Here is a 46016-nt window from a genome sequence, read left to right on the forward strand (position 1 = left end):
GGCGGAGTGTCAGACAACATCATTGTCGACTGACACTCCGCCTTCGCGAGCAAGCCCGCTCCCACAGGTTTTTCACCGTCCCCACTGACATACATTTTTTAGCGTCTATACCCACAAACTTACTAATTTATCTCTCGCAGTCCACCGCACATCATCAACTCCAACAAGAAAAGCGTAGCCCCCCGTGCAGCGCTCACCGAAGTACGTCCACGTACTCACTTTTGCCTTGGAGTCCGTCATGGTTACCGCAGCAACAACCTCCGCCCCGCTCATCGAAAAACACACCATCGGCTACGTGCCCCCCGAAGATCGCCACGGAAAAACCCGCGACCTGTTCACCCTCTGGTTCGGCGGCAACATCGCGCCTTTGCCCATCGTCACCGGCGCCCTCGGCGTGCAGATGTTTCACCTGAACCTGGTGTGGGGCATCGTCGCCATCCTCGTCGGCCACCTGGTCGGCGGCGTGCTGATGGCGCTGCACTCGGCGCAAGGCCCGCAAATGGGCATCCCGCAAATGATCCAGAGCCGCGCCCAGTTCGGCTCGCTCGGCGCACTGCTGGTGGTGCTGATCGCCGGCATCATGTACATCGGCTTCTTCGCCTCCAACATCGTCCTCGCCGGCAAATCCCTACACGGCGTGGTCGACAGCGTGCCAGTACCAGTCGGCATCGTCATCGGCGCCCTCGGTTCCGGCATCATCGGCATCATCGGCTACCGCTTCATCCACGTGCTCAACCGCATCGGCACCTGGGTGCTCGGCGCCGGCATCGTGCTGGGCTTCGGCTACATCTTCACCCACGTGCAGACCGCCGACTTCCTCACCCGCGGCAGCTTCAACATCGCAGGCGTGCTCGCCACCGTCTCCCTCGCCGCGCTCTGGCAAATCGCCTTCGCGCCCTACGTCTCCGACTACTCGCGCTACCTGCCGGCCAACGTGCCCGTGGCCGCAACGTTCTGGACCACTTACCTGGGCACCGTGCTCGGCTCCAGCCTCTCGTTCATCTTCGGCGCCGTCGCCGTCCTCGCCACACCCGTCGGCATGGACACCATGGACGCCGTCAAACTCGCCACCGGCTCCATCGGCCCACTGATGCTCGTGCTGTTCCTGCTCAGCGTCATCAGCCACAACGCCCTCAACCTCTACGGCGCCGTGCTGTCGCTGATCACCCTGGTCCAAACCTTCGCCTACCGCTGGATCCCGACCGCCAAAAGCCGCGCCGTCCTCTCCATCATCGTCCTCGCCGCCTGCTGCTTCGCCGCCGTCGGCGCCTCCGCCAACTTCATCGGCCACTTCGTCGACATGGTGCTGGTGCTGCTCGTGGTACTGGTGCCGTGGACCGCGATCAACCTGATCGACTTCTACGCCATTCACAAAGGTCAGTACGACATCGGCTCGATCTTCAAGGTCGATGGCGGGATCTATGGGCGGTACAACCCGCAGGCGCTGTTGGCGTATGCGATTGGCATCGTGGTGCAAATCCCTTTCATGAACACGCCACTCTACGTTGGGCCAATCTCCGAACACATCAACGGCGCGGACTTGTCGTGGTTGGTGGGGTTGTTGGTGACTTCGCCGTTGTATTTCTGGTTGGCCAACCGCGACAGCGCCTACAAACGCCGCCTCTCAACCGGAAAACTCGCCACCAGTCTGTAATTGGAACCCAATCCCCTGTGGGAGCGGGCTTGCTCGCGAAGAGGCCCTGACAGTCAACATCAATGTCGACTGTCACACCTTTCGCGAGCAAACCCGTTTTCGCTTTACCCGCCATCCCCACAAAACCCCGAAATTTAATGAACCCCGCCCACACCCACTCACCTAACTGAATGACTATCAGGAGGGTAACCAATGCAAACCGAAACCATCTGGATCGTACTCGCCGCAATACTTGTGCTGGTCGAGATATGGGCAATCAACAAAGTGCGAAAAGCCGAAGGCAAATCCAGCAACAAACTCGTATGGATGGTGGTAATCGTGTTTGTACCGCTATTCGGGCTGATAGCGTGGGCACTGGCGGGACCAAAACACACCGATCCCAATCCGCATTCACCGCAGGCCAGACAATGACGGTGGAGGCTGTGCGGTAAGGATTTCGGAACTGCGCAATCGCAAACAACAAAGCCTCGAAGATTCGGGGCTTTGTTGTTTCTGACCACCCGATTCTATAAACCTGACGTCCGAAAATCTCGTAGGAATTTACCCTTTATGGCGAGGGGATTTATCCCCGCTGGGTCGCGAAGCGGCCCCAAAATCTGCACCCCATTTCCCAAGGCACTCCACACGGCCCGAATCACAGCGACAAGCCCGTAAACAGTGGCAATCCGCCTTGCCGCAACGCTCGCGAAAGCGTCCTACAGCCCGGTTGTGAGCACCAAAAAGGGCGCCTATATTCGATCCGTCGCTGACCGCATTTAGCGACAGGGTTTCGCAGCCCAACAGAAGTGGTCACACCGCTAAATAACAACTGTGGCAAACTTTGCCACCGTTACGTTATGGCGGCTGTGTGTGGGAGACCTTCGGGTCTGCCGGCTTTGATCTCTTCTCCGGTCTGCGAACCCGCACATAGCTGCCACCCAATTGTTTCGCAGCAGAAAGGTGGCTTCATAATCCTTTGAAGAGCTCATCCTTATGACAACGAACAATCCGCCTCGCCGCTTCACCCCCATGTCCCAATTCGCCACCGAATACCCCGTCCTCCTCATCGACAGCGACGCCCCAATCCGCGAACTTCATAACTGCGTCAGTGAACGCCTCAGCGCCGTCCTCAAATACCTCAACCTAATGGCCTGCACCAGCCTCCCCGATTACGCCGAAAACGACATCAACACCGTTACAAACATCGCCCGAATCATGGTCCAGGATGTAAGCGATGTGTTTCGGGTGATTGAGCAGCGTGGGTTTGATATCCCCAAAGGCCAGTGATCGAATTTCAGCCAAAAAAAACCCGCATTAATGCGGGTTTTTTATTAACTTGATCATATGTTCAGCGAGTCGCTAGTCCATTGTGCGTTCGGGTTCAAAGCCTGCTGGCGATTTCCTTCCAGATGTAGGCGTAGTTGTATTTCAGCCAGCGAACCAGCACTTTATCGAACTGCCTGCGAAACCAATTTCGTTCTCTTGCTGCCAGCCTTTCCTCTATCGAGACTCTGAGTATGTCAGGATCAAAGCCCGTCCATACCGGAGGCACAGCTGCTACAAGATTGGTGAAACACACCGGTGCGACCTCTGAATAAAGGATTTCGTACAGAATGTCAGGGTCGACGCCTCTGACCTTCTTCGCTACATAGTCATATTCGACTGGGAAATCGTTGAATGGCTCGGAGAGTGCGGCTCTGACCTTTGTCAGTTGTGGTTCAGTCAGAAGATGTCCCAATGTGTGAATTCCTCCAGCTCTTCATCCAGTGAACTCGCCACCGCTTCGCCTGCGACACCACCGGCGACTGTCCCAGCCAAGACAACCGCAATCGCGCAAATGGGCATGGCAGGGCCGCAAAACGTGCTGACGCCCATACCAGCGAGGATACCGCCGAACGCACCCGCACCAACAATAATGCCATGGCGTGCCGCTTCTTTAGGTTTGTTTTCAGCATCCAATATTTGATAGGTCGCCAGAGCGGCGGTCACCAGAACGCCGAGCTTGCCCATGATCAGCATTTTTTTGGTGCCGGTCGTGAATTTGGCATTATCACGGCCCGAGGATTCCAGAATGGCGTAGTGGACCTTATTCTTTTCTACTTCTGAAAGGCTGTCGTAACCCTTTTGGAATAGGCTTTCAGCGTACATATCCAAGAGCGTTTTGAGCCCCTTTCCTTCCTTTTTCTTCCTTTGAACGATAGCCAAACCCTGCGCAGAGGTAAATTTGCGATGTTCCATCATGATTTTATTTCGCATCTCATGACTGAACTTCACACCTTCTTGCGCGGTAATCTTTCCAGCTTTCACGTCATCCCGAGTTTGCTGAGACATGCGATCGATGTTCCTGGTGTAGCTTGCCCTGACTTTTTCATCAGAGATGGCATCCAGAGAAAACCTCAGGGCAGTGCCCTCCATCAGCTCTAACGCCCTATCGAGGGGCGAGTCTTGCAAGGCGTGCTCACGCTGAACAACATAGCTGCCGGTGACAATGTACGGCTCTGTCATAGGATGGTCCTTATCCTAGAATTTGGTTCAATAGGCTCTCGGTGAGCGAGGGCGCCTCTGCGGATGCTTGTTCTTCAAACTTGAGCATCACGCACGTCGTGCCCGACGGGTTCGAAAATCTGACAGCGTTGTCCTTATCGAATACGCCGGGGAGCGACGAGCCGTCCTCAAAGTGTGCGGTGCACGATAAGCCCTCATAGCTTTCTTCAGCAGGGATTCTGAAGCCGATCCAGCTCGCGTAACCCGCCAACAACAAGGGAGGAACAAAGTCGCAGGCTGCATGGGTACTGCCAATTATCACCGTCCCCGACCCGCCAACTACAACGCCGCCGTGGGTACCACCAGTGTCGATGGTTGCGGCATTCTTGCCGTTGATGAAAACAGTCGAAGACAGCCCTGATGAAAGCGCACTGCCGCACGTGCAGGTGTCGCCTTGCCGTGCTGCGGAAAGTCCGTCGAAAAACACGTCGGGAGAGCCTACCGCAATGGGATTAGTACCGTGCCCTGGCAACGGGCAACTGTATGGATCACTCTTACGCGCTGCTGGCTTAGCCACTGACCTCCTGTCAAATCCGTGCGAGCGTCGTAACCTATCAGAACAGATCGCCCATTAGAAATCTCCGTGGTGAGGGGCGCATGCAACGATCAGCGCTCAGCGCCTGCATGAACTGATTAGAGCTTGAACCAAGAATTCACTATGGAGCGAAGAAAAAGCTGCATTTGAATGCAAAGGTCAAGGGCAGCAATCGGCAAAAGCGGTCACTAACGCACACGCCGGTCCTTTGGGGGAATGACCGCTTTTTCCGTTAGTAAAAAAAGTGCACAGCGGGTCAAGTGTGACCTGCAGCGTGTTGTTAGCTTTTTCTGTCACTAACGTTTCTTTTATATTTTTCAAGAAGATGCTTGTCATTTGCGCTCGCATATAACCGCCTTATAGCGTCGTCCCTAACAGAGGTTTTACTACACTTCGTTCCGTACACCCCATAAGGCACGGCTGCTTGTTTCTGCTCGAAGTCGCGAAGGATTAGACGTATTATTTCCAAAGCACTCAAATATCTTCCAGCAATCTCGACGAGATCGCGCGATTTGATATCTGAGATTATGTATCGGTGAATAACGCGATTTCTCAAATTGTAGAGCTCATTCAAACTGTCGAAAGTCTCCACATCTATTACTTGAGATTTTAAGGCATCTTCGAAGACCTTTCTCTCCATTATTCCCTTTTCTCCATCTGCCTGGAAAAGGTACCTAGTTTCGATGTCATTCGTCTTTTCCTCCAGCTGCTTTGCAATTACCAGGCTCAATCTTAAATATGCATCTATTTGATTCGCTGTAATCGCAATGATCTCAATACATGCCCCTGCGTCAATTGCTGTGTATAGAAGATCATGTGACGCCGCAAGAGACCCTGTGAATCGATCAAACTTATCGAGATCAGCAGCCAGTTTACGATCACTCTTTGGGACTATCACAACCGAGTATAGAATTTGAATCACGATTGCAAGCTGTTCGGCAATCCGCTTATCGCCTTCAAGGTCCGCATCGTAGATATATTTACCTATCAATGCTTGATCAAAATAAGCGCCGAAGAACAAGTGTGTGCAAAAGTCGGAATTATCTGCCCTAGACTCCTTCCAGCTTAACTTTTTGACTCCGTTTGGATTAGCTTTGGCGATGCTAGGAGCAAGCTCGCTCAACGGATAGCAACTTACCTGAAAACAGCCTATGGGGTCTTCATAAGGTTGAAATCCGTAAGGCGACTTCTCTTCATAGTCCTTAAGGCCTGAATTAAGGTACTGCCAATCGATTGGCACTTGAATTAAAAGTATCCCGTTTGGCTCAGTCCAGTGTTTCATACATGCCTGCCATATCGCATTTTAGTCGCTCGAAAAAAACCTAACTTAACAGTTGGGAGGCAGAAAAGGCCCGATTCTTTCGGGCACTTGTACCGCATGACGCTATTTGCCTATGTGCAACCTCTTTAGCCAGTTATTCCAAACGCTAGTCACGCGAGAAGGGCAAAAGAGAATTACGACAAAATCTTTTCCGAGAATACGAAGGCATCAGCAGTGTGTCTACGCTCAATCATGGACTGAGCGTTTCAGTCCATAAATGTCCGCTTCTGGTCCAGGTTGTGTGAAAACGCATGCGCCGTTTTGAACTCTGCGTTGCTACGTAAAATCTGCCAGCGATTGGTTTATCAGTAGACCGGAAATTTGCGTAGGAACGCGATTTTCGTTCCAGACCTGACTGTAAAACCTGCTCCAAAACGTTTTCACACAGCCTGGGCCGAAAGCGGCCCCATCACCGCCCCCATCAGAAGTTAGCTGGCGTATTCGCACTAATAATCTCAGCCTCATCCGCCCCAATATTCCGAAACCGATGCGGCAACGTCGTCGGAAAGTAATACCCATCGCCAGCATTCAGCACGCTAATCTGCCCATCAACCGTCAACTCAACCGTCCCCCGAGTAACCAGCCCACACTCCTCCCCTTCCGAATGCACAATCGGCTCTTCCCCCGAGCTCGCCCCTGGCGCGTACTGCTCGCGCAAAAGGCGCATCTGCCGACTCGGCACCGAAGCGCCAATCAGCAGCAACCGCAGCCCATGACGCCCAAGATCCGGCTGTTCATTGGCGCGGAACACGTATTGATGCTCACGCGGCGGTTGATCAAAGGTAAAGAAGTCCGCCAAAGACATAGGAATGCCTTCGAGCAGTTTTTTGAGGGAGCTGACGGAGGGACTGACGCGATTTTGTTCGATCAGGGAGATGGTGGCATTGGTGACGCCGCTACGCCGGGCCAGCTCGCGCTGGGACAGTTTGTAGCTTTCGCGTACTAATTTGAGTCGTGAGCCCGTGTCCATGACAGCCTTATGCGAAGAATACTTAAGGGTTATGGGGGTGGATGGCGGGCGACTTTTGGCCGCGAAAACACCGCTTCCCTGTCCCGGAAATTTGAAAGGCGGGTATTAAATCACGTTTGGTGGTGTTGCTCAGCAGGTTCGATAAATGGTTGGGTAAAAAGGTTGTTTCGGCCTGAAGTTGGGTGGTTTGGTTGTGAAAAGTGTAGGTGCGATTACTGTGTGTCCGTTGGGATTGATGGTGACTGGCATGGCCTCTTCGCGAGCGAGCTCGGCTCCTACAGGGTGGTGGTGTGTCAGGCAAGATCAATGTTGACAGTGCCGCCGTCTTCGCGGGCAAGCCCGCTCCCACATTTGGCCGGTGGTGTTTTTGAAATCTGTGTATGGCGCCGAATGGTGGTGGTTGGGATGGCCTCATCGCGAGCAGGCTCGCTCCCACGGTTTTGGCGTGGGCGATCACAGGTTTTGTGCTCATCATCGATCTCCTGTGGGAGTGAGCCTGCTCGCGATGGCGGTGTGTCAGGCGACATCAATGTTGGCTGATATGGCCTCTTCGCGAGCAAGCCCGCTCCCACATTTTGATCGGTGGTGGGAGCAGAGCCTGTGTCGGGGCTTAGATGCCGAATCGGTCGCGCAGCGCGTAGTACGCGGCGCCCATGGCGGTGAGTGGGGCCTGGAAAGTGCGGCCGCCGATCATGGGCATGTGCGGGAGCGAGGCGAAAGCATCGAAGCGTTCGGCGTCGCCGCGGATCATTTCCGAGATGAGCTTGCCGGCCAGGTGCGAGCAGGTGACGCCGTGGCCGCTGTAGCCTTGCATGTAGTAGGCGTTTTTTTCGATGCGGCCGAATTGCGGCATGCGTGACATGGTCAGCAGGAAGTTGCCGGTCCAGCGGTAGTCGATTTTCACGTCCTTCAGTTGCGGGAAGGTCTTGAGGATTTTCGGTTTGATCAGCTGTTCGATGTCGTCCGGTTCGCGGGCGCCGTAGACCACGCCGCCGCCGTACAGCAAGCGGTTGTCAGCGGTGAGGCGGTAGTAGTCGAGCAGGTAGTTGCAGTCTTCGACGCAGTAGTTGTTTTTGATCAGGCTGCGCGCGACCTTTTCCGACAACGGTTCGGTGACGACGATTTGCGAGCCGCACGGCATGCTTTTGCGCGTGACGCGGTTGTCGAGGTCTTGCGGCAGGTAGGCGTTGCCGGCGATCAGCAGGTACTTGGCGCGGACCACGCCTTTGGCGGTGCGCACGGTGATCGGTTCGCCGTAGGTGATTTCCACTGCTGCGGATTGTTCGTAGATTTTGCCGCCCAGGCCGATGATGGCCGAGGCTTCGCCGAGCGCCAGGTTCAGCGGGTGGATGTGGCCGCCCTGCATGTCCAGCAGGCCGCCGACGTAGTTGTCGCAACCCACTTCGCGCTTGATGTCAGCCGCGTCGAGCATTTTCAGGTTTTTGTTGCCGTAGCGTTCCCAGCTGCTTTTCTGCTCGGCCAGGCCTTTGAGCTGCTTCTTGTTCAGCGCGGCGAAGATTCCGCCGGGCTTGTAGTCGCACTGGATGTCGTAGTGTTGTATGCGCTGACGGATGATGTCGGCGCCTTCGAAAATCATGCTGCCGAGGACTTCGGCGGTTTTGTCACCGTAGCGCTCTTCGATGACATCGACGTCGCGGCTGTAGGAGTTGACCAACTGACCGCCGTTGCGACCGCTGGCGCCGAAACCGACTTTGGCGGCTTCAAGCACGGTCACGCTGTAGCCCGCTTCGGCGAGGAACAGGGCCGAGGACAAACCGGTGTAGCCGGCGCCGATCACGCAGACGTCGCAGTCCACCGCTTGTTCGAGCACCGGGAAATCGCCGGTGAAGTTGCGGGTGGCGGCGTAGTAGCTGTTTACATGTGCTTGTTTCATAGGTTTCTCCGATGGCCGCTGGCACCTGCCGGCGACCGCCGTTGTAGAGGTGTTAGAGCTTGATCCAGGTCGCTTTGAGTTCGGTGTATTTGTCGAACGCATGCAGCGATTTGTCTCGACCGTTACCCGACTGCTTGTACCCGCCGAACGGCGCGGTCATGTCGCCGCCGTCGTACTGGTTGACCCAGACGCTGCCGGCGCGCAAGCCGCGCGCGAAGGTGTGGGCCTTGCTGAGGTTGCTGGTCCACACACCTGCGGCCAGGCCGAAGATGCTGTCGTTGGCAATCGCCAGCGCTTCTTCCTCGGTGTCGAAGGTGATCAGCGACAGCACCGGGCCGAAGATTTCTTCGCGGGCGATGGTCATGGCGTTGGTCACGCCGTCGAAGATCGCCGGCTCCACGTACAGGCCACCGGTGGCTTCGAGGGTGCGGCTGCCGCCGGCGATCAGTTGCGCGCCCTGGTCTTTGCCGATCTGGATGTAGCGCAGCACGTTGTCCAGTTGACGCTGATCGACGACCGCGCCGACGGTGGTTTCCGGGTCCAAAGCGTGTCCCGGTTTCCAGGCTTGCAGGGCTTCCACCAGCAGCGGAATGAACTGCTCGCGGATCGAACGCTCCACCAGCAAGCGTGAGCCGGCAGTGCAGACTTCGCCCTGGTTGAAAGCGATCGCACCGGCCGCTGCTTGTGCTGCCGCGCGCAAATCCGGCGCATCGGCGAACACCACGTTCGGGCTCTTCCCCCCTGCTTCGAGCCAGACGCGTTTCATGTTGCTTTGCCCGGCGTAGATCATCAGTTGCTTGGCAATCGCGGTCGAACCGGTGAAGGCCAGCACGTCGACGTCCATGTGCAACGCCAACGCCTTGCCGACGGTGTGACCGTAGCCCGGCAGGACGTTGAACACGCCTTTCGGGATGCCGGCATCCAGCGCCAGTTGGGCGATGCGGATGGCGGTCAGTGGCGACTTTTCCGAAGGCTTGAGGATGAACGAGTTGCCGGCCGCGAGGGCTGGGGCGAACTTCCAGCTGGCCATGATCAACGGGAAGTTCCACGGCACGATGGCGGCTACAACACCGGCGGGCTCGCGGGTGATGAGGCCGAGTTGGTCGTGCGGCGTAGCGGCGACTTCGTCGTAGATCTTGTCGATGGCTTCGGCGCTCCAGCGGATCGCGTTGGCGGTCGCCGGGATGTCGATGTTCATTGAGTCGTTGATCGGCTTGCCCATGTCGAGGGTTTCGAGCAGGGCGAGTTCTTCCTGGTTGGCCAGGATCAGGTCGGCGAAGCGGATCAGGATGCGCTTGCGTTCTGCTGGAGCGAGTTTGGCCCAGATGCCGGATTCGAAGGTGCGGCGTGCGACGGCGACTGCCGCATTGGCGTCGGCTTCGTCGGTGCTGGCGACGTTGGCCAGGAAGCGGCCGTCGACCGGGCTCATGCATTCAAAGGTGTCGCCGCTGAGTGCCGAGAGGTATTGGCCGTCGATGAATGCGCGGCCTTCGAGTGTTAAGGACTGGAAGCGTTGCTCCCAGTCGCTGCGAGTGTTTGTCATGGTTGTGACTCGACGCGGGGAAATTGGGTGGTTGTCTGGCTGATGTGTTCGGCTTGGGATCCAGCCCTCACCCTAGCCCTCTCCCGGGGGGAGAGGGGACTGATCGGGGGATGCTCGGGAACTCCTGCGACCTGAAGCTTTTGTAACGAATCCATAATCGACTGGATCGGTCAGGTCGCTGAATGCCTTGGAACAACTCGGTCAGTCCCCTCTTCCCTTGGGAGAGGGTTAGGGTGAGGGCCTTCGCAGACTCAAACCGTATGCAGATACCAGTTGTACTCAAGGTCCGAAATAGAGTTCTCGAACTCGGCCAGCTCGCTTTCCTTGCACGCCACGAACACGTCGATGTACATCGGGTCGATGTAGCGCGACATGACTTCGCTGTCGTCCAGCTCGCGCAGTGCATCACGCAGGTTGTTCGGCAGGCTCTGCTCGTTCTGCTCGTAGCTGTTGCCTTCAACCGGTGCGCCCGGCTCGATTTCGTTGGTCAGGCCGTGGTGAATACCGGCCAGGACCGACGCCATCAACAAGTACGGGTTGGCATCTGCGCCCGCAACGCGGTGTTCGATGCGCACGGAGTCCGGCGAACCGGTCGGCACACGTACCGCAACGGTACGGTTGTCGATGCCCCAGCTCGGCGAGTTCGGCACATAGAACTGCGCGCCGAAACGACGGTACGAGTTGACGTTCGGGCAGAGGAACGCCATCTGCGCCGGCAGGGTCTCGAGCACACCGCCGATCGCGTGACGCAGTGCGGCGTTCTGCTCGGGATCCTCGCTGGCAAAGATGTTGTTGCCTTCTTTGTCGAGAATCGAAATGTGCACGTGCAAACCATTGCCCGCCTGGCCCGGATACGGCTTGGCCATGAAGGTGGTGTCCATCTCGTGGTCGTAGGCGATGTTCTTCACCAGACGCTTGAGCAACACCGCGTAGTCGCAGGCCTTGATCGGGTCGTTGACGTGATGCAGGTTCACTTCGAACTGCGCCGGGGCGCTTTCCTTGACGATGGCGTCGGCAGGAATGCCCTGCTCTTTCGCGCCTTCGAGGATGTCTTGCAGGCAATCGACGTATTCGTCGAGGTCGTCGATCAAGTACACCTGAGTCGACATCGGACGCTTGCCGGACACCGGCGAACGTGGCGATTGCGGACGACCGTTCACGTTGTCCTGGTCGATCAGATAGAACTCGAGTTCGAACGCGGCGCAAATGGTCAGGCCCATTGCATCGAACTTGCTCACGACCTGACGCAGCACTTCGCGAGGGTCAGCGAAGAACGGCTGGCCTTCGAGTTCGTGCATGGTCATTAACAGTTGCGCGGTCGGGCGCTTCTGCCAGGGCTCGATGCTGAGCGTATCAGGGATGGGGAAGCAGATTCGGTCTGAGTCACCGATGTCCAGACCCAGGCCGGTGCTTTCCACCGTAGAACCATTGATGTCCAGAGCAAACAGCGACGCCGGGAGGTTAATGCCTTTTTCGTAAACCTTATGAAGACTGGTGCGCTCGATGCGCTTGCCGCGCACCACACCGTTCATATCCGCAATCAGAAGGTCGACGTACAAAACCTCAGGATATTTCTTAAGGAATGCGTTTGCTTCGTTGAGTTGAACGGTACGCAGAGGGACCGACATGATGCACCTATTAGCTGTTAATTATTATGTTCACTACCTTGTTGCGAGCCCAGTCAACCCGAACGGCAAAGTGAAGTCAATAGCGAACACTTGGCCTCTCAACCTTTATTTTCGGGCCTTTCTTGGGCACGAGAGTGCCAAATAGGTCTTGCGCGCCGTGTAAACCCTGAAGATCTGACGTACGGCGTTTAGAATTTTTTACATGAGAGTTGTTAATTAAAATCAACAAGGCTAAGCTCCGGAAAAGCTCGTTCAAGTGTGAAACTTCGAGGTGATAAAAATGGCATTCAAGCCATTGATCGGTGTTACTGCGTGCGTCAAACAGATTGGCCTGCACCCCTACCATGTCAGCGGCGACAAGTACTTGCGTGCTGTCAGCGTCGCGGCTTTGGGGCTGCCGGTTGTCATTCCTTCCTTAGGCGATCTGACCGAAATCGATGACCTGCTCGCGCAGCTCGACGGTCTGCTGCTGACCGGCTCGCCCTCGAATGTGGAACCCTTCCACTATCAAGGCCCCGACAGCGCTCCCGGCACGGATCACGATCCGCAACGGGACGCCACGACCCTTCCCTTATTGCGTGCGGCCATTGCGGCGGGCGTTCCGGTGCTTGGCATCTGCCGGGGCTTTCAGGAAATGAACGTGGCGTTCGGGGGCAGCCTGCATCAGAAGGTCCACGAACTCCCGGGCATGCTGGATCACCGGGAAGCGAATCATCCGGATTTGGCGGTGCAATACGCACCGGCTCACGCGGTGAACGTGCAACCGGGCGGTGTGTTCGAGGCGCTGGATTTGCCGCAGGTGTTCCAGGTCAATTCGATTCACAGCCAGGGCATCGACCGACTGGCGCCCGGCCTGCGAGCGGAAGCGATTGCGCCGGACGGTTTGATCGAAGCGATTTCGGTTGAACACAGCCCGACCTTTGCCGTTGGCGTGCAGTGGCACCCGGAATGGCAGGTGCTTTCGAATCCGCCCTACTTGAATATTTTCCAGGCGTTTGGCGATGCATGCCGGCGACGGGCCGCGCTACGTAACAAGCGCTGACTTAACACTTGATTAATCAATTTACTGCCCCGTGAGTCAGGCGGGCGTGCCTTTGCGCGCCGGTCCCTCACGACAACAACAAACGCGATAACAACAAGTACCACCAGGCAGCCAGGACGGCGGCGCCGAATAAGCCCGCCCAGTGCTGGCTTGCAATCAACTATTAAGTCAGGCCGCGTTGGCCCGACGACTGAAACCTGTTGGGAGTTTCACATGGCAAACGCCTCCAGCATCTACAGGAAGGCTCTTGAAGGTCACCAGTCACCGAAAAAGGTGTTGGTGAAAGTCGACCGCGTCACCAAGAAATTCGACGAAACCACCGCGGTGGACGATGTCTCGCTTGAGATTCATCAAGGGGAAATCTTCGCCCTGCTCGGCGGTTCCGGCTCCGGCAAATCGACCCTGCTGCGCATGCTCGCAGGCTTCGAGCGCCCGACCGAAGGGCGGATTCTGCTCGACGGTGTCGACATCACCGACATGCCGCCGTACGAACGGCCGATCAACATGATGTTCCAGTCCTACGCGCTGTTCCCGCACATGACGGTGGCGCAGAACATCGCCTTCGGCCTGAAGCAGGATCGTCTGTCCGCCAGCGAAATCGACGCCCGCGTTGAAGAGATGCTGCGACTGGTGCACATGACCCAGTACGCCAAGCGCAAACCGCATCAGTTGTCCGGCGGTCAGCGTCAGCGCGTGGCCCTGGCTCGCTCCCTGGCCAAGCGTCCGAAGCTGTTGCTGCTCGACGAACCGATGGGCGCACTGGATAAGAAGCTGCGTTCGCAGATGCAACTGGAGTTGGTGGAGATCATCGAACGGGTCGGCGTGACCTGCGTGATGGTGACCCACGATCAGGAAGAGGCCATGACCATGGCCCAGCGCATCGCGATCATGCACCTCGGCTGGATCGCGCAGATCGGCAGCCCGGTGGACATTTATGAAGCGCCGGTCAGCCGCATGGTCTGCGAATTCATCGGCAACGTGAACGCCTTCGACGGTACGGTTGTGGAAGACCTTGAAGGTCACGCGATCATTCACAGCCCGGACCTGGAGCAGAAGATTTACGTCGGTCACGGCGTCAGCACCTCGGTGCAGGACAAGTCGATCACCTACGCCATCCGCCCGGAAAAACTGCTGGTTAGCACCACCCAACCGGATACCCGCTACAACTGGTCCAGCGGCAAGGTGCATGACATCGCCTACCTCGGCGGTCACTCGGTGTTTTACGTGGAACTGCCTGGCGGCAAAGTCGTGCAGTCGTTCATGGCCAACGCCGAACGCCGTGGCGCGCGTCCGACCTGGGACGACAAGGTCTACGTGTGGTGGGAAGACGACAGCGGCGTGGTACTGCGCTCATGAAAACACTCAATCAGCGGTTTATGCGGCTGATGCCGAGTGGTCGAAAGCTCGTCATCGGGATTCCTTTCCTGTGGCTGTTCCTGTTCTTCATGCTGCCGTTCTTCCTGGTGATGAAGATCAGCTTCTCGGAAGCGGCCCTGGCCATTCCTCCTTACTCAGAGATCTACACCTTCGCCGAGCAGAAATTTCAGCTGCTGCTGAACCTCGGCAACTACTCGCTGCTGACTCAGGATGAGTTGTACATCTCGGCCTACTTCGGCTCGTTGAAGGTCGCGTTTTTAAGCACGCTGATGTGCCTGGTGATCGGTTTCCCGATGGCCTACGCGATCACCAAGGCGAGCAAGGAAACGCAGAACGTTCTGCTGTTGCTGATCATGATGCCGACCTGGACCGCGATCCTGATCCGCGTTTACGCGTGGATGGGCATCCTCAGCAACAACGGCTTGCTCAATGCGTTCCTGATGTGGACCGGGCTGACCGATCACCCGATCGAGATCCTCAACACCAACACCGCCGTCTATATCGGCGTGGTGTATGCGTATCTGCCATTCATGGTGTTGCCGCTGTACGCCAACCTGGTCAAGCACGATCAAAGCCTGCTGGAAGCCGCTTCGGACCTGGGTTCGAGCAACTTCAACAACTTCTGGAAAATCACCGTGCCGCTGGCCAAGAACGGAATTATCGCCGGCTGCATGCTGGTGTTCATTCCGGTGGTCGGTGAGTTCGTGATTCCAGAGCTGTTAGGCGGCCCGGAGACCCTGATGATCGGTCGCGTGCTGTGGCAAGAGTTCTTCAATAACCGCGACTGGCCGGTGGCGTCTGCCTTGGCGGTGGTGATGCTGTTGATCCTGATTGTGCCGATTCTGCTGTTCAACCGCAGCCAGGCCAAAGAGATGGAGGCACGGGGATGAAACGCTTCGGATTTTCAAAGTTCATGCTGATTTTTGGCTTGTCGTTTATCTACCTGCCGATGTTGATTCTGGTGATCTACTCGTTCAACGCCTCGAAACTGGTAACCGTATGGGGCGGCTGGTCGTTCAAGTGGTACGCCGGCCTGCTCGATAACTCGCAACTGATGGGCTCGGTGGTGCGCTCGCTGGAAATCGCCTGCTACACCGCGATTGCCGCGGTGGCGCTGGGGACGTTGGCGGCGTTTGTGCTGACTCGCGTCACGCGCTTCAAGGGCCGCACGCTGTTCGGTGGCTTGGTGACGGCGCCGTTGGTGATGCCGGAAGTGATCACCGGTCTGTCGCTGTTGCTGCTGTTCGTGGCCATGGCGCAGTTGATTGGCTGGCCGCAGGAACGCGGCATCATCACCATCTGGATCGCCCACACCACGTTCTGTGCGGCGTATGTGGCGGTGGTGGTTTCGGCGCGTTTGCGTGAGCTGGACCTGTCCATCGAAGAAGCGGCCATGGACCTCGGGGCGAAGCCGTTCAAGGTGTTTTTCCTGATCACCATTCCGATGATCGCGCCGTCACTGGCGGCCGGCGGCATGATGTCGTTTGCCCTGTCGCTGGATGACCTGGTGCTGGCGAGTTTCGTGTCCGGCCCGGGTTCGACGACCCTGCCGATGGAAGTGTTCTCGGCGGTGCGTCTGGGCGTGAAGCCTGAGATCAACGCCGTGGCCAGCCTGATTCTGCTCGCCGTATCGATCGTGACCTTCATGGTCTGGTTCTTCAGCCGTCGCGCCGAAGCGACCCGTAAACGCGCGATCCAGGAAGCCATGGACCAGACCGCCAGCGAATCCTGGCAGCAACCTAAAAAGCAAATGGTAGAAGCGACGGCCTAGTGCCGTCGCCGATGAAGTAAGTGAACTTCATCCTGTGGCGAGCGAGCTTGCTCGCGCTGGGTTGCGAAGCGACCCCAAGAATTCTGGTAACCCTGCCAATTTTGTGAGTGCTGCGCACTCAAGCGGGAGCAAGCTCCCTCGCCACAGGGTTTGGGTTCACTGCAGTGGTTTTGTGTTCGCTGCACAGGTTTTGTGTTCACTGCATTTTTGCTGTGTGATTTTGAATAAAAAGAGAAATGGAGTTGTACCGATGAAAATGTTTGGCAGGACTCTGCTGACACTGTCCTTATTGGGCGCGATGGCCACCGGCGCCCAGGCCAATGACAAGGTACTGCGCGTCTACAACTGGTCGGATTACATCGCCCCGGACACCGTCAAAAAGTTCGAAGACGAGACCGGCATTCGCGTGACCTACGATGTGTTCGACAGCAACGAAACCCTTGAGGCACGCCTGCTGGCAGGCAAATCCGGCTACGACATCGTCGTGCCGTCCAACAGTTTCCTGGCCAAGCAGATCAAGGCGGGCGTCTATCAGGAACTGGACAAGTCGAAGCTGCCGAACTGGAAGAACCTCAACCCGGTCCTGCTGAAAAATGCTGCCGCCAGCGACCCGGATAACGGTCATGCCTTCCCGTACATGTGGGGCTCCATCGGCATCGGCTTCAACCCGGAGAAGGTCAAGGAAGTGCTCGGCAGCAATGCGCCGACCAACTCCTGGGACCTGCTGTTCAAACCGGAAAACGCCGCCAAGCTGAAAGCCTGCGGCATCAGTTTCCTTGATTCACCGACCGAGATGCTCCCGGCCGCCCTGCACTATCTGGGTTACCCGGTGAACTCCCAGGACAAGGGTCAGATCGCTGAGGCTGAAGCGCTGTTCATGAAGATTCGTCCTTCGGTGGCGTACTTCCATTCGTCGAAATACATCTCTGACCTGGCCAACGGCAACATCTGCGTGGCGGTCGGTTACTCCGGCGACGTGCTGCAAGCCAAGGCGCGCGCCCAGGAAGCGGGCGATAAGGTGAAGGTCGATTACAGTATTCCCAAGGAAGGCGCCGGCAGCTTCTACGACATGGTCGCGATCCCTCGGGATGCGGCGAACGTGGAGAACGCCTACCTGTTCATGAACTTCCTGATGCGCCCGGACATCATCGCCGAGATCACCAACAACATCGGCTACAGCAACGCCAACGCGGCGGCCACGCCTTTGGTGGATGAAGCGATTCGGGATGATCCGGGGTCGTATCCGTCGCAGGCTGTGATGGCGACGTTGTATGCGATTCCAGATATGCCGATTGGCGTTCAGCGGGTGATGACTCGCGGGTGGACGCGGGTGAAGCTGGGCAAGTAACCACGAAAATCCGCGTGGACACCCTGAATTCTGATTTCCGTTCACGCAGCGCCTTACCACCGCTGCACTCCTATCTGTAGAACGGCCTCACCTGGCTTCCTCGGTTAAGGTGAATTTTGGCGCCCTCCTCGGGCGCTTTTTTTATGATGGAAGGAGAGGCCACTCGGCCAGCGCTCGGTAGCGGCCCTTATGGGATTCGAACAGGGTGAAGTGATCGGCCCGCAGATAGAACTCGGGCGGCGTCGCGGACTCGGGCACCGGCACTCGGTAATCGCGCATCAGCGTCAGGTGCGGTCGAAACTCCTTCGGCGAATCCTCAAAGCCGAACGGCAGCATGGCCTGCTCAAGCGCATACACCAGCCGCAGCAACTCCGGTGATGCCTGCTCCGGAGCGAGCACCAACACCCCTGCCCTGCGCCAGACATCCAGCCGATCAAGCGCCACCCTCAAAGGCACACCCGGCGTTCGAACATTGGCAGCGGCCGTGCAGATATCGGCGATTTTTGCCACCTCGACAGCGCCCAAAAACATCAACGTCAGATGAAAGTTTTCCACCGGCACCGGGCGTCCGCTCCTGAGCTCAAGTGCGCTGCGCCATTGGGCAATGGCCCGACGTTGCTCGGGTGCGCAGGTCAGGGCAAAAAACAGTCGTTTTAACGGCTCATGGGATTCGTCGCTCATATCTGGCACCTCCTGACATCCAAGTTATAGTTCATGCAAACGATTCAACTGGAGGGGGCCATGCGCGAGATCATCAGCAAGGAACCATGGTGGGCCGTACCACCGAAACCCGGTCAGGATGAGTACGAGCTGGAATGGGGCTGGCTGGTTCATTACAACGAAGGTGAGCCGCGCTTCGAGTTCATCAAAGAGCGGCCGACGGACAGTGAAATCCGTAATCGCAAGAGTTGCAGGATCACCCCGACACCGGAGTGATCCTGCCGATGGTTTTTCACGCTTTTACGATCATTTCGAACCCGCCAAAGATCAGCCTCTGGCCATCGAATGGCATCGGGTTGACGTCCGGTTGCATGCGCGGATCGTTCATGAGTTTTTCCATGCCTGCATCGCGGGTGGGCTTGTCGGGCCAGATGATCCAGGAAAACACCACGGTTTCGTCTTCCTTGAGTTTGACTGCCATTGGAAACGAGGTCACTTTGCCATCAGGGACGTCGTCGCCCCAGCATTCGGCGACGCTGAGGGCGCCGCTTTCCTTGAAAATGACAGCGGCGGTTTCGGCGTGCTTCTTGAATTTTTCGCGATTGGCAGTGGGTACGGCAGCGATAAAGCCATCAACGTAGGACATGGTCGTTCTCCTTGGGTTATGGGGTGATCTGCTGGTTAGTCGAATCCGTCGGCCCCCAATCGACAGATCCGCTGCCCGAACTGACCGACGGTACTTCGGCGCTTCCCGCCAGATTGCCCTCGATCTGCGCCGCCATGTAGAACGTACCGGCCATCACGCCGGTGGTCGGGTTTTGCACCAGCTTCAGCCAGGCCTTGTCGAACGTGTTGCCCAGACTGCTGCGAATCAGTGCCTCGCTGTCAGGCCGGTCATTGGCCTGGATAATCGCGCGAATCCCCGCCACGCCCACGGTAATCAGTCCTCCGGCCAGTTTCCCTGCCGCCGCAGCCACCGCACTGGCCGCCCCTCGCGGGGCCATTTCGGCTTCCATCCGCTTGCTGGCGCGCTTGGCCACCGGTGCCATGGCGGTGTCTGTCGAACCCACCCCCTTGTCACCGCCGGCCTTGTGGATCTTCTCGATCAGGGCCGCGTAGGCCGGCAAGGTGTTCAGCGGCTGCGTATGCACCACTTGATACAGCGAGGCGTCCCGCGCTGGTGGAGGCCCGAGGGCGATGGCGGGGATTTTCTGGATTCGGCCATTGAGCTGAGCCATCGGCACGCCGTGGCGCTGGGAGATTTTCTGCAGTTCTTCCTGAAGAATGTCCACGTAGAACGCCGTCGCCTGGCCAAGAATCGCGTCGGGATCGATCTCCACCGCGACCGGCGCCAGCACACGCTCTTGGTATTGCTCCAACAGATAGGCCGCCAGGCGCTTGGCCGAGGCATCCTGCTCGCCTTTGGCGCTGATGGTGTACCAGCTGACCTTCATCGATAGCCATTCCTGGGTCCAGTAACTGCTGAACCAGGGAATGAAGTTCTCTTCGGTCAGTTCATAGACCCGCGTTCGCCAGTAATCCATGGCACCGCGCGCGTAGATTTTGGTCTGCTCGGTGGCCGAATGCGACGCCGCGACAATCTCCTGGTCGACCATCTGCCAGGTACTTTGGGAAATAATCACCGGCACCACTTCCACCGGCGCAGGCGCAGTCGTGACGCATCCCGCCAGTACCACCAACACGGCGATGATCAGCGAACGCACGTTCAAGATCGCGGTTCTCTCAGGTTGAAATCAGAACGAGGGCTATATGCCTGAGTATAGGTGGCTGCCCACCCAGAGGCCGGAACAGTCAGCGATGATCCCACCATCACTTATGTCGATATTCACCATCGCCGCGAATGCCTTCCGCTCAAAAACCGTCAGCGTAGGATCGAGCCTAACCCAACGCAAAACCCCGCATCGGAGGGGCGAATCATGATTATCCATCTCCTCACCTGCCTGGCCCTGACGGCCCTCACACTGAGCGTTTTTTCCTGGTACGTCCTGTCCGAGGAGTACACGTCATGATTCACTCCGTGACCCTGGCCGTAAGCTTTGCGGTGTTCGGCAACAACTACTATTCCCAGTCATTCGTTTCGCGCAAAACGTTCGAACTGGTATTCGACAAAAACTTCGAGGCGTTGTTGATGCCGTCCGCCGCCAATCACTTCAACAATGAAGTAATCGGGCTCAATGATCAGTTCCGGTTCCTGAGCGATGTGCTGGAGGAGCACCTGCTGGCAACTGAGCTCGCCGCTACCGCCCGCCGGAATCAATACTTCTGAGCAACTGCCCCAGGCCCTCGGCAAAACACGTCGGTGAGTTCAAGGAAAAACGCTCAAGCAGGCGACTGTTGTCGGCGCGCGAATGTTTGATGTCACCGGAACGCGGTGCGTCGTGGTTCAACGTCACGGGCCGTCCCAGGAGTTCGCTTAATGTCGCCACGAGTTCGTTAACGCTGGTGGATCGGTTAAACCCGACATTGACCGGTTCAATAATCGGCTCTGACTCACCGACCGCCTGTACCAGGACCTTTACGAGGTCATTGACGTAAACAAAGTCCCTTGTTTGCTCCCCATCACCGTAAACCGTGATGGGGAGTTTTTTTTGCGCCCTCTCGCTGAAAATGCTGATGACTCCGGAGTAAGGCGATGAAGGGTCCTGACGAGGTCCGTAAATATTGAAAAACCGCAAAATGACCGGTTCAAGACCATGCTGGCGGCGATAGAAATCGAGGAAGTGTTCGCTGGCCAGTTTGTCGGCGGCATACGGCGTCAGCGGATTCTTGGGCGTGTCCTCGGTAATCGCCATGCCCTCGCCATTGTTGCCATAGATCGCCGCACTGGACGCGTAAACCACTCGTCTTACGCCTGCCTGGCGCATGGCTTCGCAGATATTCAGCGTACCGACGAAATTGCTTTGGTGAGTCGCGACCGGGTCATCGACCGACGCCTGCACCGAGGCCACCGCCGCCAGATGCACCACCGCGCAGCAGTCTTTCATCGCCCGCTCTACCGTCGGCGCGTCGGCGACATCCCCCACCACCAGGGTCAAATGACAGCGATCAATCGGCAAATTCGACAATTTGCCACTGGAAAGATCGTCCAGAACCCGAACGCTATAACCACTTTCAAGCAGTGCTTCGACCAGGTGCGAACCGATGAAACCGGCACCGCCCGTCACAAGAATTCGATCAGCAGTCATGATTTATTTACTCCCCGGTGCAGTGGTGGGTGTTCGATCCATTGCAATGAAGTCGCTTATTTGTTCGATGAATTCACGGCTGTTACTGAGCATTTGTTGCCAGTCGGTGGGAAAGCGCACATTCAACGGCAGTTGATCGATTCTCCAGCGCGGCGACAGAGGACGATCAAACCGGGCGGCGACCTGCAAGCCCATTTCGCTGGCAGCGAATGGCCCGCGCAACACCGTCGGCGTGCGACCGGCGCTGTCGACGGCCTGGACAACATGGGCCGCCAACCACTCGCCATCGGGCATGCGCACGCGCAGCGGCTGGCCAATCGCGGCGTAGCTGATGTTCAGCGGTTCCAGATAAATCCACAGCAGAGGCTCTTCCAGCCGCTCAAGGCGCATCAACAACGTACCCGCACCGACGTTTTCGCCGGGCGTGACCAACACCTCCGCCACTCGACCGCTCTGCGTAGCCTTGACCGACAACGCGGCGAGGCGCGTTTTCAACCACTGTTGCTCGGCGGTCTGTTGAATAATCTCGCGTTCAACGCTCAACGGCGACTGACGAGCCAGTTGTTCGCGGCGCTCGAACGCCAACAGGTCGGCTTTAAAAGCGTCAAGTTCGGACTGGGCTGCCAGCACTTCTCCACGAGACACGGCGCCTGATTCAACGAGGTCTTCAAGCACCTGCACGCGCTCCTCCGTTCTGCCCACTCGGGTCCTGAGCAACTGACGCTCCCTCGTGTCCAGTTTGGTGTTGGTGACGGGCACCGATTTCTTCGGCATCGCGGCGAGCTGCGAGAGCCGCGCACGCCATTCGGGATTGTCGAGACTGACCAACGGCTGATCGATCTGGACCTGCTCCCCGGCCATGACGAACAGCTGATCGACCCGACCAGCATCCCGCGCGCGCACCTCAAGAATCGGCAGGCGCAATTGAGCCGGTGCGTCGATCATCAAGATGCCGTAAGTCAGCCGCCCTCCAAGCCAGATCAAGGGACTCGCGACCAGGAACAGGATCAAATACCAACGCATGCGAAACGCCATGCGTTTGCCCGGCGCATAGAGAACACTCAAACCCTGTTCCTGGGTCGGGCTCAGTTCTTTGCGACTATCGAATCGAATCTTCATGACGGCTCACCGTTTTGGAAAGTCTCGCCAGGCTTGCCAGTCAATGCCGGCAATTCCCCGTGGTTGCAGCTGTTCGCGCCAGACACTGGTCTGGTGCTGCAACTGCTCAGTCGACGCGCCGGCCCAGGATTCTGTGGCATCCAGTTGCGGCTCCGTGCTTTGCGCCAGGCGGAACTGCAGATCGGGCCAACGTTGGGCGATCTGCTCTGCCATTCGTGCGCTGTTTTTCGGGTTACGGGTGTAGATCATCAGGCTGACCTGACGCACGCCCGCTTCGGGAAGCGCGCACGGCAGACAGGTTTTCCCGGGTTTTGCCTCAGCAAACCAACGATGATGGCTGGAGATTTCTACCGGCCATGGGCTGGCGGCTGAGGCTGCGCGCAAGGTGTCGAGCAAGTCCTTCAAACGCTGATCCGGGACCGGTACGCCCAGTTGTTCGAGTTCCAGGTCCAGGTGCAGGCTGGTGAATGAAAGCCCCTTGAGCTTCGCCAGCAAGTCGGTGAGCTGATGGCGTTCCTGCGGCTCGATCCAGGCCGGATCGCCGAGCAACAGGCTGACTTTCACCCCCTTGCCGGCCGCGGCCTGCAGCAATTGCTCCAGCCGTTGGCGTGTCGTTGCAAGGTCTTTCAACTGGGAGGACTTGAGGCCAAGGTAGATCTTGTCCATCCCGGCTTTACGCAACTGCTCGAGCTCCGCCTTACGTTGATCGGGATCGAGCAACGCTTCGCTGTCCCAGACATAACTGGCCTGGGACCATTGGCTCGACGGCGCCCCCACCGCCTGAGCGAGTATTGGTTGTACGGCCAGTATCGTGGGGGGCAACGACAGCGTCAGCAGCAGAAGTATCGATCGCATAATCAAAACCTCGTGGCTCGTTTAAGCACCCACCACGGCGCCATCGAGCTTTCTTCGTGGCCCCGGCGAAAGATCTCGTTGAGCATGGCCACTGCGCTCCAGCACCGCAGGAGTAGCATGAACAGCGGAAAGAAAGGCACCAACAACCCCAGGACCACGTCCTTTGCAGGTCGGTCGGACACCATCAACAACATGGCGCCGAACAACATGGCGGTGATCGTCAGGTACAGCGCATAAATCAGTACAAACAGAAACAACAGCGTCTTGCCCGGCAGAACAAATAACGCCAGCAAGGTGTAGCTGAAGATGAGGAACGGCAGCACCAGCTGAAAAAAGAAGCCGCTGAGCAGGATCATCAGAAAGGTCGGCCAGCCCAACAAGTTGGGGTTGATGTTCTGGTTGTGCTTTCTGATGTACAGAAAAAACAGGTCGCCATCCCAGCGCAAGCGCTGCATCAGAAACTGACTGAGCGTCGACGGTGCATCGGTGTGTCCAATCGCTTCCGGTTCGAAGGGAATCCTCAAGTCGTGTCGCTTGAAGTAACTCTTGATGCGCAACGTCAGGTCCAGATCCTCCGCAGTGTGCGTGTTCCAGCCACCGATTTTCACCAGAAAGCTGCGGCGGAATGCCCCGAAGGCCCCCGAGACGTTATTGACCAGGTTCCATTCGGCCAAACCGATTTTCGACATGTGGATGGACAACAGGTATTCGAGCGCCTGCATCGCGGTCACCCAGGAAGCCCAGACATTGCGCACTCGCAGGCTACCGGCGACCGCAGGCACCGACGGGTCCTCGAAATGGCGCACGATGGAGCTGACCATGTTGTTGTCGAAGGACGTATCACCGTCGAGCGCCATCACGATTTCACCGCTGGCAAGCGACAGGCCGGCGTTCAGTGACGACACCCGCCCGCCCCTCTGCCATTTGGCGATCGGGCGCAAATGACGCCTGGGGTACAACTGCGGATCCACGTTGAAACTGCGAACGGCGCTGAGCGTCGGCTGGTTCACCGTGGCCCCGTCCACCACCGGAATCATCTCGATGTGGCCGGGGTACGTTTGCTCGCACAGGCTTAACAGCGTGGTCTGAACGTCCATCCCTTCGCTGTAGCAGGTAATGATGCAAGAGACCTTGGGCCGATAGAGACTGATCCTCGGTATACGGGTGCGCCGACGTGCGAACCAGCGCAAAACACCCAGCATCACCATGATCATCAGGGGCAATTCAAAGATCAGAAACAAAGGGAAAAGCATGAAAAACACCCGGCTCAAACCATCCGGCCCCATCAGCGAGCTGAGTGCGCTGAGGAGTTGCTCCAGGAAAGGGCTCATGGCGGTCACGCCAACTCACTGGCCAGACGGGCCAGTAGTAGTTCGCCATCTTCCTGTTCGAGCAGATCCTGGGGCGCCGTGATGCTGACGACACGCAAGGAAATGTCACTGACTTCCGGTGCTGAAAACAACTCGGCGACCCGGGTCAAGCGTTGTTTGACGGTTTCCAGGCCGTTGCCATCGGTATGGGGAAGCATGATCCAGAAATACTCTTCGGTACTTCGAGAGCAGCGGTCTGTATCCCTGACGGTTTCCTTCAATCGATCAGCCACGCTATCGATGAAGGCATGGCCGTGGTGTTCACCGAGGCGAGTCAACGTACCGGCCAGGTTGACGAAGCGCAGACCGAGCAGTGAGAAGGCAGGCGACTGGTAACGGCGTACGACCTGCATCTGCCAGGTCAGCAGGTCATAGAAATCCTTGCCGCCTAACAGATTGAGTCGACCGAAGTGATGGACCGTTTGATCGCTGAACTCCTGACGGCAGCGGAAACGGCCGGCCTCGGCCAGGCGAAAATCTCTGACTTCGCGTACTCGCAACTTGTCAGGCCTGTGTGACAGGCCGCAATCCAGGCAGCGCGCCTGCACTTCGGCGTCGACAAAAAACGCCTGACATGACCGACAGCGATAGTTCTCCATCGGGCGGTCGTAATCAGTGCCGATATGGCGCAACCGGTTCAAGCAGTTGGGGCACAACAACACCCCGTCCTTGAGAAAGGATTCCTGTGGCCCCACATGCCCACAGGTAAAACAGTGCAATGAAGGCTGTCGTGAAATGTCCAGGGCCTGACATTCGGCACACACATCAATGTAATTGAGCCGGCCCGAGCCACACTCCGAACACAAGCGAACGCGATCGACCAGAACCCCCTCCTCCAGCCAGTCCTGCTGCACCATCAAACTGAGCCAGACAAACGAGTTGACCTGCTCGTTATCAGCCAGGGCGTCCAGCAACGGATAGCGATAATGCTGAGGCACCTCCGGGTCTCGAAGGGCATAGATGTGGGCCTTGTCGCGCAACCACAACCATGAAAGCACCCGACTTTCAAAACGCTCGGGGGCAGAACCCTGTTTGAACAACCTGTAACGTTCTCGCCACACCCCCCAGAGGCTTCTTGTTTCACTGGAATCGACAGGGCACGCGCCATCACCCAAGGCTTCACACCAGCCGTTCTGATCACGGCAGCAGTAAATGAGGCTGTAGCGATAAGGGGGAATGGCGCGCAACTTTCGAAGCACCCGCCCGGCATAAACCGCTGGCAGGTCCAGCAGCAGGACATCAAAGGCGGGTGCAGCCAACAAGCTGCCCAGATCGGCGAAGTGCTCAAGCTCCGGAAGATTCAAGCTTGGAACTCTATTACCCAGTATCGCAATCCGTGGAGTTGGAGTCGGCATGACGCACGGCCTCTGCAGACAGACAAGTACGGTTAAAAGGAGTTAGAAACACTAGCACCGCATCAGAAAAACGTCAGCATTATTATGAAGTTATTTTTTGATATATAGGCCGCCAATATATCGTCATTAATTTTAATTGGATCTCGCCTTACTCATCGAGTTTCGACGCGATGAAGCGCCTTATCACCAGAAAAAATAAATACTTATATTTCATAACGTTATACATACTAAGTAACTCAATCGTTACAACTATACTCACTACTAGTTAATGGCCACCATTGATAGCGTTGCGCCATTTAACGGCATCAGCAGTTAATTCCCATTTGCGACAAAGGCTTTAGCTACCGCCTGAACACTAATAAGTTCAAAGTATTTTTATACCAAAATTACTTACTTATAGAACCAGAACAGTCATGCAATAGTTACACGAGTGAAACATCATTGTTTCAATAATGAACATTAGATCAAATCTGACAATTTTTTACTCAGCACAAACCTCTCGAAGGCAACCACGCAACCAGCGATGCACAGGGTCGGCATCCAGCCGCGGATGCCAGAGCATGGCGACAGTGAACGCCGGCAGAGACAAAGGGAGCACAAAGCTGTGCATGCCGGCGCGCAGGTTGGCGGTGTGCCGTTCGGGAACGCTGGCGATGAAGTCAGTCGCTCGGGCGAGCGCCAGCGCAGTGGAGAAGCCTGCAACGATGGTTGCTATGTACCGCTCCAGTTGCAGGAGCTCAAGGGCTTCATCAATGGGTCCCTTGTCGAGCCCCCGCCGAGAGACGCTGATGTGGTTGCCTGCCGCATAACGCGCGGGGGTCATCTCGCCTTCGCTCAGCGGATGCCCCATTCGCACGACGCCAATGAAACGGTCCCGAAACAAGCCCTGTGTACGCAACTCCGGCCCAGTGGCCTTCCCCACCACACCCGTTTCCAGATCGACCGTCCCGTCGCGCAGTGACGTGCTGTCTTTGTCGGGCTTGTGCATGAAACGCAGCCGCACGCCAGGGGCCTGCTCGGCGATGCGGGCAATCAGGTCTGCGCCAAAATTCTCGACAAAGCCTTCACTGGTGCGCAGCGTGAACGTGCGGCTCAGCTGGCTGAGATCGGGTTGCTCGGCAGGCCGAAGCACCGCTTCGGCGTCCTGCACCAGTTGACTGACCCGCTCGCGCAGTTCGAGCGCTCGCGGGGTGGGCACCAGACCGCGTCCGGCCCTGACCAACAGCGGATCGCCGGTGGTTTCACGCAATCGCGCCAGTGCCCGGCTCATCGCCGACGGGCTCAGGCGCAGGCGTTTGGCGGCGCGCGCCACGCTGCCTTCGGCGAGCAGCACATCAAGGGTGATCAGCAAATTGAAATCGGGAGTGGACATGCGGCGCCCCGTGGCAGAGTGATATGGCGTTAAACGCACGTATCAAGTGCAAACGGTGCGCCTTCCGCCATGTTAGGCCGGAGCGTAACTTTCTGATAGCTCCGCTTCGGGAGTGGCCAGAAAAGAGGAACAGATGAAATCAATCAGTGCAGTCGCAGAGCGTGCACAACAGACACCAACAGTTCGGTGGGCGCTGGCCAGTCTTTCACTGTCGATGCTGCTGTCCTCGCTCGGCACCAGCATCGCCAATGTGGGTTTGCCGACCTTGGCCCAGGTGTTCAATGCCTCCTTCCAGCACGTGCAGTGGATCGTCCTCGCCTACCTTCTGGCAATTACCACCCTGATTGTCAGTGTCGGGCGGCTCGGTGATATCACTGGGCGTCGGCGGCTGCTCTTGACCGGCATCGGCGTGTTCACCCTGGCGTCGGCCCTGTGCGGTTTGGCGCCCACGCTCTGGCTGCTGATTGGCGCCCGGGCGCTGCAGGGAATCGGTGCGGCAATCATGATGGCGCTGACCATGGCCTTTGTCGGCGAGACGGTGACGAAGGCAAAAACCGGCAGCGCCATGGGCTTGCTCGGGACGATGTCGGCGATTGGCACCGCGATGGGGCCGTCGCTCGGTGGCCTGCTGATTGGCGGATTTGGCTGGCAGGCGATCTTCCTCATCACCGTACCGCTGGGCTTGCTGACGTTAGTGCTCGCGTATCGCTACTTGCCCGCCGATCGCCAGAAGCCCAAGACCGATCGCGCCGGTTTCGACCCGCTGGGCACGCTGCTGCTGGCGTTGACGCTCGCCGCTTATGCGCTGGCGATGACCCTTGGACGAGGCAGTTTCGGTCCGTTCAACATCGCCTTGCTGTTGGCGGCGGGCGGCGGCGCTTGCCTCTTTGTATTCACCGAGGTTCGAGTCACCTCACCGTTGATTCGATTGGCGATATTCCGTGATCCCGTGCTCAGTGGCAGCCTCGCCATGAGCCTGCTCGTCGCGACCGTGATGATGGCGACGCTCGTGGTCGGGCCCTTCTATCTCGCGCATGGGCTGGGGCTCGATGCCGTTCTGGTTGGACTGGTCTTGTCGGTCGGGCCGTTTGTCGCGGCACTGACGGGTGTGCCCGCCGGCCGTATTGCCGACCGCTTTGGCGCCCCACGCATGACCCTCGCCGGGCTCATCGCCATGGCGACCGGGTGCCTCACGTTATCGGTATTGCCGGAGGCGTTTGGCATCGGCGGCTACCTCTTGCCGATGGTCGTGATAACCATCGGTTATGCCCTGTTCCAGACAGCCAACAACACGGCGGTCATGGCGGATGTTCAGCCGGACCAGCGAGGCGTCATCTCCGGCATGCTCAACCTGTCGCGCAATCTGGGGCTCATCACGGGGGCGTCCGCCTTGGGCGCGGTGTTCGCGCTCGCATCGGCCTCGGTCGACATTGCAACGGCGCGACCCGAAGCGGTTGCCAGCGGTCTGCGGATCACCTTTGCCGTGGCGCTGGTGCTGATCGCTGTCGCACTGGCCATCGCGTTGGGAAGCCGCGCGTTGGCAGTGCGTCGTGACCGCCGGTAACCCGATACCTCATTTACTTTTCCAGCACGACCAGTGGTGTGTCTTTTTTCACAATGTACGTCGCCAGCTCAGACGCTTTGTTCGCGCCAACGTTCTTCGCGACGTGCGCAGTGCCTGCGGGGATGTACAAGGAATCGCCAGCCTTGAGCGTTATAGGAGGCTGACCCTCGAGTTGATATTCAAACGTGCCCTCAATCACGTGGGCCACTTCCACCCCAGGATGAGAATGCTTGGGTGATACCACACCCGGCTCAAAATCAACGAGAACCTGGATCACTTCACGCCCGGCGACATCGAGGTCCTGGCGCAGCAGATCGGTGCGGTGAAGACCCGCCTGCCAGCTTTTTGCTGGAGGCGTCTCTTGTGCTTGAGAGAGGCTCGCGAAGGCCGTAAGTGCTGCGGCAACGGCGACGCCGAGCATGCCAGCAGAGAGACGGTGGTTGAAACGGGACATGGCATTTCTCCAATCAGTGCGCGGAAATGCGCGCGGAGCTTGCCGCGGATGCGGTGGCTCTATTTGGAGGCCGCCGTGTATCGCGCAAGTGTCGAGATGCCTTGGATTTGTATTCGGAGTTAGCTGAAGGCGCACCGGATACGTTCCGATACAAGCGGATCCCGCAGACACGAAAAAGCCCGCACAAGGCGGGCTTCGTAAATCGAGTAGGTGGCCGGCGCTGGTCTCCGGCTTACAAGGTTTATCAGGCTTCCCACAGAACAGTTTTGTGCTGTCCTGCTTCACACGGCATAAGGGCTGGATCTCAGCGCGGAGATCTTTCTAACCGTGTACCCTTCGGAACGCGCCCCACGTTTCCTCGCCATCCGCTTGCGCATCAGTCTGCGTCTTCACCTACACCTTCAAGAGTAGTACAAACTCCAAAGCACAAGGCGGGCTTTTTAGAACGATTTTGCCCTGTGGGGAGCGCGGCAGGATGGAAAAACACTAACACCCGTGACACGAGCTGATCAGTGTTTACTCATCAGGCCATGCAGAACGCCGAACCTCAGACCCGGCTCGGAAGGCGTCATTTGCGAGACACCAAATACCTTGAATGCCGCCAGCATGAGCACCAGACCGCCAGGCAAGATGCTCTGGCGATGGGTTTGCAAGCCCGCCAGGCCGAGCTGTTTGACATGCCCCACGTCAAGCAGGCGCAACGACAAACGCAACAGGCCGCTGTAGGTGATGCCGCTTTCGCCATCGTCGTTCAACCCGTTGGCCTTGAGGACTTTGGCCAGCATCCGTGCGGTGCCTGAAGAGCCAATCACCTGCTGCCAACCCAGCGCGCGATAACGACGCGCTACTTTTTCAAACTGAACAGTGGCTACACGCTCAGCCTCCAGAAGCGCCTGAGCCGTGATACAGCCCCCCTGAAAGTAGCGCGCGCCGAAGTTGCCGCTGCCTATGGCAATACTCTCGGTCATCAAGGGCTGAGCGCCCTGCCCCAAAATCAATTCAGTGGAGCCGCCACCGATATCCACGACCAGTCGCCTGTTTTCGGTACCGGGTATGGTATGGGCAACACCGGCGTACACCAGTCGGGCCTCTTCATGCCCAGAGATGACGTCAATCCGAAACCCCAGATGCCGCTCCGCGCTGGCTAAAAACAGTTGCGCATTGTCGGCTTCGCGCACGGCGCTGGTCGCCACCGCCCGCACACGACCGGCCTCGAAGCCGCGTAACTTTTTGCCAAATCGCGCGAGCGCTTGCCATCCCCGATCCAGAGCCAACTCGTCCAGCGCGCCGCCTTGAAACCCCTCCGCCAAACGGACAGGTTCACGCAAGGTTTTCACTTCCTGGATCACGAACCCCTGACGCCGTCTGACGGACTGGCCGATCATCATGCGAAACGCATTAGAACCAAGGTCAATGGCTGCAAATAGAGAGGCGTCTCCTTTCATGGGGGGATTCCTTGCAAGCTGAGCGCTCTAGGCGGTTTGCGAGGATCTTGCCATGGGGTCGATGACGCCAAGATGACACCCGCGGCCCTTTACGGATGAGCAGACACCCGGATCGCGGGTCATTTCTGTACCTGGCACTCCTTCCAGACCTTGCGCATCAGCTCCTTCAGCATCAACGCCTCGGCCCAGCGATCGGTAATTTCGCCTCCGTCAGCACCCGTAATGGCATACGGCGGCGGACCGAGTTCACAGGTGAAGGACAGACTCTTGGGTGTGTTCGGTCGGGCCAGCCAATCCTCGATCCCATAGCGCCACCAGCCGAGGAAACGCTCCAGCCAGGGTCGATGCTGGGCGAAGCTCAAAGGCACCTGGACCTGTTCGCCGTTGGCAACACGACCATGGAAACCCCAACTGTGACGCAGGAGGGTATGGATCTGCTCGTCGTCCTCGGCAGCGGCCGGCTCTGGCAATTCGCGGCCCACGACATAGTGGGACAAGTCGGCCAACAGTTTGAGATCGGGCATTTCAGCGAGGATGTCGAGGGTGAACAACAGGTCGCTGGTGAGGCGATAGCGGTGGGTTTCCAGCAGGATCGGAAAGTCCACCTGTTCCGCCAGACGCTGCCAGCCTTCGATCAGCTTGATCGCTTGCGCCAACGTGCGCGGCCGGACGTCAGCTTGCAGCGTGAGGTGGTGGCAGCCATAGCAGGAGGCGACATCGATCGCTGCCGCCAGATCATCCACCGTGCGAGGGAACAGCTGACCTTCGATTTGCAGGCCCTGCGCCCTGGCGGCGGCACTTAGGCGTGCTGCATGTGGCGCGACCCAGAAATGGTCGGTGATCCCATCGAAGCCGGCGGCGGCGATTTTCTCCAGCTGCGCTTCCAGCGGAAGGTCGCATTGGCCGTGCTGATCTTGCATGGCCCACAGGGACTGAAACACCAGAAATTCACGCATGTCAGCTCCTGAGCAGTTGTTTGAGAGGCACAGCGGCATCGGCCAGTGCGTCCACCGAGAGGTAGTTATGGTTGGCGATCAGCCGCTCGCACAACTTGATGTCCTTGGCGACGCTATTGCCCTGGCCCCAGCCGCAAGCACCTTGCAGACGTTGCTCGGCATCGAGGTAGAACAACAGAAAACCGCCCTCCGGGGTTGCCCGGCTCGCCGAGGGTTCGGCGTTCGAGATCACGCCCACAATCTGCAATCCCCAGTCGTATTGATCAGACCAAAAACCGGGAATGACCGCGAAAGGTTGCTCGCCGCCCAACAGATTCAGGGCAGCGTGATGGCCTTGGGTCTCGGCGTTGCGCCAGGTTTCCTGACGCTGGAAAACCCCTTGCGGGTGCAGCTGAAACTCACAGACATCGCCCGCCGCAAAGATGTCAGGCGCGCTGGTGCGCAACTGAGCATCGACACGGATGCCCTGGCCGACCTCGATCCCCGCCGCCACGGCCAATTCAATGTTGGGTTGCATGCCGATGCCCACTACCACCAGGTCGCAGGGCAGAAGCTCACCGTCGATCAGTTGCACCGCCTCGACGCAAGCGTTGCCTTGCACCGCCTCAATGACCACGTTCAAGCGGATTTCCACGCCCTGGCGGCGATGCAGTTCCAGCAGGACGCTGGACAGCTGCTCCGGCAACACCCGACCCGCCAGACGCGGTCCGGCTTCGAGCAAGGTGACGGAGCAACCCAAGGCACGGGCGGTTGCGGCGACTTCGAGGCCGATGAAGCCGCCGCCGATGATCACCAACCGAGCACCGGGCCGCAACGAAGCACGCAGCGCCAGCGCTTCGTCGTGTGTCCGCAGATAAAGCACGTTGCCCAGATGCTCGGGCACAGAGGCCAGGCGCCGCGAGCGCCCTCCCGTCGCGAGCAACAGACGCGCATAGGCCAGCCAGCTACCGTCGGCCAACTGCACACGATGCCGCTGCGGGTCCAGGCTTTTCACCGGATTGCCGGCCAGGTGTTCAATGTCCAGTTCGGCGAGTCGAGTGCTGTCGCACAAGCTGTAGCCCGCCAGATCTACCGTGCCCTGCAACAGTCCCTTGGACAGCGGCGGGCGTTCATACGGAGGGTGGGATTCATCGCCTATCAGAATCAGGCGACCGCTATAACCTTCAGCACGCAGGGTCAGCGCGGCGCGGCCACCCGCATGCCCGGCGCCGACGATGACCAGTGGAGCATTGGCAGAATTCATGGCACTGACTCCCTGCAATTAAACCGTAATGGCCAGCAGGACACGCCCCGCCTCGACCCGCACCTGATAGGTCTTGAGGTTGACGCACACCGGGGCGCCAAGGGCTTTGCCGGAGCGGTAGTCGAAACGCCCGTTGTGCTTGGGGCACTCGATGACATGCTCCATCACCAGGCCATCGGCCAGGTGAATGGATTCGTGGGTGCACAGGCCCGCGGTGGCGAAGAACTCGCTGTCGGCGGAGCGGTAGACGGCATAGGTGTGCTGGCCATGGTCGAAACGAATGACGTCTTCTTCATTAATCTCGCCCACGGCACATACATCGATCCATTGATCGGTCATGGCGTTTTCTCTTGTTAGGGGTACAGACAGGAAGGTGTCAGGCCGGCGTTACTTCAGGTTTTGCCTGGGTGCTGGCGGCAGGCTCTGCGCATTGTGGCAAAGGACGACGGATGAAATAAGTCGGGTCTTTGCGCTGCTTCCAGATTGTCGGGAGGATTTCTTTGAAGGCCGCGAACAGACTGGTGTACGGCGGCGGACAGTCGTGGCGGATTTCCTCATGAAGCTGCGCCAGCGCGTGAAACGGCACCATCGGATACATGTGGTGCTCAAGGTGATAGTTCATGTCGAGGTACATAAAGCGCAGCACTGGGTTCATGTAAATCGTGCGGCAGTTGCTGCGGTGATCGAGTTCATCTTCGGCCAGGCCGACATGTTGCGTCAGGCCAAACAGGTAGGACAGCCAGCCGCCGTAAAGGGTTGGCAGACCGATAAACATCAGCGGCAACCAGCTCTGCAAATACAGTGCAGTGCCCACGACAAGCCCATAAATCACCAGCCAGACGCGCGCGTCCCTCGCCACCTTGGGCCACTCGGATTCCGGGATGAACGTCTGCTCTTCTTCATCCATCCGCCCCATTGCATGCCGGCAGACTGACCCCATCGTCTTCAACGCGTAAGGCATCCTGAACAGACTCAGCACCATATTAATCAGGCTCGGCGGACGCGGCTCGACGATCTCAGGATCGCGACCGACGATGATGGTGTCAGTGTGGTGCCGTGCGTGGCTCCAGCGCCAGACTTGAGGTTCGAACATGAACATGAAGCTCGACAGCTGGTAGACCGCGTCATTCATCCAGCGGGTTTTGAACGCCGTACCGTGACCCGCTTCGTGCCAGCGGGCATTGGACGCCGTACCGTAAAGCAGCCCATAGACGAAGAAGAATGGAACGCAGGCCCAGGAACCCCAGAACCAGTAACCGCCGAAACCGGTGAGGACCATCGATAGCAACCAGATCGCGGTATCGCGCAAGGCCGGGCCGTCGCGGCGCTGCATCAATTCCTTCATGCGTTTACGAGAAATGGGCGATTGGTACCAGTTGGCCGAGACCAAACCTTTTTGCGCCGCTTTGGCGGCTTCGGGACCGATCAATCGATAATCCCGAGGCACGGGTTTACCGCGGTGTTCATAGGCTGCGTTTTGTTCAGGCATTTTATTGTTCTCCGCAAGCTTGATGGTTTCAGGCACTTTTCGACGCGGGATCACATCGTTGGAGAAAAGATAGAGAGCCCAAAGATTACCCTCAAGCCCTTGAATACATTCCCTATCAAGCTATCATCCAGGCCCAGCAAGGCTTGATAGTTTTCTATCAAGGCGTTTTCGGGACCCGCCATGACCAACACTAAACGCCCCACCATCGCCACGGTCGCCGAGCACGCTCGGTTGAGTGTCGCCACCGTGGACCGGGTACTCAACGCCAGGGCGCCGGTCAGTCCGGCCACCGCCGAGCAGGTATTCCAGGCCGCCGAAGCCGTCGGCTATTTCGCCGCCCGGCTGATCGGTCAGCGGATCCGCGAACGGCGTCCCAGTTATCGTTTCGGCATCCTCTTGCTCGGTACCGCCCAGGCGTTCTATTCCAATGTTGCCGCCGCCATTACCGAGGCGGCGCAGCGTCACACCGGCGCCAACCTGAGCTGTCAGTTTGAGTACGTTTTCGATCGCACACCGAGCGCCATCGTTGCTCAAATCGAACAACTGGCGGTGCAGTGCGATGGTCTGGCAGTGGTCAGCTTCGCTCACCCGCTGATCAATGCCGCCATCGCCCAGATCAGAGAGGCCGGCGTGCCGGTGATCGCGCTGCTGTCCGACATCGATGAGGCCGCGAATGAGCCTTACGTCGGCCAGGATAATCTTGAGGTCGGGCGCACCATGGGCTGGCTGATGGCTCACACCTGTGGTGCGCGCAAAGGCAGCGTCGGGGTGTTGCTCGGCGGCCACCGTTTTCTCGGCCATCAGGCACGGGTGGAGGGGCTGCGCAGTTACCTGACGGAACACGCACCCGGATTGCGCCTGCTTGAAGCGGTGATCAATCTGGATAATTGCGACATCACCGAAGAGGCGACCCTGGAATTGTTGGCGCGGCATGACGATTTGCGGGGTTTGTGCGTGGTCGGCGGTGGCGGCGACGGCATCATCAGTGCCCTGTCGCAGTTACCGAAGCGGCCGTCGCTGTGCTGCATCCTGCAGGAATCGACCGAACTGTCGCGCCAGGCCTTGTCGCAGGGTTTGATCAGTTTGGTCATCGATTCCCAGCCGCGATTGCTGGCGGCGGCGCTGGTCGATTTGCTGCTGGAATTGCAGGCCGCGCCGGACTTCGATCCGGCCCGGCATCGCATCCATATTCCATTGCAGATCGTCACGTCAGAGAATGCCCGGCCCTGAACGGAAAGCATCGGCACTCAGTCCGAACCGATTCATCTTGTTGTACAACCCACCCCGAGAAACATTCAGCTGTTTGGCGGCCAGGCGGATGTTGCCGCGGGTATCCTTCAGGGCCGCAATGATCGCATTCATTTCATGGGCGCCAAGGTCCAGGGCGGTCCGGGGTTCGGGCACACTTCCCGGCGCCGATGGCCGCTGCCTTTGCTTGATTTCAAGCGGTAGATCACCCGGCTGGATCAGTTCGGTCACGGCCAGGTTGGTCGCCCGTTCAATGGTGTTTTCCAGCTCGCGAACGTTACCCGGCCAGTGGTAGGCCGACAGAATATCCAGCGCCTCTGGCGAGATGCCCTGCACCGATTTGCGCAGTGAGCGGGCGCAACGGCTGAGAAAATGGCGCGCCAGTAACGGCACATCTTCGTGGCGCATCCGCAGCGGCGGAACCGTCAGGTTCAGGACATTGAGCCGGTAAAAAAGATCCTCGCGGAAAGCACCCTCGGCCACCGCCTGACTCAGGTTGCGGTGAGTAGCAGCGATGATGCGCACGTTCACCTGCTGCGATTTTTTCGCGCCCACGCGTGTCACCTCGCCTTCTTGCAAGACGCGCAGCAGACTGACCTGGGCATCAAACGACATGTCACCGATTTCATCGAGAAAGATCGTTCCGCCATCGGCCAGTTCGAACTTCCCGGCAGAGCCTCCGCGCGCCGATCCGGTGAAGGCGCCTTCGACATGACCAAACAATTCGCTCTGCACCAGATCTCGCGGAATAGCCCCGCAATTGACGGCCACAAAAGGACCGCTGCTACGGTCACTGGCGTTATGGATCGCCTGGGCGAATAGCTCCTTGCCTGTGCCGCTTTCACCCAGAATCAGCGTGGTCGAATCACTGCGACTGGCAATCCGCCCCAGGTGCAACGCGTCCTGTATCGCTCGCGAATTGCCCTGAATGGTCTCGAAGGTGTAACTGGCTTGGGTGCCGATGATCCGGCGAGTAATTTCCCGGATGCGTCGGTTCTCCCGCAACGAGACAATGCGTCCACCCTGCTCCAGCGAGCACACGGACACCAGGCACGCCAGTTGACTGCGATCATGCAATTCAAACGTGCAGTCCAGATCCCGCAGCCCTTCCCCGCCTCGCAGCAGAATCTCATCGGTCAGTTCACTCTGGCCCAAGCGCTGGAACGGACTGCCCAGCAGGTCCCGGCCCACGCGGAACAATTGGCGGGCGTAACGGTTGAGCGCCTTGATGCAGCCCCGCTCATCCAGCACCACCAGTCCTTCGTTGAGCACTTCAAGCACGGTTTGTTGTTCCTCCAGCAATGCTTGCAGCGCCATCTGCCGCGAGACCGCTTCGGCCGCTGCCTGGACAGTGCCGAGGGTATGAAAATGAAACCAGCCCGGCTCTGCGGTCAGGGTCAGCATGGCCAGTGTCCGGCCCTGCGCATCCCTGATCGGCGCGGCGGCACAATGCATGCGCCGCCGACGCAGGCCGATCCCGAAGTTTTCCTCGGCCAGCACATATACCAATCGGTCTTCGGCAAGCGCCAGCCCCGTGCAGTTGGTGCCTTGCACCGACTCCAGCAGCCGGCTGCCCACCGGCGTGAGATCGAGGCCGCAGAAATACAGCGTCGTCCCTTCGGCATCGGTCAGGTTGATATGGCCCCGGGGGTTGTAGGCCAGCAACCCACGCATGACCTCCGCCGCCGCCGTGATCAACACACGATTGGCCGCCAGCGTTGCGGCCAGCACGTCGGGGGCGACAAAACGGTATTGGCCATCATCCGGATCGAGGCCGGCACTGACGCTGCGCAACCAGGAGTCCCAAATCACCTGCCTGACCCCGACAGGTCGATCGGTGCGACCGTTCAGACACGCCAGCCAGGCCTGCTCCAGCTCAGCGATCGGTCCTTCGTTTAACGACGCCGGACCGAGCGCCGTAATGTAGTCGAGGTCTTGCACGCTGAAGGCCATTGGCTGTGGGATCACCATTTGCTCCTATGTTCATATTTTTGACATGTCAGTATAGACATGTCATTTGAATGAACACTTATTTCAAACACCTTTAAATACTCCCTTAAGTATCAATGACTTAAATATTGGCACAGCCCTTGCTCCCTGCTTTGTACCAGCGAGGACATTCCTGCTGTCGAGTCATTGAACAACAATAAAAGGGAGTCATTTCATGAGTACGTCCAAGATCATCCGCCTGGGTCTCATCGGTGCTGGCCGCATGGGCAGCTTTCACGGTCTGACTGCCGCCCGGCACATTCCCGGTGCCTGCCTGGCCGCCATCGCCGACCCGACACCCGGTCAGGCCGCCCGCCTCGCGGCAGAATTAGGTGTGCAGCGGGTCTATACCGATCCACAGCAATTACTCGATGACCCGGAAATAGACGGCGTCCTGATCGCCGCCCCTGCCCGCAGCCACGCCGAACTGGTGATCAGTGCGGCCCGCGCCGGCAAAGGGGTGTTTTGTGAAAAACCCATGGCCATCACCCTTGACGAAGCCGACCGCGCCATCGCCGCCGCTGCCGACGCCCGGGTGACGCTGCAAGTCGGTTTCAACCGGCGCTTTGCCAAAAGCTTCCGCACGGCTCATCTGGACGTGGTCGCCGGTCGTATCGGTACGCCGCAACTGCTGCGCTCGCTGACTCGCGACCCGGCGCTGAACAATCCGGCCGCCTCGCCGCAGTGGGTGATCTTCCTCGAAACCCTGATTCACGACTTCGATACCCTGCGCTACCTGAATCCCGGAGCCGAAGCGGTCGAGGTTTTTGTCATGGCCGATGCCCTGATCGCACCGGACTTCAAGGACAAGGGCTTCCTCGACACTGCAGTGGTCACGATCCGTTTCGACAACGGCGCCATCGCGACGGCCGAGGCCAATTTCCAGGCCGTCTATGGCTACGATGTTCGGGGGGAAGTGTTCGGCAGCGCGGGCATGCTGACCATGGGCAGCGTCAACGAGTCTGACCTGGTTCGCTATTTGGCCAATGGCATCCAGGCCGACACCCAGCGCCTGGACACCGACCTGCTGCGTGATGCGTATGTGGCCGAGCTCAACCACTTTGTCGACTGCCTGCGTACCGGCGAAAAACCCCTCGCCAGCGGCGAAGATGCCCGGGCGGCACTGGCCATTGCCCGCGCGTGCATCGAGTCGTTCCAGCAAGGCAAAGCGGTGCGCGTGCAAGGAGCCCGCTCATGAGTTTCATACCGTTCAAACTGGCGATCAGTGCCGAGATGGTCTTCCTCGACCTGCCGTTCACCGAACGCGTCAAACGAATTCACTCGCAGGGCTTCAGCGCCGAACTCTGGGGCTGGACGCAGAAAGACATTCCAGCCCTTGTCGCCACTGGCGCTGATTTCACCTCGATGACGGGTTACATCTCGGGCAATCTGACCGACCCCGAAGACATCCAGCACCTGCTCGACAGCGCACGAGAATCGCTGGCCGTCGCCGCCCAACTGAATTGCCCGAGCCTGAACCTGCACGGCACTGGCCTGGGCGACAAAGGCTTGCCGGTCAAACCCGTGGCCCTCACCACTGGGCGCATGTGGCTGAGCGCCTGCAAGACCCTGGAAAAAATCGCCCGCCTGGGCGAAGAAGCAGGCCGGGTATTCTTGCTGGAAAACCTCAATACCGAGGTGGACCACCCCGGCACCCCTTTCGCTCGCGCCGACGACACCCTGGCGTTGATCGAGGCCGTGGGCAGCCCGCATTTGAAGATGAACCTGGACCTTTACCATGCCCAGATCGGCGAAGGAAACCTGATCGAACTGATCCAGCGCGCAGGCAGCGCCATCGGGGAAATCCAGGTCGCCGATGTCCCCGGCCGCATGGAACCGGGCACCGGTGAAATCCATTATCCGGCCATTGCCAAAGCCTTGTTCGGCATGGGATACACCGGAGTCGTCGGGCTCGAGGGCTGGGCCAGCGGCGACAGCGAAGCAGCACTGGAACGCTTTCGACAAGCCTTCACACTGGATTGAGCCTAATGCCAGCTGCAACGCACTCTTTGTAGCAGCTGTCGAGCTTGCGAGGCTGCGTTCGGTTCGGGCCGCGTTCGGACGAAGCAGTCGTGAGTCCGGCTGATGCGGTTTACCTGATACACCGCAAGTTCTGGTTTGACGACTGCTTCGCAGCCGAACGCAGCCTCGCAGGCTCGACAGCTGCTACAGATCGCATTGCGGCTTTGAATGTCGACTCATAACAAAAAAGGAAAACCATCATGCGTCGTTGCACACTGCTTTTTGCCACGCTGTTATTACTCTTCAGCCAATGGGCCGCCGCCGACTATCGCATCGGCGTCAGCATTGCCAGGGTCGACGACAACTTCATGACCTACGTGCGTAGCGGCCTGGAAGAGGCCGCCAAAAAGGAGAACGTCCAGATCCAGTTCGAGGACGCCCAGGGTGATGTGGTTCGCCAGCTCAATCAGGTCGAGGGTTTCCTCAGCCAGAAAGTGGATGCCGTCATTGTCTTGCCGGTGGACACCGCTGCCACCGCCAACATGACGCGCGCCGCCGTCGAGGCGAAGACACCGCTGGTCTACGTCAATCGCCACCCGGACGAACGCGTCTTGCCCAAAGGCGTGGTCACGGTGGCGTCCAATGACATTGAGGCCGGTCAACTGCAGATGCGCTACCTGGCCGACAAGCTGGGGGGCAAAGGCAACATCGCGATCATCATGGGCGACCTCGCGCAAAACTCCACGCACGACCGTACTGAAGGCGTCAAACAGGTACTCAAGGACTATCCGGGGATCAAGATCGTCGAACAACAAAGTGCCGAGTGGCAGCGCAACAAAGGGATGGACCTGACCAGCAACTGGCTGCTGGCAGGTACCCGTTTTGATGCCATCGTTGCCAACAATGACGAGATGGCCATCGGCGCCGCCATGGCATTGCAGCAAGCCGGCAAAGCCAAGGGCGAGATTGCGATTGTCGGTATCGACGGCCTGCCCGACGGCCTGGCGGCCATCAAGCGCGGGATGCTCGTCGCCTCGGTATTTCAAGACCCCAAAGCGCAAGCGACCAGCGCGCTGCAAGCGGCAATCAAAATGATCAAAGGGGAGCCGGTCGAGACGGATGTCTGGGTGCCCTTCCAGCTGATCATGCCGGAGCAAGTGGCCGTGTTTGAGCAACGCTACAAGTAACATCAAACGGGAGCATGGCCTGCCGACAGGAAGTCAGCAGGCCATGCGCGTCGCCGTTTACAGGTCGGTGATTTCCTTATGACGTGGCACCAGCGCCTTCATCACGCTCCACGCCACCAGATAGGCCAGCGCGCAGATGGCAAACATGATCATGTAGCCGGTATGGATATCGCCGATCAGTTTGTAATGGTCGATCACCCAACCGCCGGTCTTGGTCATCACAACGCCGCCCAAGCCGCCGGCCAAACCGCCAATGCCGACCACCGACGCGATGGATTTTTGCGGGAACATGTCAGACACGGTGGTGAAGATGTTGCACGACCACGCCTGATGCGCCGATGCGCCCACGCCGATCAGCAGCACCGGTACCCAGAAACTGATGTAGCCGAATGGCTGCGCCAGCAGTACCAGCAACGGGAAGAAAGCAATCACCAGCATGGCTTTCATACGGCCGTCATACGGCGCATCACCGCGTGACATGAAATAGCTCGGGAACCAGCCGCCGCCGATGCTGCCCACCATGGTCATGCTGTACAGCACGGCCAGCGGCAACACGATGGCCTGGCCCTTCATGCCGTATTGCGCCGACAGGTAGGTCGGAAGCCAGAACAGGAAAAACCACCAGACGCCGTCGGTCATGAACTTGCCGAAGGCAAAGGCCCAGGTCTGGCGATAGGTCAGCAACTTGAACCACGATACTTTTTTGGCCGCAGCACCCGAGTCAGTGCCGGTGAGCGCTTGTGCGCCCTGATCGCTGCGGATGTAGGCCAGCTCTTGCACCGACAGACGCTTTTGCTGCTCCGGTTTTTCGTACAGCGCAATCCATACCGCCACCCAAACGAAGCCCAACGCACCGATCACGATGAACGCCGCTTCCCAGCCCCAAAGGCCGGCAATCAGCGGCACGCTGATCGGTGCCAGGATCGCGCCCACATTGGCGCCGGAGTTGAAGATACCGGTGGCGAAGGAACGCTCCTTCTTCGGGAAGTATTCGGCGGTGGCCTTGATCGCAATCGGGAAGTTACCCGCTTCGCCGATCGCCAGTACGGCGCGCGACAGCATGAAACCGGCGATTGAAACAGGGATCACGGCAAGGCCCAAGGCGCTGCTGATACCCGCAATCCCCTCGCCCATTGGCTCCGCAAAGGCGTGCATGATCGCGCCGGTCGACCAGATGCAGATCGCTACCACATAGGCGGTCTTGGTGCCGATCTTGTCAACGAAGCGGCCGGCGAACAGCATGGAAATCGCGTACACAAACTGAAAGACGGAGGCGATGTTCGCGTAATCGGTGTTACTCCAGCCAAATTGCGTCGACAGATCCGGCGCCAACAGACTCAGTACCTGGCGGTCCAGGTAATTGACGGTGGTGGCAAAAAACAACAGCGCGCAAATCGTCCAGCGGTACTTGCCGACGGCCTGGCCGATTCGTTGCGGATTGATGGGCTCGTTCAGATTCATGGCATCACTTTATTGTTGGATTATGGTGATGATCTCTCGGTTTCAAGCGAGATCAATTGTGTCGCGAAGCATCGCCAAAACGCGATGAGTCCACGCCACTGTATTGCGGGCTCGAAAATGGGTACCCCATGCTCAGCGGCTGGAGTTGGACATTTGGCAAGAGCTATCGGGCGTTTGGTGGGACAGTCGTATGCGACAGGCCTGACTGTGGGGATGGGCAAGCAGTCAAGGTCGAACCATAGGAAGCGGCATTCAGGGCGATGCGCGGGCGAGTTGTATTCATGATGGGGCCGACACTCGTTTTTATTTTTAGTGTTTAACAGCCGATGATCGTCTGTCGTCGTACAACTACGCCTTTTATATCGAGTTCACTACCGGGCTGTCAATCTGAAAAAACATCCGTTCGTCTCGACAAAGGCTGCTCGATAGAAATTCGATCAGGTCCAGAGGACGTAGTCTGTGGGCCAGTTAGCACTGGGATGTATCGGGTGTTGTCAGCGAGATATGAAGGTTTTGAAGATTAAACATTGTTGTACGACAACGCACTTAAAAAGCTCATGACGAGAGACATCGATAGCAGTCATCTCGTCAGAGTGGTTTTCGACTGCCAGGTCGGCGAAGACGGATCAGGATTTCGCAGCCGGTTTAGTGCGAGCGGCCGCTGTCGATGTGTTGAGCGCCACGGCAGCGAGAATGAGCGCCTTCAAGGCTTTCTCATCGGGCGTGTCGCCCTCATGCAAATCAATGGCACGTCGAGTGTTGCCGTCGAGGCTGGCGTTGAAAAGGCCTGAAGGGTCTTCAAGCGAGGCGCCCTTGGCAAACGTCAGCTTCACGACCTGCTTGTAGGTCTCGCCGGTGCAGATGATTCCGGCGTGCGACCACACTGGAACCCCCCGCCACTTCCATTCCTCGACCACGTCGGGGTCGGCCTGCTGGATGAGCGTGCGGACCCGAGCGAGCGTCTCGCCCCGCCAATCGCCCAGTTCCTTGATTCTCGCGTCTATCAGCTGAGAGGCCGAATCTGCGCCCTCTTCCTCTTTTGCACCGACCTGCTCTTTCTTCATGGTGGTTGTCGCCTTCTTCATGAGGGTATTCAAAACCGGGCTTTACAACGTTTTTTGACTGTTGCCGAGGGTCTTGGCCTTTTCGATCCCCCAGTCAAAGGCAGCCTCCATGTCCAGCAGATGCGGTTTTGGATCGTGGTCCTCAAAAATGGCGGTGCCGTCCGGCCGGTAAACACCGATGAACATCCCCAGTGAGCCGTCCTTCAAGATCTCGGTTTTGACCTCGATCTTGCATCCGTTCGACAGCGTTTCCTTGTGGTGCATATGGCGTTCAGTCATGGCTGCATTTCTCCCGTCGTTAAAGTCCGAGTAGCGCATTTACCCATTGGCCATGTTAGCTCAGTGCGGCCCACTAAAAGGCCTGCCAGGACAGCGGCGTAATGCCACCTATACTAGAAGCCACCGCCCCCTCGGGGTCTGCACTCCCAACAATAAAAAGCAGAGGTGGAACATGGTCTGGCAGCAAATCTACGATCCGTTCGGCAACCCGATACTTTCAACCCTCATGGCAGCAGTGCCGGTCGTGGTGATGCTGGCAGCCCTTGCGTTTTTCCATGTGAAGGCGCATCTGGCCGCATTGATGGCCCTAGCGTCGGCGCTGGTGATCGCGATCTTCGCCTTCGGCATGCCGGCGAACATGGCCGGCTCGGCCGCACTGTACGGCGCCGCCAACGGCTTGCTGCCGATTGGCTGGATTGTGCTCAACATCATCTTCCTTCATCGGCTGACCACCGAGAACGGCTCGTTCAAAGTGCTGCAGGATTCCCTGGCGCGCATCACTGATGATCGACGCCTGCAACTGCTGCTGATTGCCTTCTGCTTCGGTGCTTTCTTCGAAGGGGCCGCAGGCTTCGGTACGCCGGTGGCGGTGACCGGGGCGATTCTGATCGGGCTGGGCTTCTCGCCACTGGCCGCGTCTGGCCTGGCGTTGATCGCCAACACCGCGCCCGTGGCGTTCGGTGCGCTGGGCACGCCGATCATCACCCTGGCCAAGGTGACCGGGCTGGATGAAATGGAACTGTCGATGATGGTCGGCCGGCAATTGCCGTTCTTCTCGGTGATCGTGCCGTTCTGGTTGATCTGGGCATTCGCCGGCTGGCGCAAGATGCTGGAAATCTGGCCGGCGATTCTGGTGGCCGGGGTCAGTTTTGCCGTGCCGCAGTTCCTGGTGTCCAACTACCACGGGCCGATGCTGGTGGACGTGATCGCCGCGCTGATTTCCATGGCCTGCCTGACCGGTTTCCTCAGAGTCTGGAAACCGGCCACCGTGCATACCTCCGCCGCGCTGTCCGGGCGCGTCGACAATTCCAAAATAGCCGAAGAGCATGACGAAAAACCCGTCGCCAGCGCGACCTTTGCCAGCGATGCCAAGCCTGCGGTGATGCGCGCGTGGATGCCGTGGATCATCCTCACCGTGTTCGTGTTCGCCTGGGGCACCCAGGGTTTCAAAAACATGTTCGATACTCGCCCGGCGATTGATCCGGCCACCCACTCGGCCAAGCTCGACCCGCAAGGCAAACCGATGCGCGAAGCGAACCCGATCTTCGCTCCGGTCGTGACGTTCACCACGATTCACCAGCAGATCGAGAAGGTCCCGCCCGTAGTGCCCGCACCTAAAACCGAGGATGCGGTCTACAAGTTCACCTGGCTCACCAGCACCGGTAGCGGCATCCTGCTGGCGGCGATCCTCGGCGGACTGCTGATGGGCTATTCCATCCCGCAACTGATCCACCAATACCTGCGAACGATCTGGGTCGTGCGTTACTCGCTGATCACCATCGTCGCGATGCTCGCCCTGGGCTTCCTCACCCGCTATTCAGGCCTGGACGCCACCATGGGCCTGGCCTTCGCCGCGACGGGCATCTTCTACCCCATGTTCGGCACCCTGCTCGGCTGGCTCGGCGTAGCCTTGACCGGCTCGGACACGGCGTCCAACGTGCTGTTCGGCGGCTTGCAACGGGTGACCGCCGAGCAACTGGGGATCAGCCCGGTGTTGATGGCTGCCGCCAACAGTTCCGGCGGGGTCATGGGCAAGATGGTCGACGCGCAGTCGATCGTGGTGGCCTCCACCGCGACACGCTGGTACGGGCATGAAGGGGAAATCCTGCGTTATGTGTTTTTCCACTCGATCATCCTGGCCATTCTGGTCGGTGGTTTGGTGACGTTGCAGGCGTATGTGGCGCCGTTCAGTCATATGGTTGTTGGGGGGCATTGATTGATGTAGTTCGGGATGGGATGGGGGGCATATCCGTTTCTGCGGGAGTGGCGGCTGGCGGTTTCGCTCTTACAGCCAGCCCTTTCAAGGTCTTTTGACTTTAGCGGCCTTGAGCACCCGATCCGTCGACACGTGGGCATTCGCGGCTTTGCCTTCAAGCCACTCCTTTGTTTTGGGCACCTTCGGACCTCGCTTG

The 46016-nt window shown here is 58.4% G+C and carries 43 protein-coding genes; 16 read left to right on the forward strand and 27 right to left on the reverse strand.

The genetic code is table 11. From position 1 onward, the window contains the following. Nucleotides 1–238 precede the first annotated feature (238 nt). From KGB23_RS25485 to KGB23_RS25495, 3 genes are all read left to right on the forward strand, one after another. Nucleotides 239–1654 carry a purine-cytosine permease family protein gene (locus KGB23_RS25485; protein ID WP_223433036.1) on the forward strand — a complete coding sequence of 472 codons (1416 nt, stop codon included), beginning with the start codon at nucleotides 239–241 and terminating at the stop codon, nucleotides 1652–1654. A gap of 192 nt (nucleotides 1655–1846) precedes the next feature. Further along, nucleotides 1847–2065, forward strand: a complete 219-nt coding sequence (locus KGB23_RS25490) for a PLD nuclease N-terminal domain-containing protein (RefSeq protein ID WP_223433037.1) — start codon at nucleotides 1847–1849, stop codon at nucleotides 2063–2065. Between the two features lie 561 nt (nucleotides 2066–2626). Beyond that, nucleotides 2627–2920 (forward strand): fructose-bisphosphate aldolase, encoded by a 294-nt coding sequence (locus tag KGB23_RS25495; RefSeq protein ID WP_223433038.1) that lies wholly within the window; start codon nucleotides 2627–2629, stop codon nucleotides 2918–2920. Between the two features lie 94 nt (nucleotides 2921–3014). On the opposite strand, the gene KGB23_RS25500 is transcribed toward KGB23_RS25495, so the two are convergent. From KGB23_RS25500 to KGB23_RS25535, 8 genes are all read right to left on the reverse strand, one after another. Next, a complete protein-coding gene (locus tag KGB23_RS25500) occupies nucleotides 3015–3371 on the reverse strand; it encodes a hypothetical protein (RefSeq protein ID WP_223433039.1) in 357 nt (118 codons plus the stop codon). Continuing rightward, on the reverse strand, nucleotides 3356–4138 hold the full coding sequence (locus KGB23_RS25505) for a hypothetical protein (RefSeq protein ID WP_223433040.1): 783 nt from the start codon (nucleotides 4136–4138) through the stop codon (nucleotides 3356–3358). The genes KGB23_RS25500 and KGB23_RS25505 overlap by 16 nt, the downstream gene beginning before the upstream one ends. A 10-nt stretch (nucleotides 4139–4148) precedes the next feature. Further along, a complete protein-coding gene (locus tag KGB23_RS25510) occupies nucleotides 4149–4694 on the reverse strand; it encodes a PAAR domain-containing protein (protein WP_223433041.1) in 546 nt (181 codons plus the stop codon). A gap of 298 nt (nucleotides 4695–4992) precedes the next feature. Continuing rightward, a complete protein-coding gene (locus tag KGB23_RS25515) occupies nucleotides 4993–5994 on the reverse strand; it encodes a hypothetical protein (protein WP_223433042.1) in 1002 nt (333 codons plus the stop codon). A 460-nt stretch (nucleotides 5995–6454) separates the two neighbouring features. Continuing rightward, nucleotides 6455–7003, reverse strand: a complete 549-nt coding sequence (locus KGB23_RS25520) for a cupin domain-containing protein (RefSeq protein WP_007895886.1) — start codon at nucleotides 7001–7003, stop codon at nucleotides 6455–6457. 610 nt (nucleotides 7004–7613) lie between these two features. Then, nucleotides 7614–8897, reverse strand: coding sequence for an NAD(P)/FAD-dependent oxidoreductase (locus tag KGB23_RS25525; RefSeq protein WP_223433043.1), 1284 nt, complete (start codon nucleotides 8895–8897; stop codon nucleotides 7614–7616). A 52-nt stretch (nucleotides 8898–8949) separates the two neighbouring features. Then, nucleotides 8950–10440 carry an aldehyde dehydrogenase gene (locus KGB23_RS25530; RefSeq protein WP_223433044.1) on the reverse strand — a complete coding sequence of 497 codons (1491 nt, stop codon included), beginning with the start codon at nucleotides 10438–10440 and terminating at the stop codon, nucleotides 8950–8952. Between the two features lie 251 nt (nucleotides 10441–10691). Further along, nucleotides 10692–12068 (reverse strand): glutamine synthetase family protein, encoded by a 1377-nt coding sequence (locus KGB23_RS25535; protein ID WP_111448612.1) that lies wholly within the window; start codon nucleotides 12066–12068, stop codon nucleotides 10692–10694. A 280-nt stretch (nucleotides 12069–12348) separates the two neighbouring features. Here KGB23_RS25535 and KGB23_RS25540 point away from each other — a divergent pair, with 280 nt between their 5' ends. The 5 genes from KGB23_RS25540 to KGB23_RS25560 all read left to right on the forward strand — a co-directional run bounded on the left by KGB23_RS25540 (nucleotide 12349) and on the right by KGB23_RS25560 (nucleotide 17606). Continuing rightward, the gene (locus KGB23_RS25540; protein ID WP_223433045.1) at nucleotides 12349–13110 is read left to right on the forward strand and encodes a gamma-glutamyl-gamma-aminobutyrate hydrolase family protein; all 762 of its coding nucleotides are present in this window, start codon (nucleotides 12349–12351) and stop codon (nucleotides 13108–13110) included. Nucleotides 13111–13323: 213 nt separating this feature from the next. Beyond that, nucleotides 13324–14466: an ABC transporter ATP-binding protein gene (locus KGB23_RS25545; RefSeq protein ID WP_095132236.1), complete on the forward strand. Its 1143-nt coding sequence runs from the start codon at nucleotides 13324–13326 to the stop codon at nucleotides 14464–14466. A gap of 29 nt (nucleotides 14467–14495) precedes the next feature. Next, the gene (locus tag KGB23_RS25550; RefSeq protein WP_162247457.1) at nucleotides 14496–15377 is read left to right on the forward strand and encodes an ABC transporter permease subunit; all 882 of its coding nucleotides are present in this window, start codon (nucleotides 14496–14498) and stop codon (nucleotides 15375–15377) included. After that, the gene (locus KGB23_RS25555; RefSeq protein WP_150657396.1) at nucleotides 15374–16258 is read left to right on the forward strand and encodes an ABC transporter permease subunit; all 885 of its coding nucleotides are present in this window, start codon (nucleotides 15374–15376) and stop codon (nucleotides 16256–16258) included. The genes KGB23_RS25550 and KGB23_RS25555 overlap by 4 nt, the downstream gene beginning before the upstream one ends. A 250-nt stretch (nucleotides 16259–16508) precedes the next feature. Then, entirely contained in the window at nucleotides 16509–17606 is a 1098-nt protein-coding gene (locus KGB23_RS25560) for a polyamine ABC transporter substrate-binding protein (protein WP_223433046.1), read from the forward strand. Between the two features lie 141 nt (nucleotides 17607–17747). On the opposite strand, the gene thpR is transcribed toward KGB23_RS25560, so the two are convergent. Then, the gene (gene thpR, locus KGB23_RS25565; protein WP_223433047.1) at nucleotides 17748–18287 is read right to left on the reverse strand and encodes an RNA 2',3'-cyclic phosphodiesterase; all 540 of its coding nucleotides are present in this window, start codon (nucleotides 18285–18287) and stop codon (nucleotides 17748–17750) included. Between the two features lie 60 nt (nucleotides 18288–18347). Here thpR and KGB23_RS25570 point away from each other — a divergent pair, with 60 nt between their 5' ends. Further along, the gene (locus KGB23_RS25570; RefSeq protein WP_223433048.1) at nucleotides 18348–18542 is read left to right on the forward strand and encodes a hypothetical protein; all 195 of its coding nucleotides are present in this window, start codon (nucleotides 18348–18350) and stop codon (nucleotides 18540–18542) included. A 16-nt stretch (nucleotides 18543–18558) separates the two neighbouring features. Here KGB23_RS25570 and KGB23_RS25575 read toward each other — a convergent pair whose 3' ends face one another. Both KGB23_RS25575 and KGB23_RS25580 read right to left on the reverse strand, forming a co-directional pair. Then, complete coding sequence (locus tag KGB23_RS25575; protein WP_223433049.1) at nucleotides 18559–18912, reverse strand: DUF1428 domain-containing protein; 354 nt, start codon at nucleotides 18910–18912, stop codon at nucleotides 18559–18561. Nucleotides 18913–18928: 16 nt separating this feature from the next. Continuing rightward, complete coding sequence (locus tag KGB23_RS25580) at nucleotides 18929–19996, reverse strand: hypothetical protein (protein ID WP_223433050.1); 1068 nt, start codon at nucleotides 19994–19996, stop codon at nucleotides 18929–18931. A gap of 296 nt (nucleotides 19997–20292) precedes the next feature. On the opposite strand from KGB23_RS25580, the gene KGB23_RS25585 reads away from it, so the two are divergent. Then, the gene (locus KGB23_RS25585) at nucleotides 20293–20553 is read left to right on the forward strand and encodes a hypothetical protein (protein ID WP_046055896.1); all 261 of its coding nucleotides are present in this window, start codon (nucleotides 20293–20295) and stop codon (nucleotides 20551–20553) included. Here KGB23_RS25585 and KGB23_RS25590 read toward each other — a convergent pair. The 6 genes from KGB23_RS25590 to KGB23_RS25615 all read right to left on the reverse strand — a co-directional run bounded on the left by KGB23_RS25590 (nucleotide 20525) and on the right by KGB23_RS25615 (nucleotide 27543). Continuing rightward, the gene (locus KGB23_RS25590; protein ID WP_223433051.1) at nucleotides 20525–21472 is read right to left on the reverse strand and encodes an NAD-dependent epimerase/dehydratase family protein; all 948 of its coding nucleotides are present in this window, start codon (nucleotides 21470–21472) and stop codon (nucleotides 20525–20527) included. The genes KGB23_RS25585 and KGB23_RS25590 overlap by 29 nt on opposite strands. A gap of 3 nt (nucleotides 21473–21475) precedes the next feature. Next, nucleotides 21476–22591, reverse strand: coding sequence for an HlyD family secretion protein (locus KGB23_RS25595; RefSeq protein WP_223433052.1), 1116 nt, complete (start codon nucleotides 22589–22591; stop codon nucleotides 21476–21478). Between the two features lie 6 nt (nucleotides 22592–22597). Then, nucleotides 22598–23446 (reverse strand): hypothetical protein, encoded by an 849-nt coding sequence (locus tag KGB23_RS25600; protein WP_223433053.1) that lies wholly within the window; start codon nucleotides 23444–23446, stop codon nucleotides 22598–22600. A 2-nt stretch (nucleotides 23447–23448) separates the two neighbouring features. Beyond that, a complete protein-coding gene (locus KGB23_RS25605) occupies nucleotides 23449–24777 on the reverse strand; it encodes a glycosyltransferase family 2 protein (protein WP_223433054.1) in 1329 nt (442 codons plus the stop codon). A 5-nt stretch (nucleotides 24778–24782) separates the two neighbouring features. Further along, the gene (locus tag KGB23_RS25610; protein WP_223433055.1) at nucleotides 24783–26171 is read right to left on the reverse strand and encodes a diguanylate cyclase domain-containing protein; all 1389 of its coding nucleotides are present in this window, start codon (nucleotides 26169–26171) and stop codon (nucleotides 24783–24785) included. Nucleotides 26172–26652: 481 nt separating this feature from the next. Beyond that, a complete protein-coding gene (locus KGB23_RS25615) occupies nucleotides 26653–27543 on the reverse strand; it encodes a LysR family transcriptional regulator (RefSeq protein WP_223433056.1) in 891 nt (296 codons plus the stop codon). Between the two features lie 133 nt (nucleotides 27544–27676). Between KGB23_RS25615 and KGB23_RS25620 the strand changes: the two genes are divergently transcribed. Further along, nucleotides 27677–29107 carry an MFS transporter gene (locus tag KGB23_RS25620; RefSeq protein WP_223433057.1) on the forward strand — a complete coding sequence of 477 codons (1431 nt, stop codon included), beginning with the start codon at nucleotides 27677–27679 and terminating at the stop codon, nucleotides 29105–29107. 13 nt (nucleotides 29108–29120) lie between these two features. On the opposite strand, the gene KGB23_RS25625 is transcribed toward KGB23_RS25620, so the two are convergent. The 6 genes from KGB23_RS25625 to KGB23_RS25650 form a co-directional block, all read right to left on the reverse strand. After that, nucleotides 29121–29561 (reverse strand): cupin domain-containing protein, encoded by a 441-nt coding sequence (locus tag KGB23_RS25625; protein ID WP_223433058.1) that lies wholly within the window; start codon nucleotides 29559–29561, stop codon nucleotides 29121–29123. Between the two features lie 509 nt (nucleotides 29562–30070). Beyond that, nucleotides 30071–31006: a Ppx/GppA family phosphatase gene (locus KGB23_RS25630; protein ID WP_223433059.1), complete on the reverse strand. Its 936-nt coding sequence runs from the start codon at nucleotides 31004–31006 to the stop codon at nucleotides 30071–30073. A 119-nt stretch (nucleotides 31007–31125) separates the two neighbouring features. Then, nucleotides 31126–31962 carry a sugar phosphate isomerase/epimerase family protein gene (locus tag KGB23_RS25635; protein WP_223433060.1) on the reverse strand — a complete coding sequence of 279 codons (837 nt, stop codon included), beginning with the start codon at nucleotides 31960–31962 and terminating at the stop codon, nucleotides 31126–31128. Between the two features lies 1 nt (nucleotide 31963). Then, nucleotides 31964–33205, reverse strand: a complete 1242-nt coding sequence (locus KGB23_RS25640; protein ID WP_223433061.1) for an NAD(P)/FAD-dependent oxidoreductase — start codon at nucleotides 33203–33205, stop codon at nucleotides 31964–31966. An 18-nt stretch (nucleotides 33206–33223) separates the two neighbouring features. Further along, nucleotides 33224–33544: a MocE family 2Fe-2S type ferredoxin gene (locus KGB23_RS25645; protein WP_008151778.1), complete on the reverse strand. Its 321-nt coding sequence runs from the start codon at nucleotides 33542–33544 to the stop codon at nucleotides 33224–33226. A 37-nt stretch (nucleotides 33545–33581) separates the two neighbouring features. After that, nucleotides 33582–34694, reverse strand: a complete 1113-nt coding sequence (locus KGB23_RS25650; RefSeq protein WP_223433062.1) for a fatty acid desaturase family protein — start codon at nucleotides 34692–34694, stop codon at nucleotides 33582–33584. Between the two features lie 180 nt (nucleotides 34695–34874). On the opposite strand from KGB23_RS25650, the gene KGB23_RS25655 reads away from it, so the two are divergent. After that, the gene (locus KGB23_RS25655) at nucleotides 34875–35924 is read left to right on the forward strand and encodes a LacI family DNA-binding transcriptional regulator (protein WP_223433063.1); all 1050 of its coding nucleotides are present in this window, start codon (nucleotides 34875–34877) and stop codon (nucleotides 35922–35924) included. Here KGB23_RS25655 and KGB23_RS25660 read toward each other — a convergent pair. After that, nucleotides 35904–37913 (reverse strand): sigma-54-dependent Fis family transcriptional regulator, encoded by a 2010-nt coding sequence (locus KGB23_RS25660; protein WP_223433064.1) that lies wholly within the window; start codon nucleotides 37911–37913, stop codon nucleotides 35904–35906. The two genes, KGB23_RS25655 and KGB23_RS25660, sit on opposite strands and share 21 nt — an antisense overlap. Before the next feature lie 193 nt (nucleotides 37914–38106). On the opposite strand from KGB23_RS25660, the gene KGB23_RS25665 reads away from it, so the two are divergent. From KGB23_RS25665 to KGB23_RS25675, 3 genes are all read left to right on the forward strand, one after another. Beyond that, on the forward strand, nucleotides 38107–39129 hold the full coding sequence (locus KGB23_RS25665) for a Gfo/Idh/MocA family oxidoreductase (protein WP_223433065.1): 1023 nt from the start codon (nucleotides 38107–38109) through the stop codon (nucleotides 39127–39129). Further along, nucleotides 39126–39914 (forward strand): TIM barrel protein, encoded by a 789-nt coding sequence (locus KGB23_RS25670; protein WP_223433066.1) that lies wholly within the window; start codon nucleotides 39126–39128, stop codon nucleotides 39912–39914. Before KGB23_RS25665 ends, KGB23_RS25670 begins: the two co-directional genes overlap by 4 nt. Before the next feature lie 239 nt (nucleotides 39915–40153). Beyond that, nucleotides 40154–41080 (forward strand): sugar ABC transporter substrate-binding protein, encoded by a 927-nt coding sequence (locus KGB23_RS25675; protein ID WP_223433067.1) that lies wholly within the window; start codon nucleotides 40154–40156, stop codon nucleotides 41078–41080. A gap of 57 nt (nucleotides 41081–41137) precedes the next feature. Here the strand turns inward: KGB23_RS25675 and KGB23_RS25680 are convergent, their stop codons facing one another. From KGB23_RS25680 to KGB23_RS25690, 3 genes are all read right to left on the reverse strand, one after another. Continuing rightward, on the reverse strand, nucleotides 41138–42541 hold the full coding sequence (locus KGB23_RS25680; protein ID WP_223433068.1) for an MFS transporter: 1404 nt from the start codon (nucleotides 42539–42541) through the stop codon (nucleotides 41138–41140). 626 nt (nucleotides 42542–43167) lie between these two features. Then, on the reverse strand, nucleotides 43168–43605 hold the full coding sequence (locus KGB23_RS25685; protein ID WP_223433069.1) for a DUF1801 domain-containing protein: 438 nt from the start codon (nucleotides 43603–43605) through the stop codon (nucleotides 43168–43170). A 42-nt stretch (nucleotides 43606–43647) separates the two neighbouring features. Continuing rightward, the gene (locus KGB23_RS25690; protein ID WP_046049268.1) at nucleotides 43648–43884 is read right to left on the reverse strand and encodes a hypothetical protein; all 237 of its coding nucleotides are present in this window, start codon (nucleotides 43882–43884) and stop codon (nucleotides 43648–43650) included. Between the two features lie 172 nt (nucleotides 43885–44056). Between KGB23_RS25690 and KGB23_RS25695 the strand changes: the two genes are divergently transcribed. Continuing rightward, nucleotides 44057–45820 carry an L-lactate permease gene (locus KGB23_RS25695; protein ID WP_150657372.1) on the forward strand — a complete coding sequence of 588 codons (1764 nt, stop codon included), beginning with the start codon at nucleotides 44057–44059 and terminating at the stop codon, nucleotides 45818–45820. Nucleotides 45821–46016: the final 196 nt, after the last annotated feature.

Source organism: Pseudomonas sp. GL-B-26, from assembly GCF_019947405.1.
Taxonomy (GTDB): Bacteria; Pseudomonadota; Gammaproteobacteria; order Pseudomonadales; family Pseudomonadaceae; genus Aquipseudomonas.

What these genes read in the sequence shown, in the direction of transcription:
- KGB23_RS25495 (WP_223433038.1), top strand. Translation starts at nt 2,627, where the DNA reads ATGACAACGAACAATCCGCCTCGCCGCTTCACCCCCATGTCCCAATTC.
- KGB23_RS25640 (WP_223433061.1), bottom strand. Translation starts at nt 33,205, where the DNA reads ATGAATTCTGCCAATGCTCCACTGGTCATCGTCGGCGCCGGGCATGCG.
- KGB23_RS25570 (WP_223433048.1), top strand. Translation starts at nt 18,348, where the DNA reads ATGCGCGAGATCATCAGCAAGGAACCATGGTGGGCCGTACCACCGAAA.
- KGB23_RS25525 (WP_223433043.1), bottom strand. Translation starts at nt 8,897, where the DNA reads ATGAAACAAGCACATGTAAACAGCTACTACGCCGCCACCCGCAACTTC.
- KGB23_RS25575 (WP_223433049.1), bottom strand. Translation starts at nt 18,912, where the DNA reads ATGTCCTACGTTGATGGCTTTATCGCTGCCGTACCCACTGCCAATCGC.
- KGB23_RS25520 (WP_007895886.1), bottom strand. Translation starts at nt 7,003, where the DNA reads ATGGACACGGGCTCACGACTCAAATTAGTACGCGAAAGCTACAAACTG.
- KGB23_RS25665 (WP_223433065.1), top strand. Translation starts at nt 38,107, where the DNA reads ATGAGTACGTCCAAGATCATCCGCCTGGGTCTCATCGGTGCTGGCCGC.
- KGB23_RS25660 (WP_223433064.1), bottom strand. Translation starts at nt 37,913, where the DNA reads ATGGTGATCCCACAGCCAATGGCCTTCAGCGTGCAAGACCTCGACTAC.
- KGB23_RS25535 (WP_111448612.1), bottom strand. Translation starts at nt 12,068, where the DNA reads ATGTCGGTCCCTCTGCGTACCGTTCAACTCAACGAAGCAAACGCATTC.
- KGB23_RS25615 (WP_223433056.1), bottom strand. Translation starts at nt 27,543, where the DNA reads ATGTCCACTCCCGATTTCAATTTGCTGATCACCCTTGATGTGCTGCTC.
- thpR (WP_223433047.1), bottom strand. Translation starts at nt 18,287, where the DNA reads ATGAGCGACGAATCCCATGAGCCGTTAAAACGACTGTTTTTTGCCCTG.
- KGB23_RS25630 (WP_223433059.1), bottom strand. Translation starts at nt 31,006, where the DNA reads ATGAAAGGAGACGCCTCTCTATTTGCAGCCATTGACCTTGGTTCTAAT.
- KGB23_RS25540 (WP_223433045.1), top strand. Translation starts at nt 12,349, where the DNA reads ATGGCATTCAAGCCATTGATCGGTGTTACTGCGTGCGTCAAACAGATT.
- KGB23_RS25675 (WP_223433067.1), top strand. Translation starts at nt 40,154, where the DNA reads ATGCGTCGTTGCACACTGCTTTTTGCCACGCTGTTATTACTCTTCAGC.
- KGB23_RS25695 (WP_150657372.1), top strand. Translation starts at nt 44,057, where the DNA reads ATGGTCTGGCAGCAAATCTACGATCCGTTCGGCAACCCGATACTTTCA.
- KGB23_RS25585 (WP_046055896.1), top strand. Translation starts at nt 20,293, where the DNA reads ATGATTCACTCCGTGACCCTGGCCGTAAGCTTTGCGGTGTTCGGCAAC.
- KGB23_RS25670 (WP_223433066.1), top strand. Translation starts at nt 39,126, where the DNA reads ATGAGTTTCATACCGTTCAAACTGGCGATCAGTGCCGAGATGGTCTTC.
- KGB23_RS25485 (WP_223433036.1), top strand. Translation starts at nt 239, where the DNA reads ATGGTTACCGCAGCAACAACCTCCGCCCCGCTCATCGAAAAACACACC.
- KGB23_RS25505 (WP_223433040.1), bottom strand. Translation starts at nt 4,138, where the DNA reads ATGACAGAGCCGTACATTGTCACCGGCAGCTATGTTGTTCAGCGTGAG.
- KGB23_RS25595 (WP_223433052.1), bottom strand. Translation starts at nt 22,591, where the DNA reads ATGAAGATTCGATTCGATAGTCGCAAAGAACTGAGCCCGACCCAGGAA.
- KGB23_RS25605 (WP_223433054.1), bottom strand. Translation starts at nt 24,777, where the DNA reads ATGAGCCCTTTCCTGGAGCAACTCCTCAGCGCACTCAGCTCGCTGATG.
- KGB23_RS25620 (WP_223433057.1), top strand. Translation starts at nt 27,677, where the DNA reads ATGAAATCAATCAGTGCAGTCGCAGAGCGTGCACAACAGACACCAACA.
- KGB23_RS25680 (WP_223433068.1), bottom strand. Translation starts at nt 42,541, where the DNA reads ATGAATCTGAACGAGCCCATCAATCCGCAACGAATCGGCCAGGCCGTC.
- KGB23_RS25625 (WP_223433058.1), bottom strand. Translation starts at nt 29,561, where the DNA reads ATGTCCCGTTTCAACCACCGTCTCTCTGCTGGCATGCTCGGCGTCGCC.
- KGB23_RS25655 (WP_223433063.1), top strand. Translation starts at nt 34,875, where the DNA reads ATGACCAACACTAAACGCCCCACCATCGCCACGGTCGCCGAGCACGCT.
- KGB23_RS25645 (WP_008151778.1), bottom strand. Translation starts at nt 33,544, where the DNA reads ATGACCGATCAATGGATCGATGTATGTGCCGTGGGCGAGATTAATGAA.
- KGB23_RS25690 (WP_046049268.1), bottom strand. Translation starts at nt 43,884, where the DNA reads ATGACTGAACGCCATATGCACCACAAGGAAACGCTGTCGAACGGATGC.
- KGB23_RS25545 (WP_095132236.1), top strand. Translation starts at nt 13,324, where the DNA reads ATGGCAAACGCCTCCAGCATCTACAGGAAGGCTCTTGAAGGTCACCAG.
- KGB23_RS25530 (WP_223433044.1), bottom strand. Translation starts at nt 10,440, where the DNA reads ATGACAAACACTCGCAGCGACTGGGAGCAACGCTTCCAGTCCTTAACA.
- KGB23_RS25590 (WP_223433051.1), bottom strand. Translation starts at nt 21,472, where the DNA reads ATGACTGCTGATCGAATTCTTGTGACGGGCGGTGCCGGTTTCATCGGT.
- KGB23_RS25600 (WP_223433053.1), bottom strand. Translation starts at nt 23,446, where the DNA reads ATGCGATCGATACTTCTGCTGCTGACGCTGTCGTTGCCCCCCACGATA.
- KGB23_RS25555 (WP_150657396.1), top strand. Translation starts at nt 15,374, where the DNA reads ATGAAACGCTTCGGATTTTCAAAGTTCATGCTGATTTTTGGCTTGTCG.
- KGB23_RS25490 (WP_223433037.1), top strand. Translation starts at nt 1,847, where the DNA reads ATGCAAACCGAAACCATCTGGATCGTACTCGCCGCAATACTTGTGCTG.
- KGB23_RS25685 (WP_223433069.1), bottom strand. Translation starts at nt 43,605, where the DNA reads ATGAAGAAAGAGCAGGTCGGTGCAAAAGAGGAAGAGGGCGCAGATTCG.
- KGB23_RS25610 (WP_223433055.1), bottom strand. Translation starts at nt 26,171, where the DNA reads ATGCCGACTCCAACTCCACGGATTGCGATACTGGGTAATAGAGTTCCA.
- KGB23_RS25515 (WP_223433042.1), bottom strand. Translation starts at nt 5,994, where the DNA reads ATGAAACACTGGACTGAGCCAAACGGGATACTTTTAATTCAAGTGCCA.
- KGB23_RS25650 (WP_223433062.1), bottom strand. Translation starts at nt 34,694, where the DNA reads ATGCCTGAACAAAACGCAGCCTATGAACACCGCGGTAAACCCGTGCCT.
- KGB23_RS25560 (WP_223433046.1), top strand. Translation starts at nt 16,509, where the DNA reads ATGAAAATGTTTGGCAGGACTCTGCTGACACTGTCCTTATTGGGCGCG.
- KGB23_RS25635 (WP_223433060.1), bottom strand. Translation starts at nt 31,962, where the DNA reads ATGCGTGAATTTCTGGTGTTTCAGTCCCTGTGGGCCATGCAAGATCAG.
- KGB23_RS25550 (WP_162247457.1), top strand. Translation starts at nt 14,496, where the DNA reads ATGCCGAGTGGTCGAAAGCTCGTCATCGGGATTCCTTTCCTGTGGCTG.